This is a genomic window from Belnapia rosea, assembly GCF_900101615.1.
GTDB lineage: Bacteria > Pseudomonadota > Alphaproteobacteria > Acetobacterales > Acetobacteraceae > Belnapia > Belnapia rosea.
In genome coordinates this window covers 1,055,121-1,110,642 of sequence record NZ_FMZX01000001.1, presented here as the reverse complement: position 1 = coordinate 1,110,642, position 55,522 = coordinate 1,055,121, and the positions used below count along the sequence as shown (strand labels likewise).

Below are 55,522 nucleotides of genomic sequence, written 5' to 3'. Positions count from 1 at the left end.
AGACGCAGGAGAGGTCGGGCCGCGGGGCGAAGCCGCGCCGCCGCCAGAAGGCGTCGAGCGGGGTGTAGTCGGGCGGCCGGCGCGGGTCATTGGCGTTGCGGACCACCGAGCAGAAGGCCGCTGCCTCCATCCCGAGGCTTCGCGCATGCGCCTCCCGCGCGGCGAAGAAGCCGACCCCGGCGCCCTGCCCGCGATAGGGCGGCAGCAGCACGCTCTCGCCGAAATAGCAGTACCGCGCCGGGTCGAGCTCGCGCCGGCGGAAGGCCGCCTGCACCGGCGCATGGGCCTCCTCCATCGGCTGGCAGGTCGCCATGCCCACCGGCTCAGCGCCGTCGAAGGCGGCGATGACGGCGGCGCCGCGACCGGCCATCAGCGTCTGCAGGTACTCGGCCTCATGCGCCGCGTCGCCGTCATAGAGATAGGGCCACTCCGCGAAGACCGCGATGCGCAGCCGGGAGAGGGCGGGCAGCGCCGCCTGCAGCGCCGCGCCGTCCAAGGTTTCGAGGCGCAGCGCGCTCATCCCGTGATCTCGCGCTGCTGGCGCGCGCTCTCGGCGAAGGCCATCAGCCCCTTCTCGACGGTTGCCCGGTCGAGGTCGCGCAGGATGAAGACGAGGCGCGATCGGCGGTCCTCGTCCGGCCAGCGCTCCAGCATCGCCGGCGGGTGGAAGAGGTGCTGCACGCCATGGATGGCGACCGGCCGCTCCTGCCCCTCGAGGTTGAGGATGCCCTTGATGCGCAGCACGCTCTCGCCCCGCGTCATGGTCAGCACCTCGAGCCAGGTGGCGAGGCCATCCCAGGGCAGCGGCTCGTCGAAGGTGAGGCAGAAGCTGTGGATGCGGGCATCGTGCCGGCTGACATCGTGGTGGTGATGGTGGTGATGGTGGCCCTGCGCGGCGAAGGCCTCGGCATCCAGCCAGCGCCGCACATCCGGGTGCTTGCCGTCCGGATCATAGAGGCCGCAATCGAGCAGCGCCTCGGCCGGCGCATCGGCCCGCAGCAAGGGCGCACCCGGATTGAGCGCGCGCAGCCGCGCCTCCAGCGCCTCGACCTGGGCCGGGGCTGCCAGGTCGGTCTTGGTCAGCACCAGCCGGTCGGCGACGGCCGCCTGCTTCACCGCCTCCATCTGCACATCGAGCGTCGCCATCCCGGCCATCGCATCGACCAGGGTGACCACGCCATCCAGCCGGAAGCGGGCGAGCAGCAGCGGGTCGCTCATCAGCGTCTGCAGGATGGGCGCCGGGTCGGCGAGGCCCGTCGTCTCCACCACGACGCGGCGGATCGCCTGCCCGCCGTCGATGCGCGTGGCGAGGTCGCGCAGCGCCCGCACCAGGTCGCCGCGCACGGTGCAGCAGAGGCAGCCGGCGTTCAGCAGCACGGTGTCGCCGTCGAGCCGCTCGACCAGCAGGTGGTCGAGGCCGATCTCGCCGAATTCGTTGATCAGCACCGCGGTCTCGGCCAGCGCCGGGTCGCGCAGCAACCGATTGAGCAGCGTCGTCTTGCCGGCGCCGAGGAAGCCGGTCAGCACCGTGACAGGAACAGGTTGCTGACGCGGCCGATTCACGGCCTCGCCGGCGCTCGGCCGATCGGACGCGCTCATGCGCCGTACAATGCCTCCGGCGAGACCTCGGGCTGGGTCAGCTCCGCCAGCACGCCGTCGCGCGGCGCGAGGTAGAAGCAGCTCCGCCGCCCGGTATGGCAGGCGACCCCGGTCTGGTCGACCAGCAGCAGCAGCGCGTCGCCGTCGCAATCGAGGCGGATATCGACCAGCCGCTGCACCTGGCCGGAGCTCTCGCCCTTGCGCCAGAGCCGGTTGCGGGAGCGGGAGAAGTAGCAGGCCCGGCCGGTCGCCAGCGTCTCCTCCACCGCCTCGCGGTTCATCCAGGCGAGCATCAGCACCTCGCCGGTATCGTGCTGCTGGGCGATGGCGGCCACGAGGCCGCGCAGGTCGAAGCGGATCGACTCCAGGAGGGGGAGGCCGGCCACCGGCTCGGGGCTCTTCGGGGTGCTGCTCATTCGCCTATATAAGGGCAGGATGCCCGGATGGAGGAGCCCATGCCCGATGCCGCCCCGCTCGAGGCGAGCCTCGACCGCGCCGCGGCGCTCTGCGCCCGCCGCGGCGCCCAGCTGACCGAATTGCGCCGGCAGGTCCTGCGCCTGGTGCTGGAGAGCGGCCAGCCGGTCGGTGCCTATGCGCTGCTCGACCGGCTGAAGGCCAGCCGCGCCGGCGCCGCCCCGCCCACGGTCTACCGGGCGCTCGACTTCCTGGTGGAGCAGGGGCTGATCCACAAGGTGGAGCGGCTCGGTGCCTTCATCGGCTGTGCCGAGGTCGAGGACCATCCGGAGGATTGCGACTGCGGCGCGGCGCATGACCACCCGCACCAGTTCCTCATCTGCGCCCGCTGCGGCGGCACGACCGAGATCAGCGATCCGGGCGTCGCGCTGGCGCTGCACCGCGCCGCCGCCGCCGCCGGCTTCGACCTGCGCCGCAGCACCGTCGAGGCGGAGGGTATCTGCGCCGTCTGCCGTGGGGCGGAGGGCGCGCACCATGCCGCGCATGGGTGACCGGCCGATGCGGCGGCGCCTGCTGTCAGCCCTGCTGTCCGGGACCGCGCTGGTCTGGTCCCGGGCCCAAACTCAGGCCCAAACCCAGGCCCCGGCGCGCCCGGATGCGCGGAAGGCGGAGCTCGACCGCGCATTCGACGCACTACGCACCGCGCCCAACGAGGCAGGCGCCGCGCTGGTCGAGGCCCGGATCCGCGCCCTTTGGGCCCAGGGGGCCAGCCCGGCCGCGGCCCTGCTGCTCCGGCGGGGTGCCCGCAACCTTGAGGCAAGGCTGTCGGGTGAGGCACTCGAGGATTTCGATGCCGCGATCACCCTGGCGCCGGAATTCGCCGATGCGTGGTTCCTCCGCGCCCAGGCCTATCTCGGCGCGGGCGATCCGGCGGCGGCGGCGCGCGACCTGCAGGAGGTGCTGCGGCTGGAGCCGCGCCACTGGCCCGCTCTCGTCACCCTCTCGGCCATCCAGGACCAGGCAGGCGATGCGAGAGGCGCCCTGCGGAGCCTCTCCGCCGCGCTCGGCATCAATCCGCAGATGCCGGGCGGTGCGGCGCGCCTCCGCGAGCAGCGGCGGAAGGCCGAGGGCGAGGCCACGTAACCGCGAGCTTTCATTCCCATGCTGCATGGCAGCAATCCGGAATGATGAGTGGAATGTCATGTCTCCTCGGCTCAGATTGCCGCCATGCAATCTTTGCTGCCGCCGGTCGAGCGGCAGTCGGCCGAGGGTCCCCGGTTATGAACGAGCTTCTCTCCATCCTGCCTTGGGCCTTCGGCCTGGTGGCCGCCGCTGCGGCGCTGTCGCAGACCCGCTGAGCTTGCCGCGGCGCCATCGCCGGGGTTCCGCGGGCAGGTACGGATCATCCATCCGTAGCGGCTGGCCGCTTGCGGCTCAGGCCTCGATCAGGCCGCGGATCCGCCGGGCAAGGGCCCCGGCCTCGAAGGGCTTGGCGATCAGAGCCATGCCTGGCTCCAGCCTGTCGCCGGAGAGGCCCGCCGCATCGGCATAGCCCGTGACGAACAGGATGCGGAGCCCCGGCCGCAACACCCGCGCCGCATCGGCCAGTTGCCGGCCATTCATGCCGCCCGGCAGGCCGACATCCGTGACCATGAGGTCGAGGCGCCGGTCCTCGCCCAGCAGCTTGAGCGCCTCCCGCCCGTCAACCGCCTCCAGGGCGCGGTAGCCGAGGTCGCGCAACACCTCGACCAGCACGCTGCGCACCACGGGTTCGTCCTCGACGATGAGAACGGTCTCGCCCAGTTCGGCCTTCGGCGCGCTGGCGAGGCCGGCGAGCACGCTGTCGCGCACCGTGGTCGCGCCCCCCGCATAGTGCGGCAGGCAGAGCCGCACCGAGGTGCCCTCGCCGGGCGCGGTGCGCAGGCTGACCATTCCGCCCGACTGCCGGACGAAGCCATAGATCATCGACAGCCCGAGCCCGGTGCCCTGACCGATGGGCTTGGTCGTGAAGAAGGGATCGAAGGCGCGCGCCGCAACGGCCGGCTGCATGCCGCTGCCGGTATCCGTGACGGTGATGCCGATGTAATCGCCCGGTGATGCCTCCTCGCCGGGGCCGATCCGGACCGGGGCGGCGCTGATGCGGAGCCGCCCGCCCTTCGGCATCGCATCGCGGGCGTTGATGACGAGGTTGAGGATGGCGTTCTCGAGCTGGTTGGGGTCGCAGAGCGTCGGCGCGAGGTCGGGGGCGATGTCGATCGAGAGGGTGATGGACTCGCCGATCGTCCGCCGCAGCAACTCCTCCATGGAGCGGATGAGGCCGGGTATCTCGACCACCCGCGGGTCGAGCGGCTGGCGGCGGGCGAAGGCCAGCAGCCGCTGGGTCAACGCTGCCGCGCGCTCGGCCGATTCGGTCGCCGCGGCCACATAGCGTCCCGTCTCCGCCACCCGGCCCTCGGCCACCCGCTTCTTCAACAGGGCGAGGGAGCCGATGATGCCGGTCAGCAGGTTGTTGAAATCATGCGCGATGCCGCCGGTGAGCTGGCCGACCGCCTCCATCTTCTGTGCCTGGCGCAACTGCTCCTCGGCGGCGCGCAACGCGGCGGCCGCCGATTTCTCGGCGGTGACGTCGCGCCCGACGGCATGGATCAGCCCGTCGGCGGGCACCGCGGTCCAGGAGATCCAGTGCCAGCCGCCGTCGCGGTTCCGGTAGCGGTTCTCGAAGCGAGGAGTCGGCTGGCCCTGGGAGAGGCGGCGGATCTCATGGAGCGTGGGCTCGAGATCCTCCGGATGCAGCAGGTCGACAAGGTGTTGGCCGGGGAGGGAGGCCTGATCCCAGCCGAGAAGCAGCGACCAGGCTGGGTTGACCGCCGAGATGACGCCATCGAAATCGGCGATCAGCATGAGCTCCTGCGAGAGCAGCCAGATCCGGTCGCGCTCGCGGGTGCGCTCGGCGACGCGATTCTCCAACTCGGCATTGAGGCGGTGCAGGGCCGCCTCGGCGGCGCGCTGCTCCTCGATATCGATGTTCATCCCGACCCAGGTCAGGATGCGTCCTTCGGCATCCTGCAGCGGCACGCCGCGCGCCAGCGTCCAGCGATAGCCGCCGGCATGGTGGCGCAGGCGGTACTCGATCTCGTAAGTGCCGTGCGTCGCGACGCAGGCGGCCCATTCGGCAGCGACACGGGACCGGTCATCGGGATGCACCGCCTGCTGCCAGCCATGGCCGATCGAGTCCGCCTCGTCCTGCCCGGTGAAGGCGCACCAGGAGGGGGAGCGCTCCAGCATCCCGCCATCGGGGTGACAGGTCCAGACGATCTGGGCCGAGGCCTCGACCAGGGCACGGAACCGGGCTTCGCTCAGGGTGACCGACTGGGCCGCTGCCTGACGCTCGGAGATGTCGATCACCGAGCCGATATAGCCGAGATACTCCCCAGCCTGGCCGAAGCGAGGCGCTGCGGTGTCCAGCACATGGGCATAGGCGTCATCGGCACAGCGAAGCCGGTAATCGGACTGGAAGGCCTGCCGTCCGGAATTCGCGGTACGGAAACCGGCCTCGGCCCGGGGCCGATCCTCGGGATGAACGGCGTCCAGCCAGCCGAATCCCTCGCCGGCCGCTCGCTCCTGGCCGGTGAATTCGTACCAGCGACTGTTCAGGTAGCTGCAGCGCCCGTCCGGCTCCGTCGTCCAGATCATCACCGGGGCATGGTCCGCCATGGTGCGGAAGCGCGCCTCGCTCTCGCGCAGCGCGGCTTCCGCCGCGGCACGTTGCCGGCCGGCGAGAATCTGGCCGGTGGTCTCGGTGCAGGCGCAGAACATGCCGGCGACCATGCCCGCCTCATCCCGCACCGGGCTGTAGGAGAAGGTGTACCAGGTATCCTCGGGGTAGCCGTGGCGCTCCATCACGAGATGCAGGTTCTCGGACCAGGTGGCCTCGCCGCCCATGGCGCGGTCGATCAGCGGGGCGATGTCCGGCCAGATCTCCGCCCAGATCTGCTGGAAGGGGCGGCCGAGCGCCCAGGGATGCTTGGTGCCGAGGATGGACCTGTAGCCATCATTGTAGAGGAAGCCGAGCTGCGGCCCCCAGGCGACGAACATCGGCTGGGGGCAGGCGAGCATCAGCCCCACCACCGTCCGCAGCGAGGCTGGCCAGGTGTCAGGCGGCCCGAGGGGCGAGAGCGACCAGTCGGCCGCCCGCATCATCGCACCCATCCCGCCGCCACCCATGAGGAAGGCAGCGGCAGGGGATGGGGCCTCGGTGTCTGGTAACAGTTTCAGCGGAACCTCATGGCGGCGAGAAGCCGGGGCCAGCCCAGCCAGCCCCGGCACATAGGCACACAGGTTGTTCCGTCAACTCCAGCAATGAACCGAGTTGTCGGTCACATGCCGAGGGCGCGCTTGTAGAGGTCGAGCAGCGTCTCCTGCTCCTCCACCTCGGCGGGCTCCTTCTTGCGCAGCGAGATCAGCTGGCGGACCACCTTCACATCGAAGCCCGCCGATTTGGCCTCGGCGAAGATGTCCTTGATGTCGTTGGCGAGGGCCTTGCGCTCCTCCTCGAGCCGCTCGATCCGCTCGATGATGGACCGCAGGCGATCGACGGCGATCCCACCCACTTCCGGGTCGGGATCGGCCGCTTGCCGGGCGCGGCTGGCCCGGGCTTCGTCTTCGAAATCGATGTCGCTCATCTGTTGCTTGGCTCCAGGGCGGGCGGCGCTCCTACCGCGCCCAGGGCCGGGCAGCAACGAAGATCAACCATGGCCGGGGTTGGAGGCGGCGAACTGCGCCTTCTGTGCCTCGCCCGCCTCCTTCTGGTGCTTCGCCTGCCACTCCTTGTAGGGCATGCCGTAGATGATCTCACGCGCATCCGGGTCAGCCAGCGGGATGCCCTTTTCCTCGGCGGCGCCGCGGTACCACTTGGACAGGCAGTTCCGGCAGAAGCCGGCCAGGTTCATCAGGTCGATGTTCTGGACATCGGTCCGCTCGCGGAGGTGCTCGACGAGGCGGCGGAACGCAGCAGCCTCGAGCTCGGTGCGGGTGGCGGGGTCGATCTCGGGTGTCGGCATGGGTCTCTCCTCTTTCCGGCCCTAGATGGTCCATCCGGGCCCGCTTCGCCATACTCCGCACCGCAATCGGGCCTGCAAGCGGGAGGGAGTTGAGGCATGGCGGCATCCTGGGACGACGCGGCGGCACGGGCGGCACTGCATCGGGTCTTCGCCGCGGCGCTGGCGGCGGCGGATCCGCTGACCGTGCTGCCCGCCCATCTGCCGGAGCCGCCGCAGGGGCGGACCATCGTGGTCGGCGTCGGCAAGGCGGCGGCCAAAATGGCGCTGGCGGTCGAGCGGGCCTGGCCGGACCGGCCCCTTTCGGGCCTCGTCATCACCACCCATGGCGCGGATGTTGCCCCGCCGCGAGGCGGCGAAAGCCTGTTTCCGCCGCCCGGCCGGCGGATCGCGGTGCGCTTCGGCAGCCATCCGGTGCCGGATGCCGCCGGCGCGGCAGCGGCGGCGGAGATGCTCGGGCTGCTGCGGGGCCTGTCGGCGGATGACCTGGTGCTGTTCCTGGTCTCGGGTGGCGGCTCCTCCCTCTCCACCCTGCCGGCGCCCGGCCTCACCCTCGACGAACTGATGGCAGTGAATCGGGAGCTGCTGCGCTCCGGCGCGCCGATCGGGGAGATGAACTGCATCCGCAAGCACCTCTCCGCCTTCTCCGGCGGGCGGGTGGCGGCAGCGGCCCATCCGGCGCGGGTGGTGACGCTCGCCATCTCCGACGTCCCGGGGGACGACCCGGCGGTGATCGCCTCCGGCCCGACCGTGCCCGACCCGACCAGCTTCGCCGAGGCCCGCGCACTCGTCGCCCATTACCAGATGGAGCTGCCCGCCGCGGTCATGCGCCATCTGGAGGCGGCAGAGGAGGAAAGCCCGAAGCCGGGCGACCCGCGCCTCGGCACGCCCGACCTGCGGATGATCGCGACGCCGATGCTGGCGCTCCGCGCCATGGCGCGGGAGGCGGAGGCGCTCGGCCTCGCCCCCCTCATCCTCGGCGATGCGCTGGAGGGCGAGGCGGCCGTGCTGGGCAAGGTCCTGGCCGGCATCGCCCGCAGCAGCGCCGCGCATGGGCTCCCGGCGGCGCGGCCTTGCCTGCTGCTCTCGGGCGGCGAGACGACGGTGACCCTGCCGGCGGGGGCACGCGGGCGGGGCGGGCGGAGCATGGAGGGGCTGCTCGGCCTGGCGCTGGCGCTGGAAGGGCATGCCGGGATCTGGGCGCTGATGGCCGATACCGACGGGATCGACGGCAAATCCGACGCCGCCGGGGCTATCGCAACGCCGGATACCCTGGCGCGGGCACGGGCGGCGGGGCTCGACCCTCGGGCGATGCTGGCGGCGCATGACAGCTACGGGGTCTTCGCCGCGCTGACGGACCTGATCGTCACCGGGCCGACGCTGACCAATGTGAACGATGTCCGCGCCATCCTGGTAACTTAAAGATACCTTCAAATTTAAGGCGCGCCAGCTCCTAGGCGGCGCACCTTAACATTCCTAAGCTGGGCGCATGCGTGATCCAGCCCTGGAAGACATCCTCGCCCGGCGCGGCGCCGTTACCCGCATCGCCGGCGCGCTTGGCATCTCACCCGCCGCCGTCTCGCAGTGGCAGCGCGTGCCGGTGGAGCGCGTGGCGGAGCTGTCCCGCCTGCTCGACCTGCCACCGCACCGGCTGCGGCCCGACCTCCATCAGACCCCGCAAGAAGGGAACGCGCCCCGTATGGCCACCCGCATACCGCTACGCCGCCGCCGCCGGACCAAGATCGTGGCCACATTGGGTCCGGCAAGCTCCTCGCCCGAGGTGATCGAGCGGCTCTACCGTGCGGGTGCGGATGTATTCCGGCTCAATTTTTCCCATGGCACCCATGCCGACCATGCCGAGCGCATCGCCATCATCCGGACGCTCGAGCAGAAGGTGGGGCGGCCGATCGGCATCCTGGCCGATGTGCAGGGGCCGAAGCTCCGCGTCGGGCGCTTCCAGGGCGGGCGGGTGCAGCTGCAGACCGGCCAGCCCTTCCGCCTCGACCTCAGCCCCAATCCGGGCGATGTGCGGCGGGTGCAGCTGCCGCACCCGGAGATCATCAAGGCGGCGCAGATCGGCACCTCGCTGCTGCTCGACGATGGCAAGCTGCGGCTGCGGGTGACCCGGGTCCGCGAGGACCACCTGGAGACGGAGATCATGGTGGGCGGCCCGCTCTCCGACCGGAAGGGCGTCAACGTCCCGGACGTGGCGCTGCCGATCCCGGCGCTGACCGAGAAGGACCGCGAGGACCTCGCCTTCGTGCTCGACCTGGGGGTCGAGTATATCGGCCTCAGCTTCGTCCAGCGGCCGGAGGACGTAGCCGAGACCAAGGCGATCTGCGCCGGCCGTGCCCTGGTCATGGTGAAGATGGAGAAGCCGCAGGCGGTCGAGAATCTCGATGCCATCATCACGCTCGCCGATTGCGTCATGGTGGCGCGTGGCGATCTCGGGGTCGAGTTGCCGCCGGAGGAGGTGCCGCTGGTACAGAAGCGCATCGTCCGCGCGGCGCGGGCGCTGGGGCGGCCGGTGGTCGTCGCCACGCAGATGCTGGAGAGCATGATCTCCGCCCCGGCGCCGACGCGGGCTGAGGCCTCCGATGTGGCGACCGCGGTGTTCGACGGCGCGGATGCGGTGATGCTCTCGGCCGAGACCGCGGCGGGGCAATATCCGTTCGAGGCGGTCAACATGATGGACCGCATCGTGGCCCGGGTGGAGCAGGACCCGGACTGGCGGTCGCTCACCAACAACTCCCGGCCAGAGCCGGAGGCGACCAGCGCCGGCGCGATCGCCGCGGCAGCGCGGCAGGTGGCGCATACCATCCAGGCGCAGGTGATCGCGACCTTCACCTCCACCGGCTCGACGACCCTGCGCGTGGCGCGGGAGCGGCCGGATTGCCCGATCCTCGGCCTGACCGCCAGCATCGAGAGCGCGCGGCGCCTGGCCGTCGTCTGGGGCGTGCATCCGCTGGTCGCGCAGGAGCCGCATTCGATGTCCGACATGGTGGCGAAGGCGTTGCGCGCCGCGCAGACGGAAGGATTCGCCACGCCGGGGCAGGAGGTCGTGGTGACCGCGGGGGTACCCTTCGCCACGCCAGGCACGACGAATGCGTTGCGGGTGGCGAGCGTGAAATAGGGCACAGGGAGAGGCGGGATGAAGAAGCTGGTCAACGACCCGCGCCAGGTGGTGCGGGAGATGCTCGAGGGCCTCTGCGACCTGCACCCCGGACTCGCCTTGCTGGAGAACGAGGAGGTCGTGGTCCGTGCCGGGCTGCCGCCGCCCGAGGCGCGGCCGGTCGCGGTGCTCTCGGGTGGCGGGGCCGGGCATGAGCCGGCCCATGCGGGCTATGTCGGCCCGGGGCTGCTGGCGGGGGCCATCGCCGGTGATGTCTTCACCTCGCCGAGCGTCGATGCGGTGCTGGCCGGCATTCGCGCCGCGGCCGGGCCGGCCGGGGCGGTGCTGATCGTCAAGAACTACACCGGCGACCGGCTGAATTTCGGCCTCGCCGCCGAGCTGGCGCGGGCCGAGGGCATCCCCTGCGAGGTCGTGGTCGTCGCCGATGACGTGGCGCTGCGCGACATGGTCCCGCCCGACCGGCGGCGCGGCATCGCCGGCACCGTGCTGATCCACAAGCTGGCGGGCGCCGCGGCGGCCGCGGGGCAGGGGGCGGGGCAGGTGGCCGCCATCGCCCGCGCCGCGGCGGAGGAGCTCGGCAGCATGGGCGTCGCGCTCGGCGCCTGCACCGTCCCGGCGGCGGGCAAGCCAGGCTTCACCCTCGGCGAGGAGGAGATCGAGCTCGGCCTCGGCATCCATGGCGAGCAGGGTGTCGAGCGCGGGGCGATGGCCTCGGCGGATGCGCTGGTCGAGCGGATGCTCGGCATGATCCTGGCCGATCGCGGCCTCGGCGCCGGGGACCGGGTGGCGTTGCTGGTCAACGGCCTCGGCGGCACCCCGCCGATGGAACTCGCCATCGTCGCCCGCCGTGCCATCGGGCTGCTGCGCGAGCGGGAGCTGGTGGTGGAGCGCGCCTGGGCCGGCAATTTCCTCACTGCGATCGAGATGCCGGGCTGCTCGCTCTCGCTGCTGACGCTGGACGATGCCCGCCTCGCCCTGCTGGATGCGCCCGGCGAGGCGCCGGCCTGGCCAGGCGATGGCCGCATCGCGCCACGGCTGGTGCTGGCAGCCCCGCCGGCCGCACCCGCGCCCGCTGCCTCGATGGGGCCGCTGGCGCCTCGGCTGTGCGCCGCAGCCATGGCAATTGCAGCCGCGCTGGAGGCGGCGGAGCCGCGGCTCACCGAGCTCGACGCCGCCGCTGGCGATGGCGATCTCGGGATCAGCATGGCCCGCGGCGCAGCCGCCCTCAGGGCGATGCCGGATGCTGCTTGGGCCGATCCGCCCATCGCGCTGGCGGCGATGGGGGAGGCGCTGCGTCGTGCCCTCGGCGGCAGCTCCGGCCCCTTCTATGCCGCCGGCCTGCTGCGCGCCGCCCGGGTTCTGCCATCCATGCCGGGGCCGGCGGATTGGGCGGCCGCTCTCCAGGCAGCGACCGAAGCCATCACCGAGCTCGGTGGTGCGCAGCCAGGGGACCGCACCATGGTCGATGCGCTGGCGCCTGCGGCCAAGGCTCTGGCGCAGGGGGGGCTTGCCGCCGCGGCGGAGGCGGCCGAGGCCGGCGCGGCGGCGACCACCGCCATGGCCCCACGCCTCGGACGGGCAAGCTACCTCGGCGAACGGGCGATCGGCGTGCCGGATGCCGGCGCGGCGGCGGTCGCCATCTGGCTGCGGGCGCTGGCGAAGGCGGCTGGATAGGCGGGGCGGCACAGGCCTGCTGTTACTGGTTCCCTTGGCGGATCGCGGTTTGACCACCGGGACCCGCTCCCCCATGCTCGGCCCGGGACGGATCGCCGCAGCGCCAAAGGAACCCTTATCGATGTCCGATGCCATCCCCTTGCTCGATCTCGGCCCCGCCTTCGCCGGGGAACCCGGTGCGCTGGAGGCGACCGCCGCCGAGCTGCGCCGCATCTGCGAGACCGTCGGCTTCCTCTTCATCGCCAATCATGGCGTGCCCTTCGAGCTGGTGGACGCGACCTTCGCGGCGGCCGCGCGCTTCCACGCCCAGCCGCTCGAGGCGAAGATGGCGGTGAAGCTCGACGACGCGATGCAGGGCTACCTGCCCTACAAGAGCAGCACGACGCGGGCCAATGGCCTCGTCGCCGTGCGCAAGCCGAACGAGAACGAGGCTTTCTTCGTCAATCCGGAACGCGACCCGGCGCGCCCGGCCAATCGCTGGCCGGAGGCCATCCCCGAATTCCGCGAGGTGACGCTGCGCTACTTCGCCGCGCTCGAGGCGCTGTCGATGCGGCTGCTGCCGATCTATGCCCGCGCGCTCGACCTGCCGGCCGACTACTTCACGCCGCTCTGCGACCGCTCGCTCAGCTCCCTGCGGCTGACCCACTACCCACCGGTCGCATACGGTTCGGACGAGTACGGCATCGCGCCGCATACCGACTCGAGCTTCTTTACGCTGCTGGCGCAGAATCCGGTGCCCGGCCTGCAGATCCGCACCCAGGCGGGCGAGTGGATCTCGGCACCGGTCATCCCCCGGACCTTCGTGGTCAATACCGGCGACGTGCTGAACCGCTGGACCAACGGCCGCTTCCTCTCGACGCCGCACCGCGCCTTCAACACGATGGACGCGCCGCGCTACGCCATCCCCTACTTCTTCCACCCCAATCCCGAGACGATGATCGAGGCGCTGCCGACCTGCGTCGATGAGGCGAACCCACCGCGCTTCCCGGCGCAGACGGTCGGCGAGTACATGGCCTGGTTCCGTGGCCAGAATTACGCCCATTTCCGTAAGGATGCCGCCACCGCCGCATAGCGCGGCCAATAACGCCAGCCACGGCCCAACGCCCCGAAGGAGTGCGTCCATGAGGCTGTGCCGCCTTGCCCTGCTGCTCGCCCTGTTGCCCTTCGCCGCCTCGGCGCAGGAGCGCAGCCGCACGCTGCGGGTGTCGCTGAACACCGAGCTGCAGATCCTCGACCCGCTGATGACGACCATCAACGCCACGCGGGTCTTCGCCTATCTCGTCTTCGACACGCTGGTGAGCCTCGACGCCGAGGGGCAATACCGGCCGCAGATGCTGCAGGGCTGGGAGATCAGCGCGGACCGGCTGACCTACACCTTCACCCTGCGCGACGGGCTGGAATGGAGCGACGGCCAGCCGGTGACGGCCGAGGATTGCGTCGCCTCGATCCGCCGCTGGGCGCGGCGCGAGGCGCTCGGCGGCCAGCTCATGGCCGCCACGCGGGAGATGCGGGTGCTCGACGCCAAGCGCTTCGAGATCGCGCTCAACCGCCCCTTCGCCTTCGTCATCGAGGCGCTCGGCAAGGCGGGGCACACCATTCCGGTGATGATGCCGGCCCGCATCGCGGCGGGGGACCCGAACACGGCGGTGACCGAGATCGTCGGCTCCGGCCCCTACCGGTTCCTGCAATCGGAATGGCGGCCTGGCGAGCGGGCCAGCTTCGTCCGCAATCCGCGCTACCGGCCGCGGGAGGAGCCGCCCTCGGCGCTGGCCGGCGGCAAGGTGCCGAAGATGGAGCGGATCGAGCTTCTCAGCATCACCGATCAGGCGACCCGCGCGGCCGCGCTCGAAGCCGGCGAGCTCGACTTCCTGGAGATCCTGCCCTTCGATTTCATCACGAGGATGCGGCGGAACCGGAACATCGTGGTCGGGCAGCCGCGTGGCATCGACCAGTTCCTCTCGGTGCTGAACGTCAACCATGCGGTGCCGCCCTTCAACGACCCGGCCATACGCAAGGCGCTGCAGGCCGCGATCGTGCAGCCGGAGGTGATGGCGGCGATGGGCCTGCCGGACGACATGCTCGTCCCCTGGTGCGGCTCGATCTATATGTGCAACGCCGCCGGCACGACCGAGGCCGGGACCGAGGGGCTGCGCGCCGCCTCGACCGAGCGGGCCCGCGGCCTGCTCCGCGCCACCAGCTACCGGGGCGAGCCGGTGGTCTTCCTCCATGCGGCCGCCTCGGCGCTGCTCAACCCCATCGGCCTCGTTATGGCGGACCAGATGCGGCGGGCGGGCTTCAATGTCGACCTGCGCAGCACGGATTATGCAACGGTCGCGCAGAAGCGGCTGAGCCGGGCGCCGGTGGAGCAGGGCGGGTGGTCCGTGGCGCCGATCGTGCTGAACGGTGTGGACCTGGTGAACCCGCTGGCCAATCCGCTGATCGCCTATAACTGCGTCGAGTATCCCGGCTGGTACTGCGACCCGCGCCTCAAGGACCTCACCGCCCGTTACTCCGAGGCGGCGACGCCGGAGGAGCAGCGGGCCCTTGCGGATCAGCTGCAGACGGTGGTGCATGATGCCGTGACCTTCATCCCCGGCGGGCAGTTCGCCGGGCCGCCGGCCTGGCGGGCCGACCTGCGGGGCGTGGTGCCGTTCAGCTTCCCGGTCTTCTGGGGGCTGGAACGGCGGTGAGCCGCCTGCCGCCGGGGCCTTGCCCCAGGGCACCAGCCGTGCCATATGCCGCGCGCTGTCGCCGGGACTACCCGGCGCGGCAAATTCGCACGCGGCGCGCCCTTCCATTCGGCAGGGTCCGGTCCCGGTTCAACCGGGAAGGCGCCGCGGAGGCTCAACCGGACTGACAGGAAGGATCTCGCCCCCTATGGCGATGCCCCAGGTTTCCCTTCGCATGCTGCTCGAAGCCGGCGTGCATTTCGGCCACCATACGCGGCGCTGGAACCCGCGCATGGCGCCCTACATCTTCGGCGTCCGCAACCAGGTCCACATCCTCGACCTGCAGCAGACCGTCCCGATGCTCGACCGCGCGCTGCGCGCCGTGCGGGACGTGGTCGCGGCCGGCGGGCGCGTGCTCTTCGTCGGCACCAAGAAGGCGGCGGCCGAGTATGTGGCCGAGGCCTCGACCCGCTGCGGCCAGTACTACGTGAACCATCGCTGGCTGGGCGGCATGCTCACCAACTGGAAGACCATCACGGGCTCGATCAAGCGCCTGAAGCAGATGGACGAGCAGCTCGGCGGCAACATCACCGGTCTCACCAAGAAAGAGATCCTGATGCTGACGCGTGAGAAGGAGAAGCTCGACCGCGCGCTCGGCGGCATCAAGGAGATGGGCGGCCTGCCCGACATCATCTTCGTGATCGACGTGGTGAAGGAGAAGCTGGCGATCGAGGAGGCCAACAAGCTCGGCATCCCCGTCATCGCCGTGGTGGACAGCAATGCCGATCCGCAGGGCGTCGCCTTCCCGATCCCGGGCAATGACGACGCGATCCGCGCGATCAACCTCTATTGCGACCTGATCGCCGGCGCCGTGATCGATGGCATCTCGGCCGGGCTGCAGGCCTCCGGCGTCGACATGGGCGCGGTCGAGGATCTGCCCGAGGACGAGGCGCTCACCGCCGCCGCCGAGGAGGCGACTCCGGAGGAGTTCACCGCGGCCGCCGCGGCCGAGGCAGCTCCGGCGGAGGCAGCTCCGGCCGAGGCGCCGGCCGCCCAGGCCTGATGCTGCGCCCCGCCTCCGGGCGGGGCGTTTGGATGCGATGTCATGGCGGCCGTCCGGGATGGGCGGCCGCAATGAATTAGTTCTTACGTTGCGTGATTCACGCCTCCGGCCGTCCCAGCCTATGGCGATCACGCTCTATGGAGGTTTGATCCATGGCCGAAATCACCGCAGCGATGGTCCGCGACCTGCGCGACAAGACCGGCGCCGGCATGATGGATTGCAAGAAGGCCCTGGTTGAGGCCAATGGCGACATGGAAGCCGCGATCGACTGGCTGCGGAAGAAGGGCCTCTCCGCCGCCGCCAAGAAGTCCGGCCGTGTCGCTGCCGAGGGCCTGGTCGGCGTCGCCAGCGCGCCGAACGTCGCCGCGATGGTCGAGGTGAATGCCGAGACCGATTTCGTCGCCCGCAACGAGCAGTTCCAGAATTTCGTCGCCGAGGTTGCGGGCCTTGCCCTGTCCGTCGGCGAGGATGTGGAGGCGCTGAAGGCGGCCACCTATCCCGGCACGCGCCACAGCGTGACCGAGGAGCTGACGCGCCTCATCGCCACCATCGGCGAGAACATGACGATCCGCCGGGCCCGCCGCCTCGAGGTGAGCCAGGGCGCCGTCGCCACCTACACCCATAACGCCATCCGCCCCGGCCTCGGCAAGATCGGCGTGCTGGTTGCCCTCGAGGGCGCCTCGGAGATCGATGCGCTCGAGGGCCTCGGCCGGCAGATCGGCATGCATGTGGCCGCTACCCGGCCGGAGGCGCTCGACGTCTCGGTCGTGGACCCTGCGGCGCTCGAGCGTGAGAAGGCCGTGCTCTCCGAGCAGGCCCGTGCCAGCGGCAAGCCGGAGGCGATCATCGAGAAGATGGTCGAGGGCCGCATCCGCAAGTACTACGAGGAAGTGGTGCTGCTGGAGCAGGTTTGGGTGCATGACGGCGAGAGCCGGGTGAAGGCGATCGTCCAGAAGGCCGGTGGCAAGCTGACGGGCTTCGCCCGCTTCCAGCTCGGCGAGGGCATCGACAAGCCGGTCGGCCCGGATTTCGCCGCCGAGGTGGCGAAGGTGTCGGGCGTCGGCGGCGCCTGAGCCGCCAGGGTCCTGCGGGTGAGCCCTCTGCTCACCCGCATGTGGCATCGACGGCTCCATCGGGGCCTTGCGGGGCCGGGGGCCGCTGCATATCGTTCCTCGCCCCCGTGACGGTCCCATAATGAACAAGTTGCCTAGCTACAAGCGTGTCATGCTCAAGGTGTCCGGTGAGGCACTGATGGGCAGCCGCGACTACGGCCTTGAATCGGCGACGGTCCGCCGTATCGCCGAGGATGTGAGAGGCGCCGTGGAACTCGGGGCCGAGGTCTGCCTGGTTATCGGCGGCGGCAACATCTTCCGTGGCATCGCCGGTGCCGCAGCCGGCATGGATCGTGCCCAGGCCGATTACATGGGCATGTTGGCGACGGTGATGAATGCGCTCGCCATGCAATCGGCGCTCGAGAAGCAGGGCTTGCCGACACGGGTGCTGAGCGCCATCCCGATGCAGTCGCTCTGCGAGCCCTATATCCGCCGCCGTGCGATCCGGCACATGGAAAAGGGCAGGGTGGTGATCTTCGCCGCCGGCACGGGCAACCCCTTCTTCACCACCGATACCGCCGCCGCCCTGCGCGCGGCCGAGATGGAATGCGATGCCCTGTTCAAGGGCACCCAGGTGGATGGTGTCTATTCGGCCGATCCGCGGAAGAACCCGAAGGCCGAGCGTTACGTGACCCTCACCTATCTCGATATGCTCGCGCGCGATCTGCTGGTGATGGACGCGGCCGCGATCAGCCTCTGCCGCGAGAACAAGCTGCCGATCATCGTGTTCAATATTCACGAGCCCGGCGCCTTCACCGCAGTGATGCAGGGCGAGGGGAAGTTCACCACGGTTGTGGAGCAGCATTGACGCCAAGGCCCGCCCGCTTCCCGCCATCTTCGCGTGGTGAACTGGGCCTTGTCCGCAGGTGGCGTGCTGACGCCGAACGCGCCTCCGGCGCGATAAAGACGATGCGCCTCTGGCGTGATGAACAAGAACGCGCCTCTGGCGCTATGACCAAGGACGCGCCTCTGGCGCGATGGACGATGCCCTGGACCATGCTGCGTGCCACCCATGGCGCGGATCATGGTCCAGGGCTGACAGCACCGATCGGGAGTGACGGGCCATGCCGGCCGACCTCAAGACGCTGAAGCAGGATCTCACGCGCCGCATGGATGGCGCGATCGAGATGCTCAAGAAGGAACTCTCCGGCCTGCGGACCGGCCGCGCCAGCCCGGCGCTGCTCGAGCCGATCCGGGTCGAGGCCTATGGCAACAACCAGCCGCTGAATCAGGTGGCCAATGTCTCGGTCTCCGGGCCGGGCTTGCTGTCCGTGCAGGTCTGGGACAAGTCGGTGACCAAGGCGGTGGAGATCGCCATCCGGGACAGCGGCCTCGGGCTCAACCCGCAGACCGAGGGCCAGGTGATCCGGGTGCCGCTGCCGCCCCTGACGCAGGAGCGCCGCAACGACCTCATCAAGACCGCCGGCAAATATGCCGAGAGCGCCAAGGTGGCGATCCGCGGCGTGCGGCGGGATGGGATGGAGCAGATCAAGGCGCAGGAGAAGGACAAGAAGGCGCCGCTCGGCCAGGACGATGTGAAGCACTGGTCCGATGAGGTCCAGAAGCTGACCGACCAGTACATTAAGATGATCGACACCACCTTGGCCGACAAGGAGAAGGACATCAGGCAGGTTTGAGGCTCGTGTCCGGCGCTCCCAAACTCCAGTCGCTTCCCGAGGCTGCATCGCCCGACACGGCGTCCCCCGGCGCGCTGCCTTGCCATGTGGCCATCATCATGGATGGCAACCGGCGCTGGGCGGAGGCGCGTGGGCTGCCGGTGGCGCTTGGCCACAAGGCGGGGGCGGAGGCGGTGCGCCGCACCATCGAGGCCTGTGTCCAGCAGGGCGTCGGCTGGCTGACCCTCTTCGCCTTCTCCTCAGAGAATTGGCTGCGGCCAGCCGATGAGGTGAAGGCACTGACCGGCCTGTTGCGCCTCTATCTCCGCTCCGAAGTGGCAACCTTCGCCAAGGAGGGTATCCGCCTCCGGGTGATCGGTGACCGCGCCCGCTTCGGCACCGAGACGGTGCGCGAGATCGATCAGGCCGAGGCGGTCACCGCCGGAGGCACGCGGTTGAACCTCAATGTCGCCCTGTCCTACGGCGCGCGGGCGGAGATCGTCGCCGCGGCCCAGGCCATCGCGGCGGCAGCGCGGGAGGGGCGGCTCGACCCCGATGCAATCGACGAGGCGAGCTTCGCCCGGCATCTCTTCACCGCCGATATGCCCGATCCCGACCTGATCATTCGCACCTCGGGCGAGCAGCGGCTGTCGAATTTCCTGCTCTGGCAGGCGGCCTATGCCGAATTCGTCTTCCAGGACGTGCTCTGGCCCGATTACGGCGCCGAGCACCTGGCAAGGGCGCTGCGCGATTTCGGCCGGCGAGAGCGGCGCTTCGGCGCCCGCACGGGATGAGCGACCGCCGCGCGTGACCGAACCGGCTGCCCGGCCCGCCTCGCGCTGGCCCGACCTGCGCAAGCGCGCCCTCTCCGCCCTGCTGCTTGGCCCGGCGGCCCTGCTCTGCATCTGGCTCGGGGCGGAGGCCTGGACGGCGCTGATGGCGGCGGCCGTTGCCCTGCTCGCCTGGGAGTGGGTGCGGCTCTGTGGCTTCTCCTCGAAGCGGCTGCCGGGAATGGTGGTGCCGGTCACGGTGCTGCTGGCCGGGGTGCTGGCAGTGGGCGGGGCCTGGATCTGGGCCTTTGCGGTGCTCGCCCTCGGCTTCCTCGGCCTCTGGGCGGTGACGGAGCCGCCGCGCCTTCGCCGCGCCATGCCGGGGTTCTGGCTCGCCTTCGGTGTCCTCTATATCGGCCTCGCCGGTGTCTCCCTCATCCATCTCCGGGGCGACGAGGTGGCCGGTCTGCGGAACGTCATCTTCCTCTTCCTGATCGTCTGGTCGAGCGATATCGGCGCCTATCTGGCCGGCCGGGCGCTGGGCGGGCCGAAGCTGGCGCCCGCCGTCTCGCCGAACAAGACCTGGTCGGGGGCGGCCGGCGGCCTCGTCTCCGCCATGGCGGTGGGCGCGGTCTCGGCGTATGTGATGGAACCGGCATCAGTACCCTTTGTGCGGGTGCTGCTGATCGCCGCCATCCTCGGCCTGCTTTCGCAGGTGGGGGACCTGTTCGAAAGCTGGATCAAGCGGCGCTTCAATGTGAAGGACTCCTCCGCCCTCATCCCTGGCCATGGCGGCCTGCTGGACCGGCTGGATGGGGTGATCTCGGCTGCGCCCGCCGCGGCGCTGCTTGGGGTGCTGCTGGGGCCTGGGGAAGCCTTATGGCGTTGAAGCGCATTACCGTTCTCGGCAGCACCGGCTCCGTCGGCCGCAGCACCATGGCCCTGCTGGAGGCCGCGCCCCCTGGGCGCTATGCGGTGGAGGCGCTGGTCGCCGGGCGGGACGTCACGGCGCTGGCCGCCCAGGCCCGGCGCTTCGGCGCGCGGCTTGCGGTCGTCGCCGACCCGGCCTGCCATGCGGCACTCCGCGAGGCGCTTGCCGGCAGCGGGATCGAGACGGCGGCCGGGACGGAGGCGGTGGTCGAGGCGGCGGCGCGCCCAGCCGACTGGACCATGGCGGCCATCGTCGGCGCCGCCGGGTTGCGCAGCACCCTCGCCGCACTCGGCCGGGGCGGCACGCTGGCCCTCGCCAACAAGGAGAGCCTGGTCTGCGCCGGCGAGATCGTCCTGGCCGAGGCCCGGCGCTCCGGCGCCACCCTGTTGCCGGTCGATTCCGAGCACAACGCGATCTTCCAGGCGCTCGACTCGCGGGACCCGGCGGTGATCGAGAAGATCGTGCTGACCGCCTCCGGCGGACCTTTCCGCGACGCAGACCTCGCCACCATGCGGGCTGCGACGCCGGAGGTAGCGGTGCGCCACCCGGTCTGGTCCATGGGCGCCAAGATCTCGGTCGACAGCGCCACCATGATGAACAAGGGGCTCGAGCTCATCGAGGCCGCGCGCCTCTTCCCCGTGCCGGAGGAGCGGATCGAGATCCTGGTGCACCCGCAATCGACGGTGCACGGCCTCGTGCAATACGCTGACGGCTCAGTACTCGCCCAACTCGGCACGCCGGATATGCGGACGCCGATCGCTCATGCCCTGGCCTGGCCGGAGCGGATGGCGGTGGAGCTGCCGCGGCTCGACCTGGTCACGCTCGGGAAGCTGGAATTCTTCGCTCCGGATGCGGTACGTTTCCCCGCCCTTCGGCTATGCCGCTCGGCGTTGCAGGCGGGGCAGGGCGCCACCACCATATTGAATGCCGCGAATGAGGCGGCGGTTGCGCTGTTCCTCGACCGGCGGCTGGGCTTCCTCGACATCGCGGCGGTGGTCGAGGAGACGTTGCAATCCCTTGGGAATCCCGTGATCGACGGGCTCGAGGCGGTGCTGGCACTGGATGCGGCGGCGCGTGAAGTGGCCGGTCGGCTCGCCGCAAGGCGGGCGGCGGCCTGAGCAGGTCTGAGGAGCGACGGCGTTGGAATTCTTCGGCACTCTCTGGAACATGCTGCCGGCCTTGCCGCGCACGCTGATCGCCTTCGCGATCGTGCTTGGCGTCCTCGTCTTCGTCCATGAGATGGGGCACTACCTCGCCGCCCGGTGGCGGGGGGTTCACGTGGATGCCTTCTCCATCGGTTTCGGCCGGCCCCTGTTGCAGGGGCGCGACAAGCGCGGCACGGAATGGCGGCTCGGCTGGATCCCGCTCGGTGGCTATGTGAAGCTGCATGGGCAAGAAACGCCGGAGGATGTCTCACCCGAGACGCGGGCCGGCTGGCTTCCCGGACGCACCTTCCACGAGAAGCCGGTCGGCAGCCGGGCCATCGTCGTTGCGGCCGGCCCGGTGGCGAATTTCCTGCTCGCCATCCTGCTTTTCGCCGGGCTGTTCGCCACGGTCGGCCAGCCGGTCGGCGGCACCGGCATCAGCACGGTGGTCGAAGGCTCCGCCGCGGCGCGGTCCGGGCTGCGGCCGGGCGATTCCATCCTCTCGCTCGACGGCCAGAAGGTCGGCCGCTTCGAGCAGGTGCAGCGCTACATCCAGCCGCGGGCCGGGCAGCCCGTGGTGGTCGCCGTCAACCGCGACGGCGCGGAGGTCAGCGTGACCGTGGTGCCGGAGGCGCGCGAGGGTGCCAGCGGTTCAGTCGGCGTGCTCGGCATCCAGGGTGGCGCCTCCCGATTCGAGCGGCTGGACCCGGTCTCGGCCGTGGCGGCCGGCGCGGTGCAGACGGCCGACATCACCTGGCAGACGCTCAAGGGCATCGGCGAGATGCTGGTCGGCGAGCGCAGCGCGAAGGAGCTTGGCGGGCCGATCAAGATCGCCGAGGTCTCGGGCGAGGCCGCCTCGCTCGGCATCGTGCCGCTGATCAACCTGATGGCGCTGCTCTCGGTCAGCCTTGGCCTGCTGAACCTCTTCCCCATCCCGCTGCTGGATGGCGGGCATCTGGTCTTCTATGCGGCGGAGGCGATCCGCGGCCGGCCCTTGCCGCCGCGGGCGCAGGAATACGGGTTCCGCGCCGGATTCGCCGTGCTGGTTTCGCTCTTCCTCTTCGCATCCTGGAACGACATTGCCGGCGGTGCCATCGGCCGCTGGGTGGCCGGTCTCGTCGGCTGAGAGGGGCGGGCTTTTGCCCGATCTGCGGCGCGCCGCCTAACCCATTGAGCCGATTGCTGGCGAAGGCGCGAGGTGTGGGGTGGCGGCGGCGGAGGTGCGCGGCTATTCTCCGCCCGCTCGCTGAACCCCAACGTTACGGGCCCGCACTTTGTCCCCTTCCTTCCGCGTCCTCCTCGCTGCCACCGCCTGCATCGCCACGGGACTGATCCCGCCGGCGGCCGAGGCCCAGACCCGTCAGCCGGAGGGGAGCCGGGCCCGCGCCGGCCAGCAGCAGGCCCAGTTGCAGCCACGATCCCGACCGGCGACCCGTGCCACCCCGGCCCGGGCCATGGCGCCGGACGGCATCGTCCAGGCGGTCGACGTCACCGGCAACCAGCGGATCGAGGCGGATACCGTCCGCTCCTACATGCTGCTGCAGCCGGGCGATGCTTATGATGCCGACCGGCTCGACCGCAGCCTGAAGTCGCTCTACGCCACCGGCCTGTTCAGCGATGTACAGGTCCGCCGCGAGGGCGGCCGCGTGGTGGTCCAGGTCACGGAAAATCCCCTGGTCAGCCGCGTCGCCTTCGAGGGCAACCGGAAGATCTCGGACGACGTGCTGAACAAGGAGCTTCAGCTCCGCGCCCGCTCCGTTTTCACCACCCAGGCGGTGCAGGCCGATCGCCAGCGCATCCTCGAACTCTATGCCCGCCGCGGGCGGTTCGCGGCGACGGTCGAGCCGAAGATCATCCAGCGCGACCAGAACCGCATCGACATCGTCTACGAAATCCAGGAAGGCGATGCGGCGCTCGTGGCGCGCATCAACTTCGTCGGCAACGAATCCTATTCCGACAGCAAGCTGAAGGAGATCGTGGCGACGAAGGAGCAGGCCTGGTACCGCCTGCTCTCCTCCTCCGACCAATTCGATCCGGAGCGCCTCGCCTTCGACCGGGAGTTGCTGCGCCGCTTCTATCTTCGCAACGGCTATGCCGATGTGCAGATCACCAACGCCACGGCCGAGCTGGCACAGGACCGCACCGGCTTCTTCGTCACCTATTCCGTCGACGAGGGCGTGCGCTATCGCGTGGGCAAGGTCGAGGTCGTCTCCAACCTTCGCAACCTGGACGCTGCCAGCGTCCGCCGCCTCGTCGATCTGGACGAGGGCGACTGGTATGACGGCGATGTGGTGGAGCGCACCGCCCAGGCAATCCAGGATGCCGCCAATCTGCGCGGCTTCCCCTTCGTCGATGTGCAGCCGCGCATCAACCGCAACCGCGAGGATCGTCGGGTCGACCTGACCTTCGAGATCAACGAGGCGCCGCGCGTCTATGTCGAGCGCATCGAGATCAACGGCAATACCCGCACCCAGGACCGGGTGATCCGGCGCGAATTCCGCTTGGCGGAGGGCGATGCCTTCAACGCCGCGCAGATCAGGCGGAGCCGGCAGCGGCTGCGCGATCTCGGCTACTTCTCGGATGTGCAGGTCACCTCCTCGCCCGGCTCCGCGCCCGACCGTGCGGTGCTGAACACCCAGGTGGCCGAGCGGGCCACGGGTGAGGTCTCGGTCGGCGGCGGCTACTCGACGGATGCCGGCGCGCTGGCGGATGTCGGCCTGCGCGAGCGCAACCTGCTTGGCACCGGCATCGACGCGCGAATCAACGGCACCATCGCGCAGCGCCGCAGCCAGGTCGATTTCTCGATCACCGACCCCTACTTCCTCGACCGCAACCTCGCGGCCGGCGTCGACATCTTCTATGTGCAGCGCAACCTGCTGAACATCGCTTCCTACCGGGAGGAGCGGCAGGGCTTCACGCTCCGCATGGGCTACGCCTTCAACGACCGGCTGCGGCAGACCTGGGCCTATACCCTCACCAACCGCCGCATCACCGATATCGCGGAAGGCGCCTCGCGCTTCATCACGGAGCAGGCGGGCACCACCGTGCTGTCGCAGATCGGCCAGACGCTGACCTACGATCTCCGCGATTCGATCGTCGATCCGCGGCGCGGCGCCGTGGTGCGCCTCGGCACGGACTTCGCCGGCCTGGGCGGCGACGTTGCCTATCTGCGAGGCCGCCTCGACGGCACCTACTACGTGCCGCTCGAATCGCTGCTCGGCGACCCGGACTACCTGCTCTCCATCTCCGGCAGCGTCGGCTATCTCGAGACGCTGTTCGGCAAGAGGGACCGCATCATCGACCGCTTCTTCCTCGGCGGCGAGAACCTCCGCGGCTTCCGCATCGCCGGTGCGGGCCCGCGCGACACCGCGACGCGGGACAGCCTGGGCGGCCGCCTGCTCTGGACCCAGACGACGGAATTGCGCTACCCGCTGCCCCTGCCGGCGGAACTCGGGCTGGTGGGGCGCGCCTTCGTCGATGTCGGCTCGCTCTCGCAGACGGAGAAGGGTGCAGGCGTCGCCGATGATACCTCGCCACGGGTCGGTGCCGGTGTCGGCATTTCCTGGCGGAGCCCCTTCGGCCTCATCAACATCGATGTCGCCCAGGCGGTGGTGAAGAAGTCCTATGACGAGACCCAAGTCTTCCGGTTCGGCTTCGGCACCCGGTTCTGACCCTACGCTGTGAACCCGACCATCTGAACCCTGGGATTCCTTCGCATATGCCAGCCTTCCGCGCCTCGTCCGCCACTGCCCTCATGGCCTCGGCCCTCGCTCTCGCCGTCCTGGCCGGAGGGCCCGCGCTGGCTCAGCAGGATCCCGGCTTCTTCATCCCGAACCAGCAGGGCGGGCAACGGCCAGCCCAGCAGCAGCCCCGGCCGGCACAGCAGCAGCGCCCGGCGCAGCAGCCGCAGCGGCCGAGCACCCAGGCGCCGCAGCCCCTGCCGCCCGGACAGCAGCCCCCTGATGCCGTCATCGGCATCGTCGACGTGCCGGAGATCCAGCGCGTTTCCACTGCCTTCAACCAGGTGCGCGACGAGATCGAGCGCCGCCGCCAGCGGCTGAACGACGACCTGCAGCGCGAGCAGAACAACTGGCGCGAGCAGCAGCAGCAGCTTGCCAACCAGCGTGCCTCCCTGCCGCCCGACCAGCTCCGCGAGCGGGAGCGGACGTTGCAGGACAGGATCACCGACAGCCAGCGCATCTTCCGGGAGCGGTCCCGCGCCATCGAGCAGGCGGCACAGCAGGCGCTCGCGGAGATCGAGCAGGCCCTCGGCGGCGTCATCCGCCAGGTGGCGGCGAGCCGGAAGGTCAACCTCGTGCTGCCACGGCCGCTGGTCATCTTCAACGACCCGCCCTTCGACCTGACGGAGGAGGTGGCGCAGCAATTCAATCGGGTGCTGCGTAGCGTCACCATGCCCCCCGAGGCCACCAGCGGCGAGCAGCCGGCGGCGACGGCGCCTGCCGCGCGTCCGGCCACGCCGCCGGCGGCGCAGCAGCAGCGGCGCTGAGCAAGGGGGTCGGCCTTGGCTGTCGATCCGCGCTTCTTCGCCTCCGCTGGGCCACTCAGCCTGACGGAGATCCTGGCGGCTGCCGGCGGCCAGTGCGAGGGTGACCCGGCGCGTCGCTTCACCGGCGTCGCGCCCTTGCAATCCGCCGGCCCGGATGAGGTGAGCTTCCTCGACAACCGCAAATATCTACCATCGCTTGCGGAGACGAAGGCCGGCGCCGTGGTGATCGCGGACGCCCTGGCGAGGCAGGTGCCCCCGGGCACGCTGGCGATCATCGTGCAGGCGCCCTACCTGGCCTTCGGCCGGGTTGCCAGGCTGTTCCATCCCCCCGCGGCGCTGCGGCCCGGCATCCATCCGACCGCCGTCATCGCCGTGGATGCGGTGATCGGCGAGGGCTGCGAGATCGGACCCTATGCCGTCATCGGGGCGGGCGCGCGCATCGGGCCCGGTTGCATGATCGGTGCCCATGCCGTGATCGGTGATGGCGTGGAACTGGGCGAGGGCTGCCGGCTGCATCCGCATTGCAGCATCAGCCATGCGGTTGCCGGCCGCGGCGTCGTGCTGCATCCCGGGGCCCGGATTGGGCAGGAGGGTTTCGGCTTCGCCGCCACGCCGGATGGCCGGTTCGAGACGATGCCGCAGCTGGGCCGCGTCCTGCTCGGTGACTTCTGCGAGATCGGAGCCAATAGCTGCGTCGATCGGGGCAGCCAGGGCGATACGGTCATCGGTCCGGGCTCGCGCCTCGACAACCTGGTGCAGGTCGGGCACAACGTCCGCACTGGCCGGGGCTGCATTCTCGTCGGTCAGGCCGGCATCGCCGGCTCTGCGCTTCTCGGGGATTACGTGCAGGTCGCCGCCCAGAGTGGTATTGCCGGCCATATCGAGATCGGCAGCGGGGCGCGGATCGGGGCGCAGGCCGGGGTGATGAACGACGTGCCCGCGAAAACGGATGTCATCGGCAGCCCGGCTTGGCCGGTGCGGGAATTCTGGCGCGCCATTGCGCGGCTGCGGAAGCTGGGTTCGGCCCAGCAGGACGAGGGGAAGGCAGGCTAAGGCGATGGATGCGAACGAGGCGAGGGCGGCGGAGACGGCTGGTCCGGTCGGCGAGGACGGGCGGGTCGAGGCCTTCGACATCGCGCAGATCATGCGCGCCATCCCCCACCGCTATCCGTTCCTTCTGGTGGATCGTATCGTCGAGGTACGGAAGAACGTCTCCTGCGTCGGCATCAAGAACGTCACCATCAACGAGAATTTCTTCCAGGGCCATTTCCCGGAACATCCGGTGATGCCGGGCGTGCTGATCGTCGAGAGCATGGCGCAGACGGCGGCCGTGCTGGTGGTCGAGACGCTGGGCCCCGAGGCGCGGGGCAAGCTCGTCTATTTCATGTCGGTCGAGGGCGCGAAATTCCGCAAGCCCGTCGGCCCCGGCGACCAGTTGCGCATCCATGTCCGCAAGGACCGGCAGCGCGGCAACATCTGGAAATTCGCCGCCGAGGCGAAGGTGGACGGCAAAGTGGTGGCCGAGGCGACCTACACCGCCATGATCCTGGACCGCTGAGCCCTTGGCGCAGATCCATCCCAGCGCGGTCATCGCTGCCGGCGCGCAACTCGCGGATGACGTCCGCATCGGCCCCTTCTGCAGCATCGGTCCCGAGGCGGTGCTGGAGGCGGGCGTCGAGCTCGTCTCCCATGTCGTGGTGGATGGGGCGACGCGGATCGGCGCGGGCGTCCGCATCCTGCCCTTCGCCTCCATCGGTACCCCGCCGCAGGACACCAAGTACAAGGGCGAACCGACCCGCTGCGAGCTTGGTGCACGCACCCTGGTGCGCGAGGGCTGCACCATCCACCGCGCCTCGGTCGGCGGCAGCGGCGTCACCAGCGTCGGCGCCGGCTGCATGCTGATGGCGCAAGCCCATGTCGCGCATGACTGCGTGCTGGGCGATGGCGTCATCCTCGCCAACAACGTAATGCTGGGCGGGCATGTGCATGTCGGCGAAGGCGCCTTCGTCGGCGGCGGTGCGGCGGTGTTCCAGACGGTACGGGTCGGGCGCCTTGCCATGGTGAGCGGCCTCGCCGGCGTCACCAATGACGTGCCACCCTTCGGCTATGTCTTCGGCCTGCCGGCGCGGCTGGTCGGCTTCAACAAGATCGGCCTGCTGCGCCGGGGGGCAACGCGGGAGCAACTCCGCACCCTTCGCGTCGCCAACAACCTGCTCTTCAAGGACCCCGGCGAATTCGCGGCCAAGCTCGCCCAGGCCGAGGAGCGCTATGCGGGTGAGCCGCTGGTGATGGAGATCATCGCCTTCATCCGCGATGCCTCCCGCCGCCGCCAGTTGGTACGGCCGGGGCGGATGACCGCGCCGGAACTCGGCGGCGTGGACGAGGAGAACGGGGAGGGGGCGTGACACTCGGCCTCGTCGCCGGGGGTGGCGCGGTGCCGCTGCAGGTCGCCGCGGCGGCCCGGGCAGCGGGCCGGGACGTCTTCGCCGTGGTGATCGAGGGTTGGGCCGACCCCGCCGACTACCGGCATCTGCCGCATCTGGCGATCCGCCTCGGCGCTGCCGGACAGGCTATCGAGATATTGCGGGCGCGGGGCATCCGCCAGCTCGTCATGTGCGGGGCGGCGAAGCGCCCCTCCTTCCTGTCCATCCGTCCCGATGCCGGCTTGGCCCGGCTGCTGCTGAAGATCGGCCGCGCCGCCTGGCAGGGCGATGACGGCCTGCTCAAGGCCGTGGTGCGGGTGCTGGAGGAGGAGGGGTTCGAGATCCTCCCCGCCCAGGCCATCCTGCGCGACATCCTGGCGGAGGCGGGGCGTCTTGGCGCCGTGGCACCCGCGGCCATGGCGCTCGAGGATATCCGCCGGGGCATCGCGGTCGTGCAGGCGCTCGGCGCCGTCGATGTCGGCCAGGGCGCTGTGGTGCAGCAGGGCCTCGTCCTCGGTGTCGAGGCGATCGAGGGCACCGATGCCCTGCTCGCGCGTTGCGCCGGGCTCAGGCGGGAGGGACCCGGCGGAGTGCTGGTGAAGCTGGTGAAGCCGGGGCAGGATCGCCGCCTGGACCTGCCGACGGTAGGGCCGGCGACCATTGCCGGCGCCGCCGCGGCCGGTCTCGCCGGTATTGCCATCGAGGCGGGCGGCACCATCCTGGTGGACCGTGCCGCCACCATTGCGGCGGCGGATGCGGCGGGGCTGTTCCTGCTCGCCATCCGCCCGGACGAATTCCTCAAGGAGACAGCGCCATGAGCAAATTCCTGCACACGATGATCCGCGTCGGCAATCTCGACCGCAGCGTGAAGTTCTACACCGAGTTGCTGGACATGAAGGAGCTTCGCCGCCGCGACGTGCCGGACGGCAAGTACACCCTCGCTTTCCTTGGCTATGGCGAGGGCAATGCCGAGGGCCAGGGCGAGATCGAGCTGACCTACAACTACGGCACCGAGAAGTACGAGCAGGGCAATGCCTTCGGCCATCTGGCGGTCGGCGTGCCGGATGTCGCGGCCACCTGCGAGAAGGTGCGTGCCGGCGGCGGCAAGGTGACCCGCGAGGCCGGCCCGGTGAAATTCGGCACCACCATCATCGCCTTCGTCGAGGATCCGGACGGCTACAAGATCGAGCTGATCCAGCGCTGATCGCCGCGCCAGGCCGATGGCCGTCGATCCCTTCGGCCTGCTGCGCGACCTGGCCGAGACTCCCGAGCGGCTGGCCCGCACCCTCATCGGCCAGCCGCGCATCCGCCTGGCCGTCACCGGCCTGACGCGCGCCGGCAAGACGGTGTTCCTCACCGCTCTCGTCGCCAATCTGCTGGCGGCAGGGCGGGGGCGGCGGACGCTGCCGCTGCTGGAGCAGGCCGCAGGCGGGCGGTTGCGCAGCGTGCGGCTCGTACCTTCGGCGACCGAGGCGCTGCCGCGCTTCGATGTCGAGGCGCATCTCGCCGCCCTCGCCGCCGACCCGCCCGCCTGGCCGGGCCGTACCGACGACCTCTCCACCCTCGAATTGCAGCTGGAACTGGAGCGGAGCGGCAGCCTCGGCGGGTTGCTGGGCGGCCTCCTCGGGCGCCGCACGGTGACGCTGGAGCTGCTGGACTATCCCGGCGAGTGGCTGCTCGACCTGCCCATGCTCGACCAGGATTACGCGGCATGGTCGGCGGAGGCGTTGCGGCGCCTGCGCCGGGCCGAAGCCTCGGCCGCCGCCCGCGCTTTCCTCGACTGGGTCGAGGCCCTGCCGTCCGGTGCGCCGGCGGATGAGTCGCTGGCACGGCGCGGCCATGGCCTCTTCCGCGATGCGCTCCGCGAATGCCGGGACCGGCTGGGCTTCCGCTTCCTGCAGCCGGGGCGGGTGCTCAATCCCGGGCCGCGTGGCGAGACGCCGGTGCTCTGGTTCTTCCCCCTTCTCCAGCCGGGCGGACGAGGCCTCGCCGGGCTGATGGCCGAGCGCCATGCCGCCTATATCGGCGCCCAGCGGGCGGAATTCTTCGAGCCTTTCTTCCGCCGGTTTGACCGCCAGGTGGTGCTGGTGGATGTGCTCGGCGCGCTGCATGCCGGGCAGGCGGCCTTCGAGGACACGGCGGAGGCGCTCTCGGCCATAGCCGGGGCGCTCCGCCATGGCGGCAGCTGGTTCGACTGGCTGACCGGCGCCGGCATCGCCCGCATCGCCTTCGCCGCCACCAAGGCCGACCATGTGCCGGCGCGGCAACGAGACGCGCTGTCGGCGCTGCTCGGCCATCTGGTCGCCGGGCCGCAGGGCAGGGCGAGCGAGGCCGGGGTGCCGACCACGGTGCATGCGCTTGCCTCGCTCCGCTGCACCCAGGATGACGTCGCGGTGCTGGATGGCCGCCCGGTCGCCGCCGTGCGGGGCCTGCTGCTGGAGAATGGCCGCAGCGCCAAGGTCTATCCTGGCGAGATCCCGCTGCGCCCGCCGGAGCCCGGCTTCTGGGAGCACGGCTTCTTCGAGATGCCGGAATTCCAGCCACCGCGGCTGGACGCGGCGGGCGGCTCCGGCGTTCCCCATATCGGGCTGGATGCGCTGCTGGCGGCGCTGATCGGAGACCTGCTGTGAGCGATGCCCCCAAGGGTCCGCGCGTGATCCTGGAAGAGCCCGCCCCCCGGCTCGACTTCCAGTGGGAGCAGGCCGTGGTGCCGGTCGCGGCCCCGGCGCCCCGGGCGCGCTGGTCTGGCATCGGCCGGGCGGCAGCGGGGGCGGCGGTGCTCGGCTTGGGCCTCGCTGTCCTGGACGCGGTGAATTTCGTCGTCGATCAGTTCGGCCGTGGCCCGGTGCAGGGCTGGGCCACGCTCGGCGTGGTTGCCATCGGCTTCGGCCTTGTGGCCGGTGGCGGCTGGCGGGAATTGCGCAGCCTTGGCGCCTTGCGTGCCGTCGATCGCGCCCGTGCCGCTTTCGCCCGGCAGGACCTCGAAGTGGCGCGGGCCGAGGCGCTGCGCTGGGCCGCCGGCGTCGCCGAGGCCGCCAGCCTGCAGCCTGCTCTCCGGCAGGCGGGCAGCACCGAGGAGTTGCGGGCCCTGCTGGAGGGTGGCCCGCTGCGCCTGCTGGATGCCGAGGCGGCGGGGCTTGGGCGGGTCGCCGCGGTGCAGGCCTTCTCCATCACGGCCATCAGTCCCTCGCCGGGGCTCGATGCGCTGGTCTTCGCCTGGCGTGGCGTGCGGCTGGTACGGCAGGTGGCGGCGCTGCACGGGCTGCGGCCCGGCTTCGCCGGAACCCTGGCCCTGGTCCGCCGGACCCTGCTGGACGCCGCGACCGTGGCCGCGACGGATGTTGCGGTTGATGCGGCGGCGCGGGCGCTGCTCTCCAACAAGCTGCTGGAGCAATTCGCTGGTGAGGCCGCCGCCGGTGCCGTCGCGGCGCGCCGGATGCTGCGCCTGGCGCGCGTCGCCGCCGAAGCCTGCCGCATCGTCCCGCCCCGGGCTTGAGCCGCGCGCCGCCTGGAGCGAGCGCGAGGGACAAACCCCTGGCGCCTGCGTAGCCCAGCCGGCACGCCCAGGCGCAAGGTAGGGACTGTCAGCCTTCCGCCGTCTTCAGCCGGTCCCGGATGGCAATGACACGGTCCTTCAGCTCCTGGACCGCCGCCATGTCACCGCCGAAGGCACGGTCGATCCAGTCCGGATGCGCCGCGCAGGCCTTCTCGCGCAATGCGCGCCCCTGTTCCGTCAGGCTGATGCGGACCTGCCGCTCATCGGCGGTGTCGCGGGACCGGCGGACATAGCCGAGCGCTTCCAGCCGCTTGAGCAGGGGCGTCAGGGTGTTCGATTCCAGAAACAACTTGTCGCCGATGCTGCTCACGGTGCGGTTGTCCTCCGCCCAGAGCACGACCATCACGAGATACTGCGAGTAGGTGAGGCCGATCTTGTCGAGCATCGGCTTGTTCGCCCGGCCAATCGCCAACGCGGTCGAGTGCAGGGCGAAGCAGAGGAAATCATTCAGCTCAAGCTTCGATTTCGGCGTAGCGGCGTCGGTCATCGGCGTTCCTCCCGGTTCGTAAACCTCCTGCACCAAACAAATAGATCGTGAGCGATTAAATCGCTCGTGCGCGAAACGCAGCGCAGCCATGCAAGATGGTCGATCGTACGCGATCTAATCGCCTCGTATATAGCTCCCATCGAAGCCGCCGGTTTCTGGTGGCCAAAAAGGAGACCAACTTATGTTCCGCAACGCAGTAATCGCCTCCGTGTTCGTCCTCGGCACCGCCGGTGCCGCCCTGGCCCAGGACAATGGCCCCCACCTCGTTGGCGGTGGCGCGGATGGCGGACCGCGGGTGGAGTACGCGATCCCGAGCCAGAACGTCGTCGGCGGTGGGTATGCCCGCCTGACGGGTGAGGGCACCAGCCGCAGCCTCGCCTATTCCGGCCCGACCGCCATCCAGCCCCGCAGCAGCACCGTCGCCGAACTGGTCGGCGGTGGCCGCGAGCAGGCGCTCGTCCTCGTCCCGGCCCAGCAGGCCAGCCCGACCCTGGCCGGCCGCCTGGTCAGCAACGGCGGCTGATCGAATTGCCGGCTGATGGCCTCTCCCCCCGGGGCCCGCTTCAGCCGGCGATGACGCGCGCGACCCGCACCCCCCGCCGGGTCGCGCGCCCTTCTTCAGGCGGCAGGCGCCGTCAAACGGGGATGCGGAGCGCCGTCTCCGTCAGGGCGATGCGCCGTCATCTCCGGCGTGTCGCCCTGGAAGCCGAACATGGTCCATTTCATGATGAACTCGTTCGGCCCCGTCGGCACGATCTGCCGGATGCCAAGCGTGTTCATCTCCCGCTGCACGATCAGGTTGGGCCAGATCGTCGCCATGGTGACGGACCAAGGGCTGTCGAACTCGTCGACGAAATCCATCAGCCGCGGGTCGGCGAGGGTCATGCCCCCTTGAGGGCGCGCATCTCCTTCTTGGCATCGACCGTAAGCTTCGAGGCGTCGCTCTTGGCCGAGCACATCACGCCATGCCGCCCCGACCCGTCCGCCAGCATATAGTCGGGGAAGCTTTCCATCCCTTCCGCATAAGAGGCGAAGACCACGCCGCGATGCGTGGCGACGGAGAGCTGGCGCTCGGCAGGCCGGGAATCTGGATGTTGACGTCGAACTGGCTGGTCCAGAACCAGGGCATCGGCGCGGCACCGAAGCTTGCCATCGCCCTCCTCACGCCCTTTCCGGGCGGCGGATCGTCCCGGCGCTGCAGACCTTGTCGCAGGCCTTCAAGGACATCTTCGAGACCGCCTGCAAGGAGCAGATCCTGCTCATGCTGGCCCGCTACGACGTGCGGAACCCGGAGGCGCTGCGCCGGATGGTGGCGCAGGGCGTGCAGATCCGGCCCTTCCCGCGTCCGGCGATGGATGCCGCCTACCGCTACGGCAACGCGCTGCCGGGGCGCTGAGGCCGGACTCGCGGCTGGAGGGTCAGCCCTCCAGCCGTACATTGGCGATGCGGGCCACCTCGCGCCACTGCGCGATCTCGCGCCGGACGAACTCGCCGAATTCCTGCGGCGTCCCAGGCGCCGCGGTGCCTCCCAGCTCGACGAAGCGCGCCCGCATGGCGGGCTGGCGGAGAATGTCGCCCAGGTCGGCATTGACCTTCCGCACGATCTCCTCCGGCGTCCCGGCCGGCGCGCAGAGCCCGGTCCAGCCATAGGCGCCATAGCCCGGGGCCACCGTCTCGGCGATGGTCGGCACATCCGGCAGCTGCGGCGCCCGCTCCGGCGTCGTCACCGCGATGGGGATGACCTTTCCCGCCTGGATATGCGGCAGGGCGGAGGCGACGCTGTCGAACATCAGCTTGACGTTGCCCGACAGCAGGTCCGCCATCGCCGGCCCGCTGCCGCGGTAATGCACCATGTTCACCCGGATGCCGGTGCGGTGGACGAAAAGCTCGGCGGACATGTGCTGGCTGGTCGCCGGACCCGCCGTCGCCACGTCGACCAGGCCCGGCGCCGCCTTGGCCGCCGCCACCACCTCGGCGGCCGTGCGCAGGCCGAGCGAGGGATGCGCCACGATCAGCAGCGGCAGCACGACGACATTGCTGATGAAGGCGAAGTCCCGCTCCGCGTCATAGGGGATGCGCGGCAGGACGGAGGGGTTGACGCCCAGCGTGCCCGAGGTCCCCGCCGTCAGCGTGTAGCCGTCCGGCGCTGCCCGCGCACCCGCCTCCAGCGCCGGCGCACCCGCCCCGCCGCCGCGATTTTCGACGATGACGCGCTGTGGCCAGCGCCGGGAGAGCTCGTCGGCATAGAGGCGGGTGAAGATGTCCGCCGCCTGGCCGGGCGGGAAGGGAACGATGATGCGCACCGGCTTCTCCGGCCAAGCAGGCTGCGCCCGCGCGGTGCCGGGCAGGATGGCGGCGGCCGCCAGAAGGTGGCGGCGCGTGAGATGCGGCATGAACTGTCCCTCCCGAAGTCTTTGCCGCAGGATGGGGCCAAGGATCGGGAAGGGGAAGCGCATGGCCAGCAATTCGGTGCGGATCGCGGTGTTGCCGGGCGACGGAATCGGCACGGAGGTGACCGAGGCAACGCTCGCCGTGCTCGACCCGCTGGCCCGGCGCCACGGCATCGGCCTCTCGACCGAGGCATTGCCGGCCGGCGCCTTCCACTACCAGGCAACCGGCGATGCCTTCCCCGAGGCCAGCTTCCGCGCCGCCGAGTCCGCCGATGCCATCCTGCTCGGCGCCATGGGCTGGCCCGGGATCCGCCAGGCCGACGGTACCGAGATCGCGCCGCAGCTCGACCTCCGCTTCCGGCTCGGCCTCTATGCCGGCGTGCGGCCGGTGCGGGCCATCCCCGGCGTGCCGGTGGCGCTGGCCGACCCGCGCGCCGCGACCATCGACTTCGTCCTGGTGCGGGAGAGCACCGAGGGCCTGTTCCACTCGCGTGGCAAGGGGCTGGTGACGCAGGATCTGGCGGAGGAGACGCTCCGCATCACCCGCGCCACCACCGAGAAGCTGAGCCGCTTCTCCTTCCGCCTCGCCGAGCGCCGCGCCGCGAGGCTCGGCCGGGCAGGGCGGGTGACGCTGGTGGACAAGGCGAATGTCTTCCGCGCCTTCGCCTTCATGCGCGCCGTCTTCGACGAGGTGGCCACGGAATTCCCGGGCGTGGAGAGCGGCCACCACTATGTCGATGCGATGGCGCTCGACCTCGTCCGCCGCCCCTGGGCCTATGACGTGCTGCCGACCGAGAACATGTTCGGCGACATCCTCTCCGACCTCGCCGCCGGGCTGGTGGGCGGCATGGGCTTCTCCCCCTCGGCCGATATCGGCGACGAGCATGCGGTGTTCCAGCCGGCGCACGGCACCGCGCCGGACATTGCCGGGCAGGGCATCGCCAACCCGGCGGCCATGCTGCTCTCGGCCTCGATGATGCTCGACTGGCTGGCCAGCCGCGGCGCCGGCCAGGGCTTCGCCGATGCCGCTGCGGAACTCGATGCCGCGGTCGACGCGGCCTTCGCGGGTGGCCTCCGCACCACGGATATCGGCGGCGGGGACGGCACGGCGGCCGTGGTGCGGGCGGTGCAGGCGCAACTCGGCGGATGATCTCCCGCCGCGCGCTGATCGAAGGCGCGGCGGCGGCCGGTGGGTCCAGCGCTGCGGTCGCGGTGCTCGCCGCCCTGGGTGGCCTGCCCGCCGCCCCGGCCCGCGCGGCGGCGCCGGCCCTGCCACGTGACGGGCGCCGCGTGCTGGTCGTCGGCGCCGGCATCGCCGGTCTGGTCGCAGCCCTCGAGATGCGCCGCGCCGGCTGGTCGGTGCGGGTGCTGGAAGCAGGCGGGCGCGCTGGCGGCCGCTGCCTGACCCTTCGCGCCGGGGATGTGGTGGAGGAGGAGGGCACCATCCCGCAGCGCATCACCTGGGATGCGGCACCGCATCTCTACGCCAATCCCGGCCCAGCCCGGATCCCCCACCACCACCGCGGAATCCTCGGCTATTGCCGGGCGCTCGGCGTGCCGCTGGAGGTGCTGGTGAACGAGAACCGCGCGGCGCTGCTCGAAGCATCGGCCGGCCCCGTGCCGATGCGGCGCGTCCAGGCCGACCTGCGCGGCCTCGTGGCGGAGCTTGCCGCCAAGGGGCTGGAGCGCGGCACGGCCGAGGCGCCGCTCACCGAGGCCGATCTCGATGCCCTCCGCGCCATGCTGCGCCGCTTCGGCGCGCTCGGGCGGGACATGCGCTACCAGGGCAGCGCGCGTGCCGGCTGGGAGGCGGCGCCCGGCGCCGGCCTCGCCCCGCCGCGCGCCCTCGGCCCGCTCGACCCGCGCCTGCTGCTGGAGCCGGCGCTCTGGGAGGGCGCGGCCTTCGCCGAGGGGGTGGATTATGCCGCCACCATGCTGCAGCCGGTTGGCGGGATGGACCGCATCGCCGCCGCCTTCGCCCGGGAACTGGGCGAGGCGCTGGTCACCGGGGCGGAGGTTCTCACCCTGCGTCGCACAGGGTCCGGCGCCCGCCTCACCTGGCGCGGTGCCGATGGCGCGGTGCGGGAGGAGGAGGCGCCGCGCATCCTCCTCGCCCTGCCTGCGCCCGTCCTCGCCCGGCTCGATGCCGATCTCTCGCCGCAGCGTAAGGCGGGGCTCGCCGCGCTGCACGCCTCCCCGGCGGCCAAGCTTGCCTTCCAATGCAGTCGCCGCTTCTGGGAGGAGGACCACGCCATCTATGGCGGCATCTCCTGGTTGCCGCGCGAGGCGACGCAGATCTGGTATCCCTCGCACGGCTTCCATGCCGGGAAGGGCATCCTGATCGGCGCCTATATCTGGGAGGATTCGATCGGGGAGCGCTTCGCCGCCCGCAGCCCGGCGGAACGCGCGGCCGTCATCGCCGCCGATGGCGAGGCCCTGCATCCTGGCCTCGGCCGCGAGGTCGCGGCGCCGGTATCCGTCGCCTGGTCCCGCATGCCGCGCGCCCGCGGCGCCTGGGTGGACTGGACCGCCGAGCAGCGCCGCAGCCTCTACCCGCTGCTGCGCAAGCCGGAGGGCCCCTACCATTTCGCCGGCGAGTACCTCTCCTGGTTCACAGGCTGGCAGGAGGGCGCGGTGCTCTCGGCCTGGGCGGCGCTGGAGGGGATGGCCTAGAGCAAACTCCGATCAGGTTGAAACACCTGATCGGAGTAATTTGCCCGCCAAACAAAAAGATAGAGCGGGTTCCGTGAGCCAGTGCGAACGGAAACCGCTCTAGGCCGGTGCCTTGGGGCCGATCTCCAGCAGCATCCGCGCCAGCTCCTCCGGTGCCGTCACCATCGCATCATGCCCGGTGGCGATCTCCCGCCAATCCCAGCCCGGCTGAGCCCGCACCGCCTCCCGCGCCCAGGCGAGCGGCGCGTACCAGGGGTCGGTGCAGGCGATGTAGGTGCGGGGCAGCCCGTTGCCGGGCGGATGGGCGAGGCGCAGGGGCGTGGCGTAGGTGGCGGCCGGATGCGGCGTCAGCCGCCGCCGCACCCAGTCGGCGAGCGGGTGGCTCTCCGGCACGCCGAAGGCGCTGACCGGGGGCGGCATGGCGACGACTCCGCCGCCCTGTTCCATCACCCCGCGGCGGCGCTCCGCCGCCTGGGCCGGCGGCATGCGGCCCCAGGGCGTGTCGCCATCCCCCAGCACCATGGCGTCGAGATAGACGAGGTGGCTGATGCGCCCCGGGATGCGGTCCGCCGCGCCGGTGATGGCATTGCCGCCGAAGCTGTGGCCGACGAGGACCGCCGCCTCCACCTCCTCGGCCTCCATGTGCTCGACCAGGTCGGTGACGAAGGTGTCCAGCGTGATCTGCGCCGAGAGCAGATGCCGCCGCTCGCCGAGCCCGGTCTGGGTCGGCACCGTCACGCGATGCCCGGCGGCGCGCAGCCGGTCCGCCACCGCCCGCCAGCACCAGGCGCCATGAAAGGCGCCATGCAGCAGCACATAGGTCTTCGCCATCCGGTCCCCCAGGCTTTGGGCGGCAAGGATATCAGAAGTCGAAGCCGAGGATCGCCTTGCCCAGCCAGCGGTCGCTCGCATGGGTCAGCCCGTGGCCGAGGCCGAGATGCAGGGCGAAGCGGTTGGTGAAGCGGATATCCGTCGTGACGAAGAGCTGGTGCGCCTGCTTGGGCAGCCCCTCCCCACGGCTGATGCGCCCGAATTCCATGTAATGTTCGAGGCCGATCCAGACCGCGGGCGCCACCTGCCGCACCCCGCGCACCGCCGGGGCGAAGATCGGCCCGTCCCGGCCGAGCGGTATCTCCACCTCCGGGTTGAGGATGAGCTGCCAGGGACCGGTGCGCAGGTCGATGATCGGCCGCAGCGTCAGCGCCCAATCCGTCTCGGAGAAGCGCGCCGACTGGTGGCGGATCTCGATGTCCATGCCATAGGCGAAGGGCCGGTTGTCGGCGCCCGGGCTGATGAAGGTGTTGCGCAGCTTGAAGCCGCCGCCATAGGTGTCGCCGGAGAATTCCCGCGCCACCGGCACCAGCAGCGCCACCTCATGCCACGGGATCGTGGCATAGCCGAGTTCCGCCGTCGCCAGCACGCCGTTGCGCGGCGCGCCATCGCCCAGCCGGCCGCGCCGCCCCGCATTCAGGTGGATGTTGAGGTCGATGCTGCCGGGCTCGGCGATCCGGCCGTCGAAGACCTGGAACTCGTCGAAGCCGGCGGCTTCCGCCCGCCCGAGCAGGATCAGCAGCAACAAGGCGGCTAGTCGGCGCATCTGAAGTCCTCTGGGCAGCGGAAACGCCGGCGGTAGCGGCTGGTTCGGTCACTCAACGACCGGGTGCGATCACCGCCCAGGTCGTCGTCACATGCACGGCTGGCTCCTCGCTGCCCTCGGCGCGCAGCAGGATCTCGCCGAATACCATCCGCTTGCCGCGCTTGACGATGCGCGCCTCGGCCAGCACCGGGCCGCTGCCGGCGGGGCGGAGGAAATTCACCGTCATGGTGGAGGTCACGCTGTCGTCCCGCCCTTCGGTGAGCGACAGCAGGGCCGCCCACATCGCCACATCCGCCAGCCCCATGAGTGCCGGGCCCGAGATGGTATTGCCCGGCCGCAGCAGCCGCGCATCGGCCGGCAGGCGCAGCAGCGCCCGGCCATCCGCCGCCTCCAGCAGCTCGACCCCCCATTCCCCGGCGAGCGGCACGCCGCGGCGGATCACGGCGAGCATGGTATCGAGGTCCATCAACGTCCTTCCAGCACGCGGCCGATGCAGGGATTGCGGCCCATCCAGTAGCAGAGCTCCGCCGGCCGGGCGATGCGGTAGAGCGCCAGGTCGCAGCGCAGGCCGGGCGCCAGCCGGCCGCGGTCCGCGAGGCCGAGTGCCGCCGCCGCCTCCACGGTCACGCCGCGCAGCGCCTCTGTCACGGTAAGGCGGTAGAGCGTGCAGGCCAGGTTCAGCATCAGCAGCAGCGAGAGGGTGGGGGAAGACCCGGGATTCACATCCGTGCTCACCGCCATCCGCAGCCCCGCCGTCCGCATCGCGGCGATGTCGGGGATGCGCGTCTCCCGCAGGAAAAGCGTCGCCCCCGGCAGCAGCACGGCGACGGTGCCCGCCCGCCCCATCGCCGCCAGCCCCGCGGCATTCGCATGCTCCAGGTGATCGACGGAGAGCGCGCCGCATTCGGCGCCCAGCGCGGCGCTGCCCATGTCGCCATGCTGGTCGCCATGCAGCTTGACCGGCAGGCCGGCCCGCTGCGCCGCCGCGATCACCAGCCGCGCATCCGCGGTGTCGAAGGCCAGCGGGTCATGGAAGAGATCGACCGCATCGGCGAGGCCGATGGCGGCGGGCACCATCTCCTCCGCCACGAGCCGGGCATAATCGGCGCGCCGCCCGGCGAATTCGGGCGGCACGGCATGGGCGGCGAGCAGCGTTGCCTGTACCGCGACCGGCCGTTCCTCTGCCAGCCGACGGGCCGCGCGCAGCTGCCGCAGCTCCGCCTCGCGCTCCAGCCCATAGCCCGACTTGACCTCGACGGTGGTGACGCCTTCGGCGATGAGCGCATCGGCGCGGGGCAGGGCGGCCGCCAGCAGCGCATCCTCGCTCGCCGCCCGCGTCGCCCGTACCGTGGAGAGGATGCCGCCGCCCGCCTTGAGGATGGCCTGGTAATCCTCGCCCGCCAGCCGCCGCTCGAACTCATCCGCCCGGTCGCCGCCGAAGACGAGGTGGGTATGGCAGTCGATCAGGCCCGGCAGGATCCAGGCACCGCCGCAATCCGTGGTCTCGATCCCCCCGCCTGGCAGGGCCGCGCGCGGGCCGACCCAGGCGATCCGCCCATCCTGCGCGGCGATGGCGCCATTCTCGAGGATGCCGAGTCCCTTGCCCTGCATCGTCGCCAGGTTCGCGTTCAGCCAGACCCGGTCGAACATCAGCCCCACCCCACCAGGGCGGCGAAGCGGCCATGTTCCACCAGCGCCTTCACCGCGGCGATATCCGGCGCCATCGCCCGGTCCGCATCCCAGGCGGCGGCGACGTTGCGGACCAGCCCATGCGCCGCCTCCAGCGCTGGTGCGCTCTGCAGCGGGCGGTGGAATTCGAGGCCCTGCGCCGCGGCCAGCAGCTCGATCGAGAGGATGGCGGCGAGGTTGTCGGCCATGTCGTGCAGCCGCAGCGCGGCGCCGGTCGCCATGCTCACATGGTCCTCCTGGTTGGCGCTGGTCGGGATGCTGTCGACGCTGCGCGGCGCCGCCAGGGCCCGGTTCTCGGCCGTCAGCGCCGCCGCCGTGACCTGGGCGATCATGAAGCCGGAATTCAGGCCGCCATCCCGCACCAGGAAGGCCGGCAGGCCGGACAGCGCCGGGTCGGTCAGCAGGGCGATCCGCCGCTCGCTGATGGCGCCGAGCTCGGCCAGCGCCAGGGCCATGGTGTCGGCGGCGAAGGCCACCGGCTCGGCATGGAAGTTGCCGCCCGAGAGCACCTCCTGCCCGATCACCAGCGGGTTGTCGGTGACGGCATTGGCTTCCCGCTCCAGCACCTGCGCCGCGTGCCCGAGCAGGTCGAGGCAGGCACCGGCCACTTGCGGCTGGCAGCGGAGCGAGTAGGGGTCCTGCACGCGCGGGTCGCCCTCGCGGTGGCTCTCGCGGATCTGGCTGCCCGCGAGCAGCGTGCGCAGCGCCCCGGCGACGCGGATCTGTCCCGGCTGGCCACGCAGGGCATGGATCCGCGGGTCGAAGGGCGTATCGCTGCCGCGCGCCGCATCGACCGACATGGCCCCGGCGACCAGCGCCGTCGCCAGCAGGTCCTCGGCGGCGAAGAGGGCGGCGAGTGCAAGCGCCGTGCTCACCTGCGTGCCGTTCAGCAGCGCCAGCCCCTCCTTCGGCCCGAGCACGAGGGGTCTGAGCCCGGCCGCCGCCATGGCTTCGGCCCCGGTCACTATCCGGCCGCCGAGGAAGGCCTCGCCCTCGCCGACCAGCACCAGCGAGAGATGCGCGAGCGGTGCGAGGTCGCCCGAGGCGCCGACCGAGCCACGCGCCGGGATGGCGGGCAGCATATCGGCGGCAAGCAGGCCGAGCAGCGCCTCCACCACCGCCGGCCGCACGCCGGACGCGCCACGGGCGAGCGACAGCGCCTTCAGCGCGAGGATGAGGCGCACCACGGGCCGTGGCAGCAGCGGCCCGGTGCCGGCCGCATGGCTGCGCAGCAGGTTGAGCTGCAGCTGCGCCAGACCTTCGGCCGGGATGCGGGTGCTGGCCAGCTTGCCGAAGCCGGTATTGACCCCGTACAGCGCCTCGCCCGTCGCCATCCGGGCCTCGAGCGCCGCCGCTGAGGCCTCCACCGCCTCGCGCCAGCCCTCGGCGAGATGCAGTGGCCCGCCCTCCATGACGGCGCGCAGCCCGGCGAGCCCGGCCTCGCCGGGCCGGAAGGGCGGGGCGTCGGTACTGTCGGTCATGCCTCGGCCTACTCCTCCTGGGCTGACAGGCTCAGCGCAGCATGGGCAGGTCGAGCCCATGCTCCCGCGCACAGTCGATGGCGATGTCGTAGCCCGCATCGGCATGGCGCATCACCCCGGTGGCCGGGTCGTTCCACAGCACGCGCTTCAGCCGCCGCGCCGCATCGGCCGTGCCGTCGCAGACGATGACCATGCCGGCATGCTGGCTGAACCCCATGCCGACGCCACCGCCGTGATGCAGGCTCACCCAGGTGGCCCCCGAGGCGGTGTTCAGCAGCGCGTTCAGCAGCGGCCAGTCGGAGACGGCATCCGACCCGTCGCGCATCGCCTCGGTCTCCCGGTTCGGGGAAGCGACGCTGCCGGAATCCAGGTGGTCGCGGCCGATGACGATCGGCCCGATCTCGCCCCGCGCCACCATCTCGTTGAAGGCGAGGCCGAGCCGGTCGCGCTGCCCGAGACCGACCCAGCAGATCCGCGCCGGCAGGCCCTGGAAGCTGATCCGGGCGCGGGCCATGTCGAGCCAGCGGTGCAGATGCGCATCCTCCGGGATCAGCTCCCGCACCTTGGCGTCGGTCCTGTAGATGTCCTCCGGGTCGCCCGAGAGCGCCGCCCAGCGGAAGGGGCCGATGCCGCGGCAGAACAGGGGACGGATATAGGCCGGCACGAAGCCTGGGAAGCCGAAGGCGTCGGCCAGCCCTTCCTCCTTCGCCATCTGCCGGATGTTGTTGCCGTAATCGAGGACCTTGGCGCCGAGCGCCTGGAAATCGAGCATCGCCTGCACATGCGCGACCATGCTGCGGCGGGCCGCGGCGGCGACGGCGGCCGGGTCGGTCTCCCGCTTCGCCGTCCATTCGGCCAGCGTCCAGCCCGCCGGCAGGTAGCCATTGGCCGGGTCATGCGCGCTGGTCTGGTCGGTGACGATGTCCGGCACCACGCCGCGGCGGACCAGCTCGGGGAAGACCTCCGCCGCATTGCCCAGAAGCCCGACCGAGATCGCCCGCCGCTCGGCGCAGGCGGCGCGGATCATGCCGAGCGCCGTGTCGAGGTCGTCCGCCCGGTGGTCGAGATACTTCGTCTCCAGCCGCTTCTCGATGGAGGAGGGCTGGCACTCGACCGCCAGCACCGAGGCTCCGGCGAAGACACCCGCCAGCGGCTGCGCCCCGCCCATGCCGCCCAGCCCGCCGGTGAGGATCCAGCGCCCGCCGAGATCGCCACCGAAATGCTGCCGCCCGGCCTCGGCGAAGGTCTCGTAGGTGCCCTGCACGATGCCCTGGCTGCCGATATAGATCCAGGAGCCGGCCGTCATCTGGCCGTACATCATGAGGCCGCGGCGATCGAGTTCGGAGAAATGCTCCCAGGTCGCCCAGCGCGGCACCAGGTTGCTGTTGGCGATCAGCACCCGCGGCGCATCGGCATGGGTCTCGAAGACGCCGACCGGCTTGCCGGACTGCACCAGCAGCGTCTGGTCCTCGCGGAGCCGGCGCAGCGTCTCGACGATGCGCTCGTAGCTGGCCCAGTCCCGCGCGGCCCGGCCGATGCCACCATAGACGACGAGCTCGCCCGGCCGCTCCGCCACCTCGGCATCGAGGTTGTTCATCAGCATCCGGAGCGGCGCCTCCGTCGTCCAGTGCAGGGCGGTGCGTTCCAGCCCGCGCGGGGCGCGGATGGCGGGGGCGTTGCGGAAGCGGGCGGCGGCTGGATCGGTCATGGCGCCAGATTAGGCCGCGCCGCGTCGCGCGTCAGCCTCCCTGTCCCGCAACTCCAATGGGAGGCAGCACCAAGGCTTTCAAAACCCTTTGGTTTTCTTTGCGCCATCCTGCTGCCTCTGGCGCAGTTGTGGGTTGCGTCGCCCCGCCAAAACGTTCTGTTGCGGCGCAGCAGAGTGCGAACCCCCACAATCCAGGATGACCGCCTTGCCGGACTCCCTCGCCCCGCAGACCAACACCATCCAAGGCATGGAGCTGCCGCGCTGGCCCGGCCGTCTCCTCAGCCTGCTGGCCGTGGCGGCGCTGGCGACGCTGGCCGGGCTCGCCTGGCTATGGATCAGCCGCAACCCGATGCTCAGCACCTGGGACGAGGTGATGCACCTCAACCTCTCGATGGCCGATGCACTGGTGCTGCGCAGCGGCGACCTTGCCGCGCTGCGCGACGACCTGCTGCTGCAGGACCGCTGGCTGCCGCCGGGGCTTCGCCTGCTCGGCCTGCCCATCGCCGCGCTGTTCCAGGGCGATGCGCAGACCGCGCTCCGCTTGCTGGCCTCGGCGATGACGGCGGCGACCGCCTTCGTCATCTGGCTTGGCCTGCGGCCCGTGGCCGGCCTCGCCGGCGCCGCGGCGGGCGTGCTGCTCTACCTGCTCGCACCGCTCAACATGCTCGGCGCGCAGAGCTTCATGACCGAACTGCCGCTGCATTTCGCCGCCGCCTCGGCGCTCGCGCTGCTGCTGCGCGAGGCGGTCGCGCCGCGCGCCTCGATCTGGCGGCTCGGCCTGCTCGGGCCAGTGCTCGGCCTCGGCGCGCTGGCGAAGCTGACCTTCCTGCCGACCATCGGCCTCGCCTGGGTCGGCATCGCCGCCTGGCGCTGGTGGCAGGAGCGTGACACGGCGGCCCTGCGCCTCCGCCTGTTGTTGCCGGCGGTCGGCCTCGCCCTGGTCGCCTGGCCCTTCTACCTGCTGAATGGCGGCCGCTATGTCGGCTATGCGCGGCAGACGGCGGAGGGCTACGCCTTCTTCGTCCCACCCGAGGATATCGGCCAGCCCTTCGGCCTGCGCGTCGCCTATAGCCTCATCTGGGATGTGCTCGGCTTCGGCGGCCTGGCCCTGCTGGCCTCGGGCCTGGTGCTGCTCCTGCTGGCCTGGCGCCGGCTCGGCCAGGGCCAGCGCAGCTTCACGCTGCTCTCGGCCGTGGCCGCCCTGCCGGCCATCGGTGCCTTCGTCCTCTCCAACAACCAGACCGAGCGCTATGTCGGGATCAGCCTGATCCTCCTGGCCTATCCCCTGGGCCTCGCCATGGGCACCGCGCTCCGCGACCCACGGATGGCCCGTGTCGCGCGCGGGGCGACCCTGGTGATCGCGCTCGCCGGCCTTGCCCAGCTCGGCACCGCCTGGGCCATCGCCTTCGCCGGCCCGGTTCCCGGCCGGCCGCTGCGGCCGCTGGTCGAGGCGAGCTGGCGTGACAACACCGCCTGCGACCTCGCCGCCGTCACCGGCCTGATGCCCCAGCGGCCGGATGGGGAGCGCCTGCGCATCGGCCTCTTCGGCCTGACCACGGCGATCAACCCGAACACGGTGAACAACGCCTATCTCCGCCAGGGAAGGCGGGCGCATGTGATCGAGCTGGTGAACGACAGCGAGACCAGCATCAACTGGGACAAGCTGATGGCCGAAAGCGCCCAGCTCGACCTCGTCATCCTGCCCGAGATTTTCTGGCGCGGCGAGGCGGACCCCGCCAAGACCCCGGTGGGCGGCCGGCATGTGGCGGACCGCTCCATCCCGGATTACCGGGCGCGGCTGGAGGCGGCGAACCTCATCGAGGACCGCGGCGCCATCGCCAACGGCCCGGCCCCGGCCTGCGCCGCCCATGCGCTGCAGATCCGGCAGGACAACCCGGCGGTGCAGGCGGCGCGCGCCCGGCCCCTGCGGCCCGAGGCGCGCGACTGAGGCCGCCGGCCGGCGGTCAGCCCCGCCGGCCCAGCGGCATGAAGCGCCGGCCGAACCGCAGCAGGAGCCAGCAGCCCATCGCCCAGGCGGCGCCGAGGCACCACCCGGCCAGCACATCGCTCGGCCAGTGGACGCCGAGATAGACCCGGCTGCCGCCGATCAGCAGCGTCAGCAGCACGGCAACGGCCAGCACGTAGCCGCGCTCCCGCCGCCGCTTCGCCGCCCCGGCGAGCAGCGCCCCGAGGGTGAGGAAACCCACCGCCGAGAGCATGGCGTGGCCGCTCGGGAAGCTGCTGGTCTCGACCTCGACCAGATGCGCGACGAGGCTGGGCCGCGGGCGGTCGAATCCCTGTTTCAGCATCGCGTTGAGCAGCATCCCGCCAGGCAGCGAGATCAGCAGCAGCACCACCGACTGCCAGCGGCGACGCAGCACGAGCCAGCCGAGCGCGAGCACGGAGAGCAACCCGAGGACCGGGATGCCGCCGAGCGCGGTGATGTCCCGCATCGTCAGCTCCAGCCAGGGCGGGCCGATCGGGTCCGCCAGGTCATCCGGCCGGCGGAGGGCGCGCAGCACGGCCTCGTCATAGCTGCGGCCTTCGCCCTCCAGCACCTCCATCAGTTCCAGGAAGCCGAGCAGCCCGCCGGCGCAGATGGCGAGCGCCAGCAGCGGCGCCGCCTGGCCGGCAAGCCGGCCGAGCCAGGACAGGGGGCGCGGGTCGCCGGGCTGATCCATAGGGTGTCGCTCCTTTGGTTCGATGCTGCCGCAACCTCCGGCCGCTTCACCGGTTTCATCGGCGCAACAGGTCGGAGCCGGGACAATTCGTACTACCAACGAAAACCGCCGCGCCCTGCTGATCGTCAACCGCCGGGCGCGACGGGGCGACGAGGAGGCCGAGGCAGCGCATGACGCGCTGGAAATGGCCGGCATCGGCGTCACCCGCTTCGATCCGCCGGACGGGATGGCCTGTGCCGATGCCATCACCACCGGCCTGGCCCGGAACCACGCCGGAGAGGGCGGGATCAACTGCGTCGTCATCGGCGGCGGCGACGGCACGCTCAACGCCGCCATCCCGGGGCTCCGCAAGGCGGGGCTGCCCTTCGGCATCATGCCGCTCGGCACCGCCAACGACCTCGCCCGCAGCCTCGGCATCCCGCTCGAGCTGGAGGAGGCGGCTCGGGTGATCGCCGAGGCGGCGCCGCGCCCGGTCGATCTCGGCGAGGTCAACGGGCACCCCTACTTCAACGTCGCCAGCATCGGCTTCAGCGCCGAGCTGGCCGGCGAGCTGAAGGCCGATGCCAAGCGGCGCTGGGGCAAGCTCGGCTACGGCATCGCCGCCTTCCGCCTGCTGCGGCGCGCACGGCCCTTCACGGCCACGCTGATCCATGACGGGCAGGTGGAGCGGGTGAAGACCATCCAGGTCTCGGTCGGCAACGGGCGCCATTACGGCGGCGGCATGACCATCTCCGAGGATGCCCGGCCGGATGACGGGCTGTTCGACGTCTACAGCCTGGAGGTCGAGCATTGGTGGCGGCTGGTCGCACTGATCCCCTGGCTGCGCAGCGGCACCCAGGGCCGCTGGCACGACGTGCGCGCCTTCCGCACCACCGCGCTCGAGCTGCGGACGCGGAAGCCCCGGCCGGTCAATACCGATGGCGAGCTGACAACCCATACCCCGGCCGTCTTCCGCCTCCACCGCGCCGCGCTGCAGGTCTTCGCCCCGCCGGACGAGCCGCAGGACTGACCCGTGCCGCGGCTCCGGAGAAGCGCAGCCGCTGCCTGGTATCCAGCCGCCGCGCCTCCTGGGCGGAGGGAGCGTCATTCGGACATGGCTGGCCCCAGCGGCCATTCCGCAAAGGCCCCCGCGCCGCCATGATGCGGCATGCCAGGATTCCACGCCCCCGCCGCCCTACTGCCCGATGGCTGGGCCTCCGAGGTTCTGATCGCCGCCGATGAGGCAGGCTGGATCACCGCCGTCACCCCCGGCGCCGCGCCGGGCGGCGCCACCCGCCTTCGCGGCGCCCTGCTGCCCGGCATGCCGAACCTGCATTCACACAGCTTCCAGCGCGCGATGGCCGGCGCGACGGAGCGCCGCAGCCCCGAGGGACGGGACAGCTTCTGGTCCTGGCGCGAGGTGATGTACCGGTTCGGCGAGCGGCTCGGACCGGAGGAGGCGGAGGCGATCGCCGCCCAGCTGCAGGTCGAGCTGCTGGAATGGGGCTTCACCAGCCTCGCCGAGTTCCAATACCTGCACCACCAGCCGGACGGCACGCCCTATGCCGAGCCGGCGGAGATGGCGCTGCGCAACCTCGCCGCCGCGCGCCGCACCGGCATTGGCCTGACCTTGCTGCCGGTGCTCTACCGGCACGGGGGCATCTTCGGCCGTCCGCCGGCGCCGGGCCAGCGGCGCTTCCTCAACGACCTCGACGCCTATCTCCGCCTCGTCGGGCAATGCCGCGACGCTGCCGGGGAGGATCCGCAGATGGCGGTCGGCCTGGCCCCGCACAGCCTGCGCGCCGTGACGCCCGCGATGCTGGAGGCGGTGGCGCGCGAGCCGGGGCCGCTGCACATCCATGTCGCCGAGCAGCAGCGCGAGGTCGAGGAATGCCTGCTCGCCACCGGCGCCCGCCCGGTGCGATGGCTCCTGGACCATGCGCCGGTCGATGCCCGCTGGTGCCTCATCCACGCCACCCACATGAACCCGGCCGAGACGGCGGCGCTCGCCGCCACTGGCGCCGTCGCCGGCCTCTGCCCGACCACCGAGGCCTCGCTCGGCGACGGGTTCTTCCCGCTGCCGGATTTCCTCGCCGCCGGCGGCCGCTTCGGCATCGGCACCGACAGCCATGTCGGCACCGCGGTCCGCGACGAGCTGCGCCTGCTCGAGACCGGCCAGCGCCTGCTGCGGCAATCCCGGGCCGTCGCCACCACCGAGGCCCAGCCGCATCCCGGCCGCTTCCTGTTCGAGGGCGCGCTGCAGGGCGGTGCGCTTGCCTGCGGCCGGACGATCGGCGCCATCGCCCCCGGCCGTCGTTGCGACCTTGTCGAGCTCGACACCGGCCATCCGGTGCTTGCCGGCCATGCCGGGGACGCGCTGCTCGATGCCTGGATCTTCTCCGGCCAGGCCAACCCGATCCGCAGCGTCATCGCCGGCGGCCAGCAGGTGGTGGAGGCGGGCCGCCATGTCGCCGCACCGGAGATCGCCGCGCAATTCGGCCGGGTGATGCGCCGCCTTCTGGCCTGACGTTCCGCCCGCACATCCCCAGATAGAGGGGGTGAGCGCACCCCTCCTCGACATCCGCCGGATCTATTGCGAACCCGCCGCGGCGGCCCTGCCGCGCGGGCAGGCCATCCTCGCCCGCTTCCCCGCGGTCGAGCGGATCGAGGTCGCCTCCCACTGGCGCATCCCGGAGCTCCGCGAGGCCGAACCGGAGGAGTATCTGCGCCCGAAGCGCGAGGTGCTGGTCCTCGGCGTGAAGAAGGGCCTGGCCTTCCGCCCGAATGGCCGCAGCGCCGATTTCATCGCGCCCTCGACCTCGAATGGCTGCGCCATGGCCTGTGCCTATTGCTATGTCGCGCGCCGCAAGGGCCATGCGAACCCGATCACCGTCTTCGCCAATATCGAGCAGATCCTTGCCGCCACCGCCCGCCATGCCGCGCAGCAGGGGCCGAAGCGCGAGCCCAACCAGGTCGATCCCGATGCCTGGGTCTATGATCTCGGCGAGAATGGCGATCTCTCGGTCGATGCGCTGATCTCCGACAATGTGCGGGACCTCGTCGCGCTGTTCCGCAGCTTGCCCCATGCCAAGGGCAGCTTCGCGACCAAGGGCGTGACGCCCGCGCTGCTCGACTACGATCCGCAGGGCCGCACCCGCATCCGCATGTCCCTGATGCCGCCTGGCATGGCGAAGCTGCTCGACGTGCGCACGGCCCCCATCGCCGAGCGCATCGCCTTCATCCCGGAGCTGCACCGCGCCGGCTACGAGCTGCACCTGAACTTCTCCCCCGTCGTCCTGCACGAGGGCTGGGAGGCGGAATGGACGGCGCTCTTCGCGGAACTCGACGCCGTGCTGCCCGCTGCGGTGAAGCAGCAACTGGCCGCCGAGATCATCATGCTGACCCATAACGAAGCCCTGCATGAGGTGAACCTCGCCTGGCATCCGCGCGCGGAGGACCTGCTCTGGCGCCCCGACATCCAGGAGGAGAAGCGCTCCGAGGCCGGCGGGGTGAACCTCCGCTACCGCACCGGCTGGAAGGGCCGCTGGCTCTCCCGCTTCCAGGCCCTGCTGGCGCAGCACATGCCCTATTGCCGGGTGCGCTATGCCTTTTGACGCCGCACCGCCGCGCCTCTGGGTGCCGAAGCGCGTCCTCGCCACGCCCGCCGCCCTAGCTTGGCCAGAGGGCGCCGCCATGGCCGAGCGCGCCGCCGCCCTCGGCGCCGAGGTGGTCGCCCTGAAGTCGGACCGGCTGACCGGCCTCCCCGACACCTACCGCGACGCCAAGACGACCCTCGCCCTCGTCGTCTCGCCGCCGAGCAAGCGCCGCCCGCAACCCATCCCGCCCAGCGCCGACTGGCGCTTCGACCTCGCCGCCGGCTGCCCGGCGCATTGCCATTATTGCTACCTGGCCGGCTCGCTCGCCGGCCCGCCCATCATCCGTGCCTATGCCAACCTGCCGGAGATCCTGGCGGAGCTGCCGCCGCTGCTGGGCGAAGGCCGCGTCACCTCCCGCAACGAGGCGAGGGCAGGGGAGGGCACCACCTTCGAATGCTCCTGCTATACCGATCCGCTGGCCCTCGAGCACATCACCGGATCGCTCGCCACGGTGATCCGCCGCTTCGGGGAGTGGGACGCGCCCGTCCAGCTGCGCTTCACCACCAAATACGATGCGGTGGAGCCGCTGCTCGCCCTGCCGCATAACCGGCGCACGCGCATCCGCTTCTCGCTGAATGCCGCCGGCGCCGAGCGTTTCGAAGGTGGCGCCCCGCGCATGCCCGCCCGCCTCGCCGCCCTGCGTCGCGTCGCCGAGGCCGGCTACCGCATTGGCCTCACTATCGCGCCCATCCTGCCGATTCCCGGCTGGCAGGCGCAGTATGACCAGCTGCTGGCCGACTGCGCCGTCGCGCTGCAAGGCATCCCCGGCCCCGACCTCACTGTCGAGCTGATCACCCACCGCTTCACGGAGTCCTCGCGGAAGATCCTGCGTGACTGGTACCCCGGCAGCCGCCTCGAGATGGACGATGCCGCGCGCAGCCGGAAGACGACCAAGTTCGGTGGCGTCAAATACGTCTTCCAGCGCGAGCAGATGGCCGATCTCCGCCGCAGCCTGGAAGCGAGCCTCGCCCATCGCCTGCCGGATGCCCGCCGCCTCTACTGGACCTGACGCGCCGCCGCCTGCCATGACGCGTCCGGGAAGGACACGCGCTCCACGGCCCACCGGCACTTACAGAGGCAGTTGTCACAACTACTCACGGTTTGGGGCCTGTTCCTGACAGCGGGCGGAACGGTTGAGACGGGGCGCTAGCGATCCTCAGCCCGATCGCTAAAGGTAGCCTCCCGGGACTGGCCGCACCCGATCCGCGCGGGTGGATGCAGACCGGATTGGTAGCCCCGGCTGCCCTCGCGGTGTGCCGACGAGGGGCCCACACGGACAACGGTATTGCTGCCTGGTCGTACCGACCGTAACAATGCCTCCGGGGGCGTGGCCTTGCACGCGCCTTGGGGAGAACTGCTATGACTGCGATCGCGACGGCGCCGACGGAAACCGGCGAGGTGCAGCTCGACCGCGACGTCTTCCTGCGTCGCCTCCTGCGCGAGCTCGCGGGCACGCTGCAGGACATCGTCGGCCTCGAGGAGGCTTCCGGCTACATCAGCGTCGTCGGTGCTGCCATGGGAGAGCACATCGACGCGGAGTACCGCCGCGCCCTCGCCGTCGAGCGCCTCTCCCGCGCGCAGGTCGCCGAGGTGTTGGTCGATCTCAAGCGGCGCATCCACGGTGATTTTTTTATCATCGAGGAGATGGAGGACCGCCTTGTGCTCGGCAACCGCGCCTGTCCCTTCGGCGACTTCGTCCTGGGCCGTCCCTCGCTCTGCATGATGACCTCGAACGTCTTCGGCTCGATCGCGGCGGAGAACCTGGGCTATGCCGGGGTCGAGCTTGAGCGCACCATCGCCCAGGGCCACGCCGGGTGCCGGGTTGTCGTCCACCTCCGGCCCACCGAGCAGGCCCAGCCGGGCCTCCGCGAGTACTTCCGCCGCGACCATGCCCGCGCCTGACGAGGGCGCCGCGCGCGTCCTGGAGGCCCTTCCCGAGCCGGCCCTCCTTGTCGGCGCGCCGGGCCGGATCGCCTTCGCCAACCGCGCAGCCCTTGCGCGCCTGGGCCCCGGCGCCCGGGCCGGCGAGGACCTCGCCGCGCTCTGCCCCGACGCCGAGGCCGGGGCAGCCCTTCGCCATTACCTGCTCCGCTGCTCTGGGTCGCGGAGTGCCCTCCCCGGCGCGGCAGCTTTGCGGGATGCCGCGGGGCAGACGATGCGCTTTCGGTGCGAGGCCGGGCTGCTGGTCCCCGGCGAGGAGGGCAGGACGCCCCTCCTGCTCCTGCGCCTTTCGGAGGCGGATGAACGCTTCACTGTGCTCACGCGCAAGATCCGCGAGCTCAACGAGGAGATCATGGAGCGCCGCCGCGCCCAGGCCCTGCTTGAGCAGGCCCTGGGCGAGCGCGACCTGCTGCTGCGCGAGCTGCACCACCGGGTGAAGAACAACATTCACATGCTCTCGGGCATGCTCTCGGCAGCGCGGCGTGAGGCCGCCGCGCCAGAGGCGGCGGCGGCACTCAACGAGGCCTCCCGCCGCCTGGCGGCCGTTGGGGCGGTGCACCAGATGCTTTACCAGGGCTCCGACCTCCGAGGCGTGCGGGGAGACGAGTTCGTCGACAGGGTCGCCACCCTGGTGGCGGAGGCATCGGGCGCGCGCGGACACCTGCTGATCGAGGCGGAGCCGGCCGGGATCGGGAACGACGCGGCCATTCCCCTCGCGCTCGTCCTGAACGAGCTGGTGGCGAACGCGGTCAAGCACGGGACGCGTACCGATGGCGCGCTAGGTCAAATCCGGGTCGGCCTCTCCGCGGCGCAAGACGGGAGCATCGAACTCTGGGTCGAGGATGAGGGGCCGGGCTTCGAGCCGACCGCCGGCGCGGCCAAGCGCGCCTCGGGCCTCGGCTTGGTGCGCGGCTTGGCGCGCCAGCTCGGCGGCACCTTCTCGGTTGAACCTGGCCGGGCCGGGGGTGCGCGCTGCGCCGTGCGCATCCGAGGCCAGCCAGCGCTGTTGGAGAAGGGCAAGGCATGACCATACCGACGTGGCACGCTGCGGCTGCCCCCAGGATCTGCCTTCCGGGCCTGTCGCCCTCCGGGTGGCCATTCTCGCTTCGCGCACAGGACGAGGGCCGCTCGGGGACGGGCGCGCCACCCCGCGGCCGCGTGTTGGTGGTGGAGGACGAGTACTTCGTCGCGCTCGCAGCCGAGGATGCACTGGCCTCCGCTGGCTTCGAGGTAGTCGGGGTCGCGGCAACGGCCGAGGAGGCGGTAGAGATCGCCGGCACCGAGCGGCCCGACCTCGTGCTGATGGACATCCGGCTGGCTGGCGCGCGCGACGGGATCGACGCCGCGTCGGAAATCCGCGGCCGCCTCGGCATCCCGAGCCTGTTCGCGACGGCGCACTCGGATGCGGCCACCCGGGCCCGCGGCGAGGGGGCAGCCGCACCTCTCGGCTGGCTGACAAAGCCCTACGCTCCAACCGAGCTCACCGCGGCCGTTGCCGCGGCGCTGGCCAAGCTGCGCGGGCAGGATGGCGAGGGCACCTGATCCCCTGACCGGCTCTAGCTGACTGCATCTGAACGATTTCGGAACAGTCGGGAGGGCGCCTAGTCTGGCTGCCGGGTGAGGCGCAGGCGTTCCACCGCGAAACCCTCGGACCGGGCGATGGCGATCGCCCGGCTCCACTCCGCCGGTGCCAGCCGCCGCTCGCGGGCGAGGACCCAGAGATAGCGCCGGTCCGGCGCCCCGACCACCGCCCAGCGGTAGCCGGGGTCGAGTCCGATGACCCAGTAATCCCCGTAGAATGGCCAGAAGAACGACACCCGCAGCCGCGCATCGCCGCTGCCGGGCACCGAATAGGCGCGGCCCGCCGCCTCGCGCGTCTGCCCGGCATCGTCGCAGCGGTTCAGCACGCCGATGCCGCCATCGTCGCGCGGCGAATAGGTGGCGGTCACCGCCTCGCAGGCCCGTCCGCCGCCATCCTGGAAGCGGTTCGGCAGCCGGGCGATCTCGTACCAGGTGCCGAGATACCGCCCGAGCTCCACCGCCGGCACGGTCCTCGGCGCATCCGCCGGCGGCGCCCCGGCACAGCCGGCCAGCAGCAGCAGGGCGCCGAGCAGTGCCGCCCTCATGGCACGCTGCCCTCCGGCAGGCCGAGCACATGGTCGAGCACCCCGCCCGCCGTGGTGATCCAGACCTCATCCCGCCGTGCCGCGATGGCCGAGAGCGCCCCGCGCAGCGCCCGCAGCCGGTAGGGCTGGCCGATGATATAGGGGTGCAGCGCGATCCCCATCACCTGGGGGATGCCGTCCCGCGCCACCTGCTCCAGCCGCTCCGCGAAATCGGCGCCGATCATGGCGGCGAATTGCTCCGCCCCGTCCTTGCGCGCCACGACCGCGGGGATGTCGTTGACCTCCTGCGGATAGGGGATGGCGAGCAGCCGCCCGCCACCCGTCTCCATCCAGATCGGCTGGTCGTCGGCGCACCAGTTCAGCGTATAGCGATAGCCCGCCTCGGCCAGCAGCTCCGGCGTCACCCGGCTCTCGGCGATCCAGGGCGAGAGCCAGCCGCGCGGCGCCACGCCCTCATGCCGCAGGATCGCCGCCGTGCTCTCGGCGATCAGCGCCCGCTCCGGACCTTCATCAAGCACCGACTGCCGCTCGCTGTTGGTCCGCCCATGCCCGGCGATCTCGTCGCCGCGGGCGCGATGCGCCGCCACCAGCTGCGGCGCGTGGTCATACATCGCGCTGTTCAGCAGCACCGTCGCCGGCAGGCCGAGCGCGTCCAGCAGCTCGATCAGCCGCCAGGCACCCACCCGGTTGCCGTAGTCGCGCCAGGCATGGTTCAGCACGTCCGGCTGCGGGCCGCCGGGCGCCAGCTCCGCCCCCAGCCCCTCGCCGAAGGCGAAATGCTCGAGATTGACGCCGAGATAGACGGCGAGCTTCGCCCCGCCGGGCCAGGCATAGCGGGGCCGCTCGGGCCAGGGATGGTAGCGGTAGCGGCCATGGCTGGGCAGCATAGGGGGAGATCCGCAATGGTTTGCCGAGATCTGCCCGCCACCTTGCGTCAACGCAAGGTGACGTGACCCCGTCCGGCAGCATAGAATGCGCCATGGCTTCCCCCTCGGCTGGGCAGCAGGAGGCGGCGCGCCTTCTGTTGCGTCGCGAATCCCGTGCCCTGCGTGGCCGTGTCCTGCTGCCCGTCCTGCTGGGGGTGGCGGCCACGGCCTGTGCGCTCGGCACCACCTGGCTGGTCGCCCGGTTGCTCGCCACGCTGCTTGGCGCCTCCGGTGCCGGCTGGCCGGAGCTGGCCGCCGCCGCGGCGCTGGCCCTGCTCGGCGCCGCCCTCGGCCTCGCCCAGGAACGCGCCCAGCTCGCCGCCGGCGAGACGGCGCGCACCCGGCTCCGCGACATGACCTTCGCCCGGCTGCTCGCCGCCGGCCCCGCCGCCCCGCGCGGCGTCGGCGAGGCCGCCTCGCTGGTGGTGGACCGGGTGGAGGCGCTGGACGGCTATTTCGGCCGCTGGCTGCCGACCGCCATGCTCGCCCTGCTGGCCCCGCTGATGGTCATCGCCGCGG

The 55,522-nt window shown here is 71.2% G+C and carries 56 protein-coding genes (2 of these 56 only partly in view); 37 read left to right on the top strand and 19 right to left on the bottom strand.

Annotation, left to right across the window (positions count from 1 at the left end; translation table 11 throughout):
* The 3 genes in view from BLR02_RS05345 to hisI are tightly spaced (each overlapping or abutting the next) and all read right to left on the bottom strand, a layout consistent with a single transcriptional unit that may run on beyond the window.
* Positions 1-520 carry the 5' portion of a GNAT family N-acetyltransferase gene (locus BLR02_RS05345; RefSeq protein WP_090661144.1) on the bottom strand. 74 nt of this gene lie to the left of the window's left edge, so only the first 520 of its 594 coding nucleotides appear in the window; it begins with the start codon at positions 518-520; its stop codon lies off the left edge, out of view.
* Positions 517-1,599 carry a CobW family GTP-binding protein gene (locus BLR02_RS05340; protein ID WP_090661141.1) on the bottom strand — a complete coding sequence of 361 codons (1,083 nt, stop codon included), beginning with the start codon at positions 1,597-1,599 and terminating at the stop codon, positions 517-519. The genes BLR02_RS05345 and BLR02_RS05340 overlap by 4 nt, the downstream gene beginning before the upstream one ends.
* Positions 1,596-2,015: a phosphoribosyl-AMP cyclohydrolase gene (gene hisI / locus BLR02_RS05335; RefSeq protein WP_090562125.1), complete on the bottom strand. Its 420-nt coding sequence runs from the start codon at positions 2,013-2,015 to the stop codon at positions 1,596-1,598. Before hisI ends, BLR02_RS05340 begins: the two co-directional genes overlap by 4 nt.
* Positions 2,016-2,042: 27 nt before the next feature.
* On the opposite strand from hisI, the gene BLR02_RS05330 reads away from it, so the two are divergent.
* Together BLR02_RS05330 and BLR02_RS05325 are read left to right on the top strand one after the other, a co-directional pair.
* Positions 2,043-2,564: a Fur family transcriptional regulator gene (locus tag BLR02_RS05330; protein ID WP_245704619.1), complete on the top strand. Its 522-nt coding sequence runs from the start codon at positions 2,043-2,045 to the stop codon at positions 2,562-2,564.
* The gene (locus tag BLR02_RS05325; RefSeq protein WP_090661140.1) at positions 2,548-3,156 is read left to right on the top strand and encodes a tetratricopeptide repeat protein; all 609 of its coding nucleotides are present in this window, start codon (positions 2,548-2,550) and stop codon (positions 3,154-3,156) included. The genes BLR02_RS05330 and BLR02_RS05325 overlap by 17 nt, the downstream gene beginning before the upstream one ends.
* A gap of 291 nt (positions 3,157-3,447) precedes the next feature.
* On the opposite strand, the gene BLR02_RS30305 is transcribed toward BLR02_RS05325, so the two are convergent.
* The 3 genes from BLR02_RS30305 to BLR02_RS05310 form a co-directional block, all read right to left on the bottom strand.
* Positions 3,448-6,222 carry a PAS domain-containing hybrid sensor histidine kinase/response regulator gene (locus BLR02_RS30305; protein WP_245704618.1) on the bottom strand — a complete coding sequence of 925 codons (2,775 nt, stop codon included), beginning with the start codon at positions 6,220-6,222 and terminating at the stop codon, positions 3,448-3,450.
* 167 nt (positions 6,223-6,389) lie between these two features.
* Positions 6,390-6,695 (bottom strand): DUF2312 domain-containing protein, encoded by a 306-nt coding sequence (locus BLR02_RS05315; protein WP_090562129.1) that lies wholly within the window; start codon positions 6,693-6,695, stop codon positions 6,390-6,392.
* Between the two features lie 63 nt (positions 6,696-6,758).
* Positions 6,759-7,073, bottom strand: coding sequence for a DUF1244 domain-containing protein (locus tag BLR02_RS05310; RefSeq protein WP_090661135.1), 315 nt, complete (start codon positions 7,071-7,073; stop codon positions 6,759-6,761).
* A 96-nt stretch (positions 7,074-7,169) separates the two neighbouring features.
* Between BLR02_RS05310 and BLR02_RS05305 the strand changes: the two genes are divergently transcribed.
* The 22 genes from BLR02_RS05305 (at position 7,170) to BLR02_RS05200 (ending at position 31,609) form a co-directional block, all read left to right on the top strand.
* Positions 7,170-8,492, top strand: coding sequence for a glycerate kinase type-2 family protein (locus BLR02_RS05305; RefSeq protein WP_090661132.1), 1,323 nt, complete (start codon positions 7,170-7,172; stop codon positions 8,490-8,492).
* A 277-nt stretch (positions 8,493-8,769) separates the two neighbouring features.
* Positions 8,770-10,203 (top strand): pyruvate kinase, encoded by a 1,434-nt coding sequence (gene pyk, locus BLR02_RS05300; protein WP_090661610.1) that lies wholly within the window; start codon positions 8,770-8,772, stop codon positions 10,201-10,203.
* 18 nt (positions 10,204-10,221) lie between these two features.
* Entirely contained in the window at positions 10,222-11,877 is a 1,656-nt protein-coding gene (locus BLR02_RS05295) for a dihydroxyacetone kinase family protein (protein ID WP_090661129.1), read from the top strand.
* A gap of 121 nt (positions 11,878-11,998) precedes the next feature.
* Entirely contained in the window at positions 11,999-12,949 is a 951-nt protein-coding gene (locus tag BLR02_RS05290) for an isopenicillin N synthase family dioxygenase (protein ID WP_176849381.1), read from the top strand.
* Between the two features lie 49 nt (positions 12,950-12,998).
* On the top strand, positions 12,999-14,567 hold the full coding sequence (locus BLR02_RS05285; protein ID WP_176849380.1) for an ABC transporter substrate-binding protein: 1,569 nt from the start codon (positions 12,999-13,001) through the stop codon (positions 14,565-14,567).
* A 187-nt stretch (positions 14,568-14,754) separates the two neighbouring features.
* On the top strand, positions 14,755-15,609 hold the full coding sequence (rpsB, locus tag BLR02_RS05280) for a 30S ribosomal protein S2 (RefSeq protein ID WP_090661120.1): 855 nt from the start codon (positions 14,755-14,757) through the stop codon (positions 15,607-15,609).
* A gap of 152 nt (positions 15,610-15,761) precedes the next feature.
* Complete coding sequence (gene tsf, locus BLR02_RS05275) at positions 15,762-16,682, top strand: translation elongation factor Ts (RefSeq protein WP_090562142.1); 921 nt, start codon at positions 15,762-15,764, stop codon at positions 16,680-16,682.
* A gap of 121 nt (positions 16,683-16,803) precedes the next feature.
* Positions 16,804-17,529, top strand: coding sequence for a UMP kinase (gene pyrH, locus BLR02_RS05270; protein ID WP_090562144.1), 726 nt, complete (start codon positions 16,804-16,806; stop codon positions 17,527-17,529).
* A gap of 256 nt (positions 17,530-17,785) precedes the next feature.
* Positions 17,786-18,358, top strand: coding sequence for a ribosome recycling factor (gene frr / locus BLR02_RS05265; RefSeq protein ID WP_090562146.1), 573 nt, complete (start codon positions 17,786-17,788; stop codon positions 18,356-18,358).
* Between the two features lie 98 nt (positions 18,359-18,456).
* Complete coding sequence (gene uppS / locus BLR02_RS05260; protein WP_245704647.1) at positions 18,457-19,131, top strand: polyprenyl diphosphate synthase; 675 nt, start codon at positions 18,457-18,459, stop codon at positions 19,129-19,131.
* Between the two features lie 13 nt (positions 19,132-19,144).
* Positions 19,145-19,996, top strand: a complete 852-nt coding sequence (locus BLR02_RS05255) for a phosphatidate cytidylyltransferase (RefSeq protein ID WP_090562150.1) — start codon at positions 19,145-19,147, stop codon at positions 19,994-19,996.
* Complete coding sequence (gene dxr / locus BLR02_RS05250) at positions 19,987-21,156, top strand: 1-deoxy-D-xylulose-5-phosphate reductoisomerase (RefSeq protein ID WP_090562152.1); 1,170 nt, start codon at positions 19,987-19,989, stop codon at positions 21,154-21,156. Before BLR02_RS05255 ends, dxr begins: the two co-directional genes overlap by 10 nt.
* A gap of 22 nt (positions 21,157-21,178) precedes the next feature.
* Positions 21,179-22,309 (top strand): RIP metalloprotease RseP, encoded by a 1,131-nt coding sequence (gene rseP, locus BLR02_RS05245; protein ID WP_342670556.1) that lies wholly within the window; start codon positions 21,179-21,181, stop codon positions 22,307-22,309.
* Positions 22,310-22,457: 148 nt separating this feature from the next.
* Positions 22,458-24,854: an outer membrane protein assembly factor BamA gene (bamA, locus tag BLR02_RS05240; protein ID WP_245704617.1), complete on the top strand. Its 2,397-nt coding sequence runs from the start codon at positions 22,458-22,460 to the stop codon at positions 24,852-24,854.
* Between the two features lie 47 nt (positions 24,855-24,901).
* Positions 24,902-25,690, top strand: a complete 789-nt coding sequence (locus BLR02_RS05235; protein WP_245704616.1) for an OmpH family outer membrane protein — start codon at positions 24,902-24,904, stop codon at positions 25,688-25,690.
* A gap of 15 nt (positions 25,691-25,705) precedes the next feature.
* On the top strand, positions 25,706-26,743 hold the full coding sequence (gene lpxD / locus BLR02_RS05230) for a UDP-3-O-(3-hydroxymyristoyl)glucosamine N-acyltransferase (RefSeq protein WP_090562153.1): 1,038 nt from the start codon (positions 25,706-25,708) through the stop codon (positions 26,741-26,743).
* A gap of 4 nt (positions 26,744-26,747) precedes the next feature.
* Complete coding sequence (gene fabZ, locus BLR02_RS05225) at positions 26,748-27,248, top strand: 3-hydroxyacyl-ACP dehydratase FabZ (RefSeq protein WP_090562155.1); 501 nt, start codon at positions 26,748-26,750, stop codon at positions 27,246-27,248.
* A gap of 4 nt (positions 27,249-27,252) precedes the next feature.
* The gene (gene lpxA / locus BLR02_RS05220) at positions 27,253-28,095 is read left to right on the top strand and encodes an acyl-ACP--UDP-N-acetylglucosamine O-acyltransferase (RefSeq protein ID WP_090661117.1); all 843 of its coding nucleotides are present in this window, start codon (positions 27,253-27,255) and stop codon (positions 28,093-28,095) included.
* Positions 28,092-28,931, top strand: a complete 840-nt coding sequence (locus tag BLR02_RS05215; RefSeq protein ID WP_090562159.1) for an LpxI family protein — start codon at positions 28,092-28,094, stop codon at positions 28,929-28,931. Before lpxA ends, BLR02_RS05215 begins: the two co-directional genes overlap by 4 nt.
* Positions 28,928-29,317 (top strand): lactoylglutathione lyase, encoded by a 390-nt coding sequence (gloA, locus tag BLR02_RS05210; RefSeq protein ID WP_090562161.1) that lies wholly within the window; start codon positions 28,928-28,930, stop codon positions 29,315-29,317. Before BLR02_RS05215 ends, gloA begins: the two co-directional genes overlap by 4 nt.
* A gap of 16 nt (positions 29,318-29,333) precedes the next feature.
* Complete coding sequence (locus tag BLR02_RS05205; RefSeq protein ID WP_090562163.1) at positions 29,334-30,743, top strand: YcjX family protein; 1,410 nt, start codon at positions 29,334-29,336, stop codon at positions 30,741-30,743.
* Entirely contained in the window at positions 30,740-31,609 is an 870-nt protein-coding gene (locus tag BLR02_RS05200; protein WP_176849379.1) for a DUF697 domain-containing protein, read from the top strand. The genes BLR02_RS05205 and BLR02_RS05200 overlap by 4 nt, the downstream gene beginning before the upstream one ends.
* Before the next feature lie 88 nt (positions 31,610-31,697).
* On the opposite strand, the gene BLR02_RS05195 is transcribed toward BLR02_RS05200, so the two are convergent.
* Positions 31,698-32,156 (bottom strand): MarR family winged helix-turn-helix transcriptional regulator, encoded by a 459-nt coding sequence (locus BLR02_RS05195; RefSeq protein WP_090562167.1) that lies wholly within the window; start codon positions 32,154-32,156, stop codon positions 31,698-31,700.
* Between the two features lie 181 nt (positions 32,157-32,337).
* Between BLR02_RS05195 and BLR02_RS05190 the strand changes: the two genes are divergently transcribed.
* Positions 32,338-32,679: a hypothetical protein gene (locus BLR02_RS05190; protein WP_090562168.1), complete on the top strand. Its 342-nt coding sequence runs from the start codon at positions 32,338-32,340 to the stop codon at positions 32,677-32,679.
* Between the two features lie 95 nt (positions 32,680-32,774).
* Here the strand turns inward: BLR02_RS05190 and BLR02_RS29290 are convergent, their stop codons facing one another.
* Positions 32,775-33,041 (bottom strand): SRPBCC family protein, encoded by a 267-nt coding sequence (locus tag BLR02_RS29290; RefSeq protein ID WP_176849378.1) that lies wholly within the window; start codon positions 33,039-33,041, stop codon positions 32,775-32,777.
* Positions 33,038-33,196, bottom strand: a complete 159-nt coding sequence (locus tag BLR02_RS29990) for a hypothetical protein (protein ID WP_176952764.1) — start codon at positions 33,194-33,196, stop codon at positions 33,038-33,040. The genes BLR02_RS29290 and BLR02_RS29990 overlap by 4 nt, the downstream gene beginning before the upstream one ends.
* Before the next feature lie 164 nt (positions 33,197-33,360).
* Here BLR02_RS29990 and BLR02_RS05180 point away from each other — a divergent pair, with 164 nt between their 5' ends.
* Positions 33,361-33,552, top strand: a complete 192-nt coding sequence (locus BLR02_RS05180; RefSeq protein WP_090661111.1) for a hypothetical protein — start codon at positions 33,361-33,363, stop codon at positions 33,550-33,552.
* Between the two features lie 22 nt (positions 33,553-33,574).
* Here BLR02_RS05180 and BLR02_RS05175 read toward each other — a convergent pair whose 3' ends face one another.
* The gene (locus tag BLR02_RS05175; RefSeq protein WP_090562170.1) at positions 33,575-34,549 is read right to left on the bottom strand and encodes a Bug family tripartite tricarboxylate transporter substrate binding protein; all 975 of its coding nucleotides are present in this window, start codon (positions 34,547-34,549) and stop codon (positions 33,575-33,577) included.
* Between the two features lie 61 nt (positions 34,550-34,610).
* On the opposite strand from BLR02_RS05175, the gene BLR02_RS05170 reads away from it, so the two are divergent.
* Positions 34,611-35,696 (top strand): isocitrate/isopropylmalate dehydrogenase family protein, encoded by a 1,086-nt coding sequence (locus tag BLR02_RS05170; RefSeq protein WP_090661109.1) that lies wholly within the window; start codon positions 34,611-34,613, stop codon positions 35,694-35,696.
* The gene (locus BLR02_RS05165) at positions 35,693-37,219 is read left to right on the top strand and encodes a flavin monoamine oxidase family protein (protein ID WP_090661106.1); all 1,527 of its coding nucleotides are present in this window, start codon (positions 35,693-35,695) and stop codon (positions 37,217-37,219) included. The genes BLR02_RS05170 and BLR02_RS05165 overlap by 4 nt, the downstream gene beginning before the upstream one ends.
* Positions 37,220-37,318: 99 nt before the next feature.
* Here the strand turns inward: BLR02_RS05165 and BLR02_RS05160 are convergent, their stop codons facing one another.
* Genes BLR02_RS05160 through hutU form a run of 6 tightly spaced genes read right to left on the bottom strand, consistent with a single transcriptional unit; the run spans position 37,319 to position 43,694 of the window.
* The gene (locus BLR02_RS05160) at positions 37,319-38,050 is read right to left on the bottom strand and encodes an alpha/beta fold hydrolase (RefSeq protein WP_090562176.1); all 732 of its coding nucleotides are present in this window, start codon (positions 38,048-38,050) and stop codon (positions 37,319-37,321) included.
* 31 nt (positions 38,051-38,081) lie between these two features.
* Positions 38,082-38,816, bottom strand: a complete 735-nt coding sequence (locus tag BLR02_RS05155) for a hypothetical protein (protein WP_143018040.1) — start codon at positions 38,814-38,816, stop codon at positions 38,082-38,084.
* 52 nt (positions 38,817-38,868) lie between these two features.
* On the bottom strand, positions 38,869-39,282 hold the full coding sequence (locus BLR02_RS05150) for a PaaI family thioesterase (RefSeq protein ID WP_090562180.1): 414 nt from the start codon (positions 39,280-39,282) through the stop codon (positions 38,869-38,871).
* Positions 39,282-40,466, bottom strand: a complete 1,185-nt coding sequence (gene hutI / locus BLR02_RS05145) for an imidazolonepropionase (RefSeq protein ID WP_090661100.1) — start codon at positions 40,464-40,466, stop codon at positions 39,282-39,284. The genes BLR02_RS05150 and hutI overlap by 1 nt, the downstream gene beginning before the upstream one ends.
* Entirely contained in the window at positions 40,466-41,986 is a 1,521-nt protein-coding gene (gene hutH, locus BLR02_RS05140; RefSeq protein ID WP_090661097.1) for a histidine ammonia-lyase, read from the bottom strand. Before hutH ends, hutI begins: the two co-directional genes overlap by 1 nt.
* A gap of 31 nt (positions 41,987-42,017) precedes the next feature.
* The gene (gene hutU, locus BLR02_RS05135; RefSeq protein WP_090661094.1) at positions 42,018-43,694 is read right to left on the bottom strand and encodes a urocanate hydratase; all 1,677 of its coding nucleotides are present in this window, start codon (positions 43,692-43,694) and stop codon (positions 42,018-42,020) included.
* A gap of 205 nt (positions 43,695-43,899) precedes the next feature.
* On the opposite strand from hutU, the gene BLR02_RS05130 reads away from it, so the two are divergent.
* Positions 43,900-45,642 (top strand): glycosyltransferase family 39 protein, encoded by a 1,743-nt coding sequence (locus tag BLR02_RS05130; protein WP_176849377.1) that lies wholly within the window; start codon positions 43,900-43,902, stop codon positions 45,640-45,642.
* 16 nt (positions 45,643-45,658) lie between these two features.
* On the opposite strand, the gene BLR02_RS05125 is transcribed toward BLR02_RS05130, so the two are convergent.
* Positions 45,659-46,375: a phosphatase PAP2 family protein gene (locus BLR02_RS05125; protein WP_090661088.1), complete on the bottom strand. Its 717-nt coding sequence runs from the start codon at positions 46,373-46,375 to the stop codon at positions 45,659-45,661.
* Between the two features lie 22 nt (positions 46,376-46,397).
* Between BLR02_RS05125 and BLR02_RS05120 the strand changes: the two genes are divergently transcribed.
* The 7 genes from BLR02_RS05120 to BLR02_RS05090 all read left to right on the top strand — a co-directional run bounded on the left by BLR02_RS05120 (position 46,398) and on the right by BLR02_RS05090 (position 53,493).
* Positions 46,398-47,384 (top strand): lipid kinase, encoded by a 987-nt coding sequence (locus tag BLR02_RS05120; RefSeq protein WP_218127862.1) that lies wholly within the window; start codon positions 46,398-46,400, stop codon positions 47,382-47,384.
* Between the two features lie 138 nt (positions 47,385-47,522).
* Positions 47,523-48,881, top strand: coding sequence for a formimidoylglutamate deiminase (locus BLR02_RS05115; RefSeq protein WP_090661085.1), 1,359 nt, complete (start codon positions 47,523-47,525; stop codon positions 48,879-48,881).
* A gap of 31 nt (positions 48,882-48,912) precedes the next feature.
* Complete coding sequence (locus BLR02_RS05110) at positions 48,913-49,968, top strand: spore photoproduct lyase family protein (protein WP_090661083.1); 1,056 nt, start codon at positions 48,913-48,915, stop codon at positions 49,966-49,968.
* Positions 49,958-51,019 (top strand): SPL family radical SAM protein, encoded by a 1,062-nt coding sequence (locus BLR02_RS05105; protein WP_090661080.1) that lies wholly within the window; start codon positions 49,958-49,960, stop codon positions 51,017-51,019. The genes BLR02_RS05110 and BLR02_RS05105 overlap by 11 nt, the downstream gene beginning before the upstream one ends.
* A 350-nt stretch (positions 51,020-51,369) precedes the next feature.
* Positions 51,370-51,912 carry a methanogen output domain 1-containing protein gene (locus BLR02_RS05100; RefSeq protein ID WP_090562197.1) on the top strand — a complete coding sequence of 181 codons (543 nt, stop codon included), beginning with the start codon at positions 51,370-51,372 and terminating at the stop codon, positions 51,910-51,912.
* Positions 51,899-52,978, top strand: a complete 1,080-nt coding sequence (locus BLR02_RS05095; RefSeq protein WP_090562199.1) for a sensor histidine kinase — start codon at positions 51,899-51,901, stop codon at positions 52,976-52,978. Before BLR02_RS05100 ends, BLR02_RS05095 begins: the two co-directional genes overlap by 14 nt.
* Positions 52,979-53,109: 131 nt before the next feature.
* On the top strand, positions 53,110-53,493 hold the full coding sequence (locus tag BLR02_RS05090) for a response regulator (RefSeq protein ID WP_218127861.1): 384 nt from the start codon (positions 53,110-53,112) through the stop codon (positions 53,491-53,493).
* Positions 53,494-53,552: 59 nt separating this feature from the next.
* Here BLR02_RS05090 and BLR02_RS05085 read toward each other — a convergent pair whose 3' ends face one another.
* Positions 53,553-54,077 carry a lipocalin family protein gene (locus tag BLR02_RS05085; protein WP_090661074.1) on the bottom strand — a complete coding sequence of 175 codons (525 nt, stop codon included), beginning with the start codon at positions 54,075-54,077 and terminating at the stop codon, positions 53,553-53,555.
* Positions 54,074-54,964: a polysaccharide deacetylase family protein gene (locus BLR02_RS05080; RefSeq protein WP_090661071.1), complete on the bottom strand. Its 891-nt coding sequence runs from the start codon at positions 54,962-54,964 to the stop codon at positions 54,074-54,076. Before BLR02_RS05080 ends, BLR02_RS05085 begins: the two co-directional genes overlap by 4 nt.
* A gap of 92 nt (positions 54,965-55,056) precedes the next feature.
* On the opposite strand from BLR02_RS05080, the gene cydD reads away from it, so the two are divergent.
* Positions 55,057-55,522, top strand: partial view of a thiol reductant ABC exporter subunit CydD gene (cydD, locus tag BLR02_RS05075; protein WP_090661068.1) — the 5' portion only. 1,211 nt of this gene lie beyond the right edge of the window; 466 of the gene's 1,677 nt are visible here — the first part of the coding sequence; its start codon is at positions 55,057-55,059; its stop codon lies off the right edge, out of view.

Bases quoted from the DNA above. Each gene is read 5' to 3' on its own strand.
- BLR02_RS05340 (WP_090661141.1), bottom strand. From the start codon at position 1,599: ATGAGCGCGTCCGATCGGCCGAGCGCCGGCGAGGCCGTGAATCGGCCG.
- hisI (WP_090562125.1), bottom strand. From the start codon at position 2,015: ATGAGCAGCACCCCGAAGAGCCCCGAGCCGGTGGCCGGCCTCCCCCTC.
- BLR02_RS05330 (WP_245704619.1), top strand. From the start codon at position 2,043: ATGGAGGAGCCCATGCCCGATGCCGCCCCGCTCGAGGCGAGCCTCGAC.
- BLR02_RS05325 (WP_090661140.1), top strand. From the start codon at position 2,548: ATGCCGCGCATGGGTGACCGGCCGATGCGGCGGCGCCTGCTGTCAGCC.
- BLR02_RS30305 (WP_245704618.1), bottom strand. From the start codon at position 6,222: ATGGGTGCGATGATGCGGGCGGCCGACTGGTCGCTCTCGCCCCTCGGG.
- BLR02_RS05315 (WP_090562129.1), bottom strand. From the start codon at position 6,695: ATGAGCGACATCGATTTCGAAGACGAAGCCCGGGCCAGCCGCGCCCGG.
- BLR02_RS05310 (WP_090661135.1), bottom strand. From the start codon at position 7,073: ATGCCGACACCCGAGATCGACCCCGCCACCCGCACCGAGCTCGAGGCT.
- BLR02_RS05305 (WP_090661132.1), top strand. From the start codon at position 7,170: ATGGCGGCATCCTGGGACGACGCGGCGGCACGGGCGGCACTGCATCGG.
- pyk (WP_090661610.1), top strand. From the start codon at position 8,770: ATGGCCACCCGCATACCGCTACGCCGCCGCCGCCGGACCAAGATCGTG.
- BLR02_RS05295 (WP_090661129.1), top strand. From the start codon at position 10,222: ATGAAGAAGCTGGTCAACGACCCGCGCCAGGTGGTGCGGGAGATGCTC.
- BLR02_RS05290 (WP_176849381.1), top strand. From the start codon at position 11,999: ATGTCCGATGCCATCCCCTTGCTCGATCTCGGCCCCGCCTTCGCCGGG.
- BLR02_RS05285 (WP_176849380.1), top strand. From the start codon at position 12,999: ATGAGGCTGTGCCGCCTTGCCCTGCTGCTCGCCCTGTTGCCCTTCGCC.
- rpsB (WP_090661120.1), top strand. From the start codon at position 14,755: ATGGCGATGCCCCAGGTTTCCCTTCGCATGCTGCTCGAAGCCGGCGTG.
- tsf (WP_090562142.1), top strand. From the start codon at position 15,762: ATGGCCGAAATCACCGCAGCGATGGTCCGCGACCTGCGCGACAAGACC.
- pyrH (WP_090562144.1), top strand. From the start codon at position 16,804: ATGAACAAGTTGCCTAGCTACAAGCGTGTCATGCTCAAGGTGTCCGGT.
- frr (WP_090562146.1), top strand. From the start codon at position 17,786: ATGCCGGCCGACCTCAAGACGCTGAAGCAGGATCTCACGCGCCGCATG.
- uppS (WP_245704647.1), top strand. From the start codon at position 18,457: ATGGATGGCAACCGGCGCTGGGCGGAGGCGCGTGGGCTGCCGGTGGCG.
- dxr (WP_090562152.1), top strand. From the start codon at position 19,987: ATGGCGTTGAAGCGCATTACCGTTCTCGGCAGCACCGGCTCCGTCGGC.
- BLR02_RS05235 (WP_245704616.1), top strand. From the start codon at position 24,902: ATGCCAGCCTTCCGCGCCTCGTCCGCCACTGCCCTCATGGCCTCGGCC.
- fabZ (WP_090562155.1), top strand. From the start codon at position 26,748: ATGGATGCGAACGAGGCGAGGGCGGCGGAGACGGCTGGTCCGGTCGGC.
- gloA (WP_090562161.1), top strand. From the start codon at position 28,928: ATGAGCAAATTCCTGCACACGATGATCCGCGTCGGCAATCTCGACCGC.
- BLR02_RS05205 (WP_090562163.1), top strand. From the start codon at position 29,334: ATGGCCGTCGATCCCTTCGGCCTGCTGCGCGACCTGGCCGAGACTCCC.
- BLR02_RS05195 (WP_090562167.1), bottom strand. From the start codon at position 32,156: ATGACCGACGCCGCTACGCCGAAATCGAAGCTTGAGCTGAATGATTTC.
- BLR02_RS05190 (WP_090562168.1), top strand. From the start codon at position 32,338: ATGTTCCGCAACGCAGTAATCGCCTCCGTGTTCGTCCTCGGCACCGCC.
- BLR02_RS29290 (WP_176849378.1), bottom strand. From the start codon at position 33,041: ATGACCCTCGCCGACCCGCGGCTGATGGATTTCGTCGACGAGTTCGAC.
- BLR02_RS05175 (WP_090562170.1), bottom strand. From the start codon at position 34,549: ATGCCGCATCTCACGCGCCGCCACCTTCTGGCGGCCGCCGCCATCCTG.
- BLR02_RS05170 (WP_090661109.1), top strand. From the start codon at position 34,611: ATGGCCAGCAATTCGGTGCGGATCGCGGTGTTGCCGGGCGACGGAATC.
- BLR02_RS05165 (WP_090661106.1), top strand. From the start codon at position 35,693: ATGATCTCCCGCCGCGCGCTGATCGAAGGCGCGGCGGCGGCCGGTGGG.
- BLR02_RS05160 (WP_090562176.1), bottom strand. From the start codon at position 38,050: ATGGCGAAGACCTATGTGCTGCTGCATGGCGCCTTTCATGGCGCCTGG.
- BLR02_RS05155 (WP_143018040.1), bottom strand. From the start codon at position 38,816: ATGCGCCGACTAGCCGCCTTGTTGCTGCTGATCCTGCTCGGGCGGGCG.
- BLR02_RS05150 (WP_090562180.1), bottom strand. From the start codon at position 39,282: ATGGACCTCGATACCATGCTCGCCGTGATCCGCCGCGGCGTGCCGCTC.
- hutI (WP_090661100.1), bottom strand. From the start codon at position 40,466: ATGTTCGACCGGGTCTGGCTGAACGCGAACCTGGCGACGATGCAGGGC.
- hutH (WP_090661097.1), bottom strand. From the start codon at position 41,986: ATGACCGACAGTACCGACGCCCCGCCCTTCCGGCCCGGCGAGGCCGGG.
- hutU (WP_090661094.1), bottom strand. From the start codon at position 43,694: ATGACCGATCCAGCCGCCGCCCGCTTCCGCAACGCCCCCGCCATCCGC.
- BLR02_RS05125 (WP_090661088.1), bottom strand. From the start codon at position 46,375: ATGGATCAGCCCGGCGACCCGCGCCCCCTGTCCTGGCTCGGCCGGCTT.
- BLR02_RS05120 (WP_218127862.1), top strand. From the start codon at position 46,398: ATGCTGCCGCAACCTCCGGCCGCTTCACCGGTTTCATCGGCGCAACAG.
- BLR02_RS05115 (WP_090661085.1), top strand. From the start codon at position 47,523: ATGCCAGGATTCCACGCCCCCGCCGCCCTACTGCCCGATGGCTGGGCC.
- BLR02_RS05105 (WP_090661080.1), top strand. From the start codon at position 49,958: ATGCCTTTTGACGCCGCACCGCCGCGCCTCTGGGTGCCGAAGCGCGTC.
- BLR02_RS05100 (WP_090562197.1), top strand. From the start codon at position 51,370: ATGACTGCGATCGCGACGGCGCCGACGGAAACCGGCGAGGTGCAGCTC.
- BLR02_RS05095 (WP_090562199.1), top strand. From the start codon at position 51,899: ATGCCCGCGCCTGACGAGGGCGCCGCGCGCGTCCTGGAGGCCCTTCCC.
- BLR02_RS05085 (WP_090661074.1), bottom strand. From the start codon at position 54,077: ATGAGGGCGGCACTGCTCGGCGCCCTGCTGCTGCTGGCCGGCTGTGCC.
- BLR02_RS05080 (WP_090661071.1), bottom strand. From the start codon at position 54,964: ATGCTGCCCAGCCATGGCCGCTACCGCTACCATCCCTGGCCCGAGCGG.